The 57,671-nt window shown below is 59.1% G+C and carries 45 protein-coding genes, 1 other RNA gene and 1 pseudogene (1 of these 47 running past the window's edge); 27 read left to right on the top strand and 20 right to left on the bottom strand.

Going from position 1 to position 57,671, the window contains the following annotated elements; translation table 11 throughout:
* Together ygfT and KOSB73_RS18995 are read left to right on the top strand one after the other, a co-directional pair.
* Window positions 1-113: the final stretch of a formate-dependent uric acid utilization protein YgfT gene (gene ygfT / locus KOSB73_RS19000; protein ID WP_098140839.1), read on the top strand. It extends 1,828 nt beyond the left edge of the window; the window shows 113 of its 1,941 coding nt (coding positions 1,829-1,941); its start codon lies beyond the left edge, outside the window; its stop codon occupies window positions 111-113.
* A complete protein-coding gene (locus KOSB73_RS18995) occupies window positions 110-586 on the top strand; it encodes a 4Fe-4S dicluster domain-containing protein (protein ID WP_064410994.1) in 477 nt (158 codons plus the stop codon). The genes ygfT and KOSB73_RS18995 overlap by 4 nt, the downstream gene beginning before the upstream one ends.
* 104 nt (window positions 587-690) lie before the next feature.
* Here the strand turns inward: KOSB73_RS18995 and ssnA are convergent, their stop codons facing one another.
* A complete protein-coding gene (gene ssnA / locus KOSB73_RS18990; protein WP_165775023.1) occupies window positions 691-2,022 on the bottom strand; it encodes a putative aminohydrolase SsnA in 1,332 nt (443 codons plus the stop codon).
* A gap of 2 nt (window positions 2,023-2,024) precedes the next feature.
* Window positions 2,025-5,129, bottom strand: a complete 3,105-nt coding sequence (ygfK, locus tag KOSB73_RS18985) for a putative selenate reductase subunit YgfK (RefSeq protein WP_049088163.1) — start codon at window positions 5,127-5,129, stop codon at window positions 2,025-2,027.
* 533 nt (window positions 5,130-5,662) lie between these two features.
* On the opposite strand from ygfK, the pseudogene KOSB73_RS18975 reads away from it, so the two are divergent.
* Window positions 5,663-6,439 (top strand): annotated as a pseudogene (locus KOSB73_RS18975) (XdhC family protein); the annotation flags it as partial.
* 105 nt (window positions 6,440-6,544) lie between these two features.
* Here the strand turns inward: KOSB73_RS18975 and arcC are convergent.
* The 5 genes from arcC to ygeW form a co-directional block, all read right to left on the bottom strand.
* On the bottom strand, window positions 6,545-7,477 hold the full coding sequence (gene arcC, locus KOSB73_RS18970) for a carbamate kinase (RefSeq protein ID WP_049086755.1): 933 nt from the start codon (window positions 7,475-7,477) through the stop codon (window positions 6,545-6,547).
* A gap of 12 nt (window positions 7,478-7,489) precedes the next feature.
* Window positions 7,490-8,896, bottom strand: a complete 1,407-nt coding sequence (hydA, locus tag KOSB73_RS18965) for a dihydropyrimidinase (RefSeq protein ID WP_098140835.1) — start codon at window positions 8,894-8,896, stop codon at window positions 7,490-7,492.
* Window positions 8,897-8,946: 50 nt separating this feature from the next.
* Window positions 8,947-10,158: a YgeY family selenium metabolism-linked hydrolase gene (locus tag KOSB73_RS18960; RefSeq protein WP_024357855.1), complete on the bottom strand. Its 1,212-nt coding sequence runs from the start codon at window positions 10,156-10,158 to the stop codon at window positions 8,947-8,949.
* A gap of 63 nt (window positions 10,159-10,221) precedes the next feature.
* Entirely contained in the window at window positions 10,222-11,421 is a 1,200-nt protein-coding gene (dpaL, locus tag KOSB73_RS18955; RefSeq protein WP_098140833.1) for a diaminopropionate ammonia-lyase, read from the bottom strand.
* A gap of 62 nt (window positions 11,422-11,483) precedes the next feature.
* On the bottom strand, window positions 11,484-12,671 hold the full coding sequence (gene ygeW / locus KOSB73_RS18950; protein WP_004133351.1) for a knotted carbamoyltransferase YgeW: 1,188 nt from the start codon (window positions 12,669-12,671) through the stop codon (window positions 11,484-11,486).
* A gap of 491 nt (window positions 12,672-13,162) precedes the next feature.
* Between ygeW and KOSB73_RS18945 the strand changes: the two genes are divergently transcribed.
* Entirely contained in the window at window positions 13,163-14,947 is a 1,785-nt protein-coding gene (locus KOSB73_RS18945; RefSeq protein ID WP_024357857.1) for a sigma 54-interacting transcriptional regulator, read from the top strand.
* Between the two features lie 73 nt (window positions 14,948-15,020).
* Here KOSB73_RS18945 and ychF read toward each other — a convergent pair whose 3' ends face one another.
* Both ychF and pth read right to left on the bottom strand, forming a co-directional pair.
* Entirely contained in the window at window positions 15,021-16,115 is a 1,095-nt protein-coding gene (gene ychF / locus KOSB73_RS18940; protein ID WP_004133353.1) for a redox-regulated ATPase YchF, read from the bottom strand.
* A 117-nt stretch (window positions 16,116-16,232) separates the two neighbouring features.
* On the bottom strand, window positions 16,233-16,817 hold the full coding sequence (pth, locus tag KOSB73_RS18935; protein WP_004121831.1) for an aminoacyl-tRNA hydrolase: 585 nt from the start codon (window positions 16,815-16,817) through the stop codon (window positions 16,233-16,235).
* Between the two features lie 272 nt (window positions 16,818-17,089).
* Between pth and ychH the strand changes: the two genes are divergently transcribed.
* Both ychH and KOSB73_RS18925 read left to right on the top strand, forming a co-directional pair.
* Window positions 17,090-17,365 carry a stress-induced protein YchH gene (ychH, locus tag KOSB73_RS18930; protein WP_004121828.1) on the top strand — a complete coding sequence of 92 codons (276 nt, stop codon included), beginning with the start codon at window positions 17,090-17,092 and terminating at the stop codon, window positions 17,363-17,365.
* 210 nt (window positions 17,366-17,575) lie between these two features.
* On the top strand, window positions 17,576-18,622 hold the full coding sequence (locus KOSB73_RS18925; protein ID WP_049133206.1) for a MerR family transcriptional regulator: 1,047 nt from the start codon (window positions 17,576-17,578) through the stop codon (window positions 18,620-18,622).
* Here KOSB73_RS18925 and dauA read toward each other — a convergent pair whose 3' ends face one another.
* From dauA to lolB, 4 genes are all read right to left on the bottom strand, one after another.
* Window positions 18,623-20,302 (bottom strand): C4-dicarboxylic acid transporter DauA, encoded by a 1,680-nt coding sequence (dauA, locus tag KOSB73_RS18920; RefSeq protein WP_074181134.1) that lies wholly within the window; start codon window positions 20,300-20,302, stop codon window positions 18,623-18,625.
* 250 nt (window positions 20,303-20,552) lie between these two features.
* Window positions 20,553-21,500 (bottom strand): ribose-phosphate diphosphokinase, encoded by a 948-nt coding sequence (prs, locus tag KOSB73_RS18915; protein WP_004103157.1) that lies wholly within the window; start codon window positions 21,498-21,500, stop codon window positions 20,553-20,555.
* Between the two features lie 183 nt (window positions 21,501-21,683).
* On the bottom strand, window positions 21,684-22,532 hold the full coding sequence (gene ispE, locus KOSB73_RS18905) for a 4-(cytidine 5'-diphospho)-2-C-methyl-D-erythritol kinase (protein ID WP_162685334.1): 849 nt from the start codon (window positions 22,530-22,532) through the stop codon (window positions 21,684-21,686).
* Window positions 22,532-23,143 carry a lipoprotein insertase outer membrane protein LolB gene (lolB, locus tag KOSB73_RS18900; protein WP_004133358.1) on the bottom strand — a complete coding sequence of 204 codons (612 nt, stop codon included), beginning with the start codon at window positions 23,141-23,143 and terminating at the stop codon, window positions 22,532-22,534. Before lolB ends, ispE begins: the two co-directional genes overlap by 1 nt.
* A gap of 273 nt (window positions 23,144-23,416) precedes the next feature.
* Here lolB and hemA point away from each other — a divergent pair, with 273 nt between their 5' ends.
* The 6 genes from hemA to kdsA are packed head-to-tail and all read left to right on the top strand — an operon-like array spanning window position 23,417 to window position 28,737.
* Entirely contained in the window at window positions 23,417-24,673 is a 1,257-nt protein-coding gene (gene hemA, locus KOSB73_RS18895) for a glutamyl-tRNA reductase (RefSeq protein WP_098140831.1), read from the top strand.
* 43 nt (window positions 24,674-24,716) lie between these two features.
* The gene (gene prfA / locus KOSB73_RS18890; RefSeq protein WP_098140829.1) at window positions 24,717-25,799 is read left to right on the top strand and encodes a peptide chain release factor 1; all 1,083 of its coding nucleotides are present in this window, start codon (window positions 24,717-24,719) and stop codon (window positions 25,797-25,799) included.
* The gene (gene prmC, locus KOSB73_RS18885; protein WP_049130988.1) at window positions 25,799-26,638 is read left to right on the top strand and encodes a peptide chain release factor N(5)-glutamine methyltransferase; all 840 of its coding nucleotides are present in this window, start codon (window positions 25,799-25,801) and stop codon (window positions 26,636-26,638) included. The genes prfA and prmC overlap by 1 nt, the downstream gene beginning before the upstream one ends.
* Window positions 26,635-27,027, top strand: coding sequence for an invasion regulator SirB2 (gene sirB2 / locus KOSB73_RS18880; RefSeq protein WP_004133364.1), 393 nt, complete (start codon window positions 26,635-26,637; stop codon window positions 27,025-27,027). Before prmC ends, sirB2 begins: the two co-directional genes overlap by 4 nt.
* A 3-nt stretch (window positions 27,028-27,030) precedes the next feature.
* A complete protein-coding gene (gene sirB1 / locus KOSB73_RS18875; RefSeq protein WP_024357862.1) occupies window positions 27,031-27,843 on the top strand; it encodes an invasion regulator SirB1 in 813 nt (270 codons plus the stop codon).
* Window positions 27,844-27,882: 39 nt separating this feature from the next.
* Entirely contained in the window at window positions 27,883-28,737 is an 855-nt protein-coding gene (gene kdsA / locus KOSB73_RS18870; protein ID WP_004851877.1) for a 3-deoxy-8-phosphooctulonate synthase, read from the top strand.
* An 89-nt stretch (window positions 28,738-28,826) separates the two neighbouring features.
* Here kdsA and chaA read toward each other — a convergent pair whose 3' ends face one another.
* Window positions 28,827-29,927, bottom strand: coding sequence for a sodium-potassium/proton antiporter ChaA (gene chaA, locus KOSB73_RS18865; protein ID WP_024357863.1), 1,101 nt, complete (start codon window positions 29,925-29,927; stop codon window positions 28,827-28,829).
* Window positions 29,928-30,192: 265 nt separating this feature from the next.
* On the opposite strand from chaA, the gene chaB reads away from it, so the two are divergent.
* Both chaB and KOSB73_RS18855 read left to right on the top strand, forming a co-directional pair.
* Window positions 30,193-30,423, top strand: coding sequence for a putative cation transport regulator ChaB (gene chaB / locus KOSB73_RS18860; protein ID WP_004133373.1), 231 nt, complete (start codon window positions 30,193-30,195; stop codon window positions 30,421-30,423).
* Window positions 30,424-30,573: 150 nt separating this feature from the next.
* Window positions 30,574-31,254, top strand: a complete 681-nt coding sequence (locus tag KOSB73_RS18855; protein ID WP_004121796.1) for a gamma-glutamylcyclotransferase — start codon at window positions 30,574-30,576, stop codon at window positions 31,252-31,254.
* Between the two features lie 35 nt (window positions 31,255-31,289).
* On the opposite strand, the gene KOSB73_RS18850 is transcribed toward KOSB73_RS18855, so the two are convergent.
* The gene (locus KOSB73_RS18850; protein ID WP_002910387.1) at window positions 31,290-31,532 is read right to left on the bottom strand and encodes a DUF1883 domain-containing protein; all 243 of its coding nucleotides are present in this window, start codon (window positions 31,530-31,532) and stop codon (window positions 31,290-31,292) included.
* Window positions 31,533-31,770: 238 nt separating this feature from the next.
* On the bottom strand, window positions 31,771-32,124 hold the full coding sequence (locus KOSB73_RS18845) for a DsrE/DsrF/TusD sulfur relay family protein (protein WP_014229754.1): 354 nt from the start codon (window positions 32,122-32,124) through the stop codon (window positions 31,771-31,773).
* 68 nt (window positions 32,125-32,192) lie between these two features.
* Here KOSB73_RS18845 and nasR point away from each other — a divergent pair, with 68 nt between their 5' ends.
* The 7 genes from nasR (at window position 32,193) to KOSB73_RS18810 (ending at window position 44,735) form a co-directional block, all read left to right on the top strand.
* Window positions 32,193-33,383, top strand: a complete 1,191-nt coding sequence (nasR, locus tag KOSB73_RS18840; protein ID WP_004133379.1) for a nitrate regulatory protein NasR — start codon at window positions 32,193-32,195, stop codon at window positions 33,381-33,383.
* 248 nt (window positions 33,384-33,631) lie between these two features.
* Complete coding sequence (locus KOSB73_RS18835) at window positions 33,632-34,888, top strand: CmpA/NrtA family ABC transporter substrate-binding protein (protein ID WP_004133381.1); 1,257 nt, start codon at window positions 33,632-33,634, stop codon at window positions 34,886-34,888.
* A 1-nt stretch (window position 34,889) separates the two neighbouring features.
* Window positions 34,890-35,774, top strand: a complete 885-nt coding sequence (ntrB, locus tag KOSB73_RS18830; RefSeq protein ID WP_049088167.1) for a nitrate ABC transporter permease — start codon at window positions 34,890-34,892, stop codon at window positions 35,772-35,774.
* A 10-nt stretch (window positions 35,775-35,784) separates the two neighbouring features.
* A complete protein-coding gene (locus KOSB73_RS18825; RefSeq protein WP_049130989.1) occupies window positions 35,785-36,573 on the top strand; it encodes an ABC transporter ATP-binding protein in 789 nt (262 codons plus the stop codon).
* A gap of 9 nt (window positions 36,574-36,582) precedes the next feature.
* A complete protein-coding gene (nirB, locus tag KOSB73_RS18820; RefSeq protein WP_098140827.1) occupies window positions 36,583-40,653 on the top strand; it encodes a nitrite reductase large subunit NirB in 4,071 nt (1,356 codons plus the stop codon).
* Window positions 40,653-43,253 (top strand): nitrate reductase, encoded by a 2,601-nt coding sequence (locus KOSB73_RS18815; protein ID WP_098140825.1) that lies wholly within the window; start codon window positions 40,653-40,655, stop codon window positions 43,251-43,253. The genes nirB and KOSB73_RS18815 overlap by 1 nt, the downstream gene beginning before the upstream one ends.
* Before the next feature lie 162 nt (window positions 43,254-43,415).
* Window positions 43,416-44,735: a YchO/YchP family invasin gene (locus KOSB73_RS18810; protein ID WP_131930173.1), complete on the top strand. Its 1,320-nt coding sequence runs from the start codon at window positions 43,416-43,418 to the stop codon at window positions 44,733-44,735.
* On the opposite strand, the gene narL is transcribed toward KOSB73_RS18810, so the two are convergent.
* Both narL and narX read right to left on the bottom strand, forming a co-directional pair.
* A complete protein-coding gene (gene narL, locus KOSB73_RS18805; RefSeq protein ID WP_004132998.1) occupies window positions 44,732-45,382 on the bottom strand; it encodes a two-component system response regulator NarL in 651 nt (216 codons plus the stop codon). The two genes, KOSB73_RS18810 and narL, sit on opposite strands and share 4 nt — an antisense overlap.
* Window positions 45,383-45,392: 10 nt before the next feature.
* On the bottom strand, window positions 45,393-47,171 hold the full coding sequence (gene narX / locus KOSB73_RS18800; protein WP_004133000.1) for a nitrate/nitrite two-component system sensor histidine kinase NarX: 1,779 nt from the start codon (window positions 47,169-47,171) through the stop codon (window positions 45,393-45,395).
* 311 nt (window positions 47,172-47,482) lie between these two features.
* Between narX and KOSB73_RS18795 the strand changes: the two genes are divergently transcribed.
* The 5 genes from KOSB73_RS18795 to narI all read left to right on the top strand — a co-directional run bounded on the left by KOSB73_RS18795 (window position 47,483) and on the right by narI (window position 55,927).
* Window positions 47,483-48,871: a NarK family nitrate/nitrite MFS transporter gene (locus KOSB73_RS18795; protein WP_004133002.1), complete on the top strand. Its 1,389-nt coding sequence runs from the start codon at window positions 47,483-47,485 to the stop codon at window positions 48,869-48,871.
* Between the two features lie 396 nt (window positions 48,872-49,267).
* Window positions 49,268-53,011, top strand: coding sequence for a nitrate reductase subunit alpha (locus KOSB73_RS18790; protein ID WP_049103251.1), 3,744 nt, complete (start codon window positions 49,268-49,270; stop codon window positions 53,009-53,011).
* Entirely contained in the window at window positions 53,008-54,543 is a 1,536-nt protein-coding gene (gene narH, locus KOSB73_RS18785) for a nitrate reductase subunit beta (protein WP_064371821.1), read from the top strand. Before KOSB73_RS18790 ends, narH begins: the two co-directional genes overlap by 4 nt.
* Window positions 54,540-55,250: a nitrate reductase molybdenum cofactor assembly chaperone gene (narJ, locus tag KOSB73_RS18780; protein WP_004133005.1), complete on the top strand. Its 711-nt coding sequence runs from the start codon at window positions 54,540-54,542 to the stop codon at window positions 55,248-55,250. The genes narH and narJ overlap by 4 nt, the downstream gene beginning before the upstream one ends.
* Window positions 55,250-55,927 carry a respiratory nitrate reductase subunit gamma gene (narI, locus tag KOSB73_RS18775; RefSeq protein ID WP_004121739.1) on the top strand — a complete coding sequence of 226 codons (678 nt, stop codon included), beginning with the start codon at window positions 55,250-55,252 and terminating at the stop codon, window positions 55,925-55,927. Before narJ ends, narI begins: the two co-directional genes overlap by 1 nt.
* Here narI and KOSB73_RS18770 read toward each other — a convergent pair.
* Entirely contained in the window at window positions 55,924-56,820 is an 897-nt protein-coding gene (locus tag KOSB73_RS18770; protein WP_024357872.1) for a DMT family transporter, read from the bottom strand. The genes narI and KOSB73_RS18770 overlap by 4 nt on opposite strands.
* A 107-nt stretch (window positions 56,821-56,927) precedes the next feature.
* Here KOSB73_RS18770 and KOSB73_RS18765 point away from each other — a divergent pair, with 107 nt between their 5' ends.
* Window positions 56,928-57,371, top strand: a complete 444-nt coding sequence (locus KOSB73_RS18765) for an Lrp/AsnC family transcriptional regulator (RefSeq protein ID WP_004133011.1) — start codon at window positions 56,928-56,930, stop codon at window positions 57,369-57,371.
* 107 nt (window positions 57,372-57,478) lie between these two features.
* Here the strand turns inward: KOSB73_RS18765 and KOSB73_RS18760 are convergent.
* A non-coding RNA gene (locus KOSB73_RS18760) (RtT sRNA) lies at window positions 57,479-57,609 on the bottom strand.
* Window positions 57,610-57,671: the final 62 nt, after the last annotated feature.

Below are 57,671 nucleotides of genomic sequence, written 5' to 3'. Positions count from 1 at the left end.
TTGCCGGCGGCGACGCCGTGACCGGCGCGGACCTGGTGGTCACCGCCATGGTCGCCGGGCGGCAGGCGGCCAGCGAGATGTTGGCGCAATTCACGGCCCGGGAGGAGATATGACCCGTTTTATCGTTGCCAGTTCGCAGGCCTGCATCGGCTGCCGGACCTGTGAGGTAGCCTGTGCGCTGGAACACGTGGCGCCGGGGGCGGAGTTTCACCCCCGCCTGAAGGTGATGCGCCTCGACGATCTTAGCGTACCGGTGATGTGTCATCAGTGCGAGAACGCGCCCTGCGTGGGCGCCTGCCCGACCGGGGCGCTGAGCATGGGGGCGGAGAAGGTGGAAGCCGACGGCGGGCGCTGCATTGGCTGCCAGAGCTGCGCGATCGCCTGCCCGTTTGGGGCGATTGCCATCGAGGTGGCGGCCGGCCTGACGCCGGTTATCGTTAAGTGCGATCTTTGCGGCGCCCGGGAGCGCGGCCCCGCCTGCGTTGACGTCTGCCCGACGGCGGCGCTGATTATCATGACCGAAGAGCAGCTCAGCGCGCTGCAAAAGCAGCGCAATATCGCCACCGCCGCGCTGCTGTCGCTGTAAACGTTGCGCCCGGCGGCGCGGAAGCCCCCGGGCAATTTCACACGCCCGCGTTCTGTCAGCAAAAAAAACCGGCTTGCCAGGCCGGTTTAGCGTTTTTACGCGGGCTACGCGGGGAGCGCGTCCATTCGCGCCCACATTTTTTTCGCCACTTTCTGCGCTTCGCGGAATATCGGCTCGCAGTCGAATCTGAACTGGCGATCCTCGTAGATCATCACGCCGTTCACCATGACGCTGCGCACGCTGTTTGACCCCAGGCCGAAAGCGATATGCCCGGCGATGTTTTCCGCGATAAGCGGCGTCGGCGCCATATAGTCGCAAAGGGTGAGGTCCGCTTTATAGCCCGCCTCAAGGCGGCCAAAGCGGGCGTTGAAGTTGCGATTCAACAGTTCATTGCCGTTGCTCAGCGCCTTCGCGAAGCTGTCCGGCCACAGCGGCCCGCCGGCGTCGCGGTGTTTAAAGAAGGCAAACTTCATCTCCTCGAACATATCGGAACCGATGCCGTCGGTACCGAGCGCCAGATTGCGGATCTGCGGCAGGCGGTGGTTGTAGCCGACGTGGTTGTTCATATTGGAGCGCGCGTTGTGCACCAGGAAACCGTCCTGCGCATTGAGCAGCTCCACGTCAGCATCGGAGATGTACAGACCGTGAGCAATCAGCGTTTTACTGTTGATAAGGCCGAACTCCGCCAGCCGCGCCAGCAGATCCTTGCCGTAAAGGTGATGGCTGTGAGAGACATCGTAGCGGTCTTCCGCCGCGTGGATATGCAGGCCGCGGCCGGTGGCTTTTAGCGCTTCGCCCAGCATCGCCAGACCTTCATCCGGCACGGTGAACGGCGCATGGGCGCCGATATGGGCCTCGACCAGATAAGGCTGGTCTCCCTTCTCGCGGGCGGCGTCGATCTCTCTGGCGAAACGAATGTTCTCCTCAACGCTGTCGCGCAGCTCGCGGCTGCCAAAGTTGCGGTCGGTGGTTTCGAAGCAGGTCATCCCGCGCAGCCCGATTTTGAGGAAGGCGTTGCGCAGCTGGCTCAGGGAGCCCGTGATATAGTGGGGCGACGCATGGTGATCGATAACCGCCGTGCAGCCGCTACGTACGGCCTCCATAGCGCAGATCAGCCCGCTGTAGTAGAGCGACTCTTCGTCCAGCGCCCGGTCAAGGCGCCACCACAGGTTTTTCAGCGTGGAGATAAAGTCCGGACTGGGGGCGATATTGGCCTGAATCCCCCGGGAAAGGCCGGAATAAAAGTGATTGTGCGAGCAGACCATGCCGGGCATCACCAGCTGCCCGCGCATCTCTTTCACCTGCGCCTGCGGATAGCGCTGGCACAGGCCGGGGCCGACAGCGAGAATTTTATCATTCTCAATGGCGATATCGACGTTCTCCCACACTTTCGCCGGATAGATCTGCGCGGCGGTGGCATTTTTCAGGATCAGGATACTCATACTTCAACGCCTCCCAGAAGATAGCTTTGGTGCTGATGAATATGGCTTATGATGCGGCACATGGCATCCAACTGAGCCGGTACCTCGTTAAACTGGCCGCGGTCGTTTATTTCCAGCTGCCACGTCTGGTCGTCCTGACGCACTTTGACGCTGGCGCCCGCGACGAAGAAGCCCGGATTGGTGCTGTTGACAAAATCCTGCTCCAGGCTGAACACGGTGATTTTGTCTTTATACGGTTTTCCCTGCCACGGGCAGAACTGAGCGCAGTTGCCGCATTCGTTGCAATAAGCGTCCAGATGCAGGGTCTGGAAGCGATTCTGGAAGCCCGGGACGGCCACGGAAATATTGGCGCGGTTCGGACAGACGTCGACGCACTTGCTGCACACGTAGTTACACTCCAGGCAGCGGCTGGCTTCCTGCTCGACAAAAGCCTCGCGCTGGTTTTTATCCACCAGGGTGACGGCGATGGCGCCTTTGCGCTGGTACACCTTCGCCGGATCGACATTGTTCCAGACTTTGTTTCCGTAGCGGCTGGCGATATTTTCCCGGGCCAGAATCACGTCCGTGGCCCGTCGCGCGTTGCCGATAGCGGAGACGATAGATGAGGGGCCGCGCTGAACGTCGCCGATCAGGAAGACGTTCGGCTTGCTGGTCTCGCCATCGGCGTTGACCACCGGCCAGCCCTGCGGGTCGAGCGGGATCCCCATTGCCGACAGCGCTTCGCCGTCCTGCTGCTCGCCGATGGCGGTAATCAGGGAGTCGACTTTCAGCGTGCGAAGTTCATCGGTTTCTACCGGACGGCGGCGGCCTTTCTCATCCGGCTCGCCCAGCTTCATGACGCGTACGACGAGCGTTCCGTCGGCGTTAAACTGTTCCGGGTTACATAGCCACTCGAAGCCGACGCCGTCGAGCAGCGCCTCATCGTACTCTTCGCGCCAGGCGGGCATCTCCTGCTGAGAACGGCGATAGACGATGGTCGCGCTCTGCACGCCCGGTACGCGCAGCGCCGCGCGGGCGCAGTCCATCGCGGTATTGCCGGCGCCGACCACGGCCACATGTTTGCCCAGATTCAGCTCGGCGCCGCGGTTAAACTGGCGCAGGAACTGCAGCGACTTATGCACGTTCTGGTTGTCGCCGCCCAGCTTCACGCCGCTGTTTTTATCGGTACCGGTGCCGACCAGCACGTAACGAAAACCTTTCGCCTGCAGCTTTTCCACGCTCAGATGCGGATCGCAACCGTATTCAATTTTGACGCCGTGGGCGACGACAAAATCAATATCGTGCTGGATAAGTTCCCCGGGAATGCGGAACTGCGGAATGATATTCTGCACCACGCCCCCGGCGTTGGCTTCACGTTCAAAAACCGTGACCGGATGCCCGGCGCGGGCGAGGAAGTAGCCGGCGGCGAGACCGGCAGGGCCTGCGCCGATCACCGCTACCGGGTGCCGGGAGCCGGATCCCGCGGGCTTATGCCAGCGGCTACGGTACGCGTCCCAGCCTTTCTCCAGCGCCACTTTTTTCAGTTCGCGGATGTTGAGCGCGCTGTCGTAATCCAGCCGCGTACAGTTGTACTGGCACTGGTGATCGCAGATATGGCCGGTGATGGCCGGTAAAGCGTTGCGCTGATAGATCAGCTCCAGCGCGTCGGCGTAGCGATGCTCGCCCAGCAGGCGGATATACTCCGGAATATCCTGCTTGATGGCGCAGGCCGTCACGCAGGGGGCGACGTAGCAGTCCAGCAGCGGCAGCGGCTCGCCGGTATCAATGCGCTCTTCCGGCTTCCACTGTTTCTGGGTGTAGTCCATGCTCACCGCTTTTTCCGCCAGCGCGTTGAGGCGCTCGACATCGATCTGCGTCATGTTCCAGCCGTCGGCTTTCTCCAGCTCGCGCATGCACTCGCTCAGGCGCAGATATCCTCCCGGCTTCAGCAGGTCGGTGGCCATGGTGATAGGGCGAATACCGGTGTCGAAAATCTCGCGAATGTTGAGCTGGCTGGCGCCGCCGGAGTAGGAGATCGGCAGCTTGCCGTCAAACGCCCGCGAGAGCAGGGCGGCCACGTTGATAGAGAGCGGGAACAGCGCGCGCCCGGACATATACATTTCATCCCCGGGCAGCGCCCCCTTGTTGTTGACGGTGCCGAGGGTGTTGGTCAGCTTGACGCCAAAGCCGAGGCTGCGCTCCTTCGCCAGCGCCATCAGGCGCGTCAGCATCTCCAGCGCCCGGTCGATCTTAAGGTCGTGGTCAAACGACGCTTCGCTAAGGCCGATATAGCCGAAGCCGCAGGCGTCGAGGATCTGGCGCACGCGCGGATAGCCGAGCAGGGTCGGATTGAGCTTCACAAAGGTATTGAGATTTTTCTCGGTCAGCATATAGCGGCAGATGGCTTCGATCTCATCCGGCGGGCAGCCGTGCATCGTCGAGAGGGTGACGCCCTGGACCAGCCTGGCCGGTACGCGCTGCGCCAGGTTGTCCAGCCCGTCTTTGCGCGCGCATGTTGGCAGGCTGTCAATAAAGGGTTTATTTTGCAGCCAGCGGTTCAGCGTGTCGCGGTACTGGGCGAATTTAGGATGCGCGGAGGCGTCCATCATGTTGTCGATAAATTCCTGCATCGGCGGCTGCTTAATACCGTCAAGGTTGTAGCCGACGCTCATATTGAAAATAAACGACTTGCTCTCTTTGTTCGTCGCCAGCGGAAAGACCTGCTCCAGCAGATGCAGGGCGAACCAGGCTTTCAGGTACTCATCCCAGGCTTTTTTCAGGGTAAATTCAGTGGACCATTCGGTATTGAAGCACTCATCTTCCGCATCGATACAGGGCTTTTCCAGCTCCAGGCGGTCAAGGATCTGAACGGTTTTCAGCTCTATAAACCGCCCGCCGGTTAGCCAGGCGGTAATAATGTTCTGCGCCAGCTGGGTGTGCGGCCCGGCAGCCGGGCCGAGAGGCGTGGCGCAGCTTTCGCCGAATACGCCGATCGAACGCTGCGCCTGCGGCGAATAAAACTGCTGTTCAGGAATGCCAAAAATAGATCGCTGACTCTGATACTCATCGAAAATGCGCGTTAATAGCTCCTCAAACGGCACGGGACGCATTATATCTCCCATAACCCACTCCTTAGATATCATTGTAAGATCGACATTGCCGGTGGTCATCATCCCGACGGATAACGGAAGAGGAGCAACAATCACACCAGTTATTCAAACCGCGGCGGCGGAATAATTAATTTGTGAACCAGGTCGAAACTCAACGCCGCGGCGTGAATAATTTCATCGTTGGGGAATGAGAACTCAAATCAATACGTTTTTTGAGCGGGTGAGATTTCTCAAAATCAGATCGCAAATATCAGAATGATAATTTACCCGGGCCGCCCGGCGGCGTTTTCAGCGGGCGGCGGAAATTTGGCTCGGCGGTTGACGGAATAATCGGCGCGATAGCCTAATTTCAACGTCGCCAGGGCTAAAAAAATGACCTGATTCACAATTCGCGATAAAAAACGGCGGGGCAGTATAAATATTGCATAGCCATAATCGGTCGCTGCGACGGTATTTTCAACGGAGGGTGAGCTCTCAAACTGAGAAGCCGGGCAATATCGCAGACAATCCCCAAAACCGTAAAAGAAATTGCCTTTGAGGTTGGTATGAATATTTTCGCAGAAGCAGCACGGCTTGAAGAACAGAACCGCCCCTTTGCCCTCGCGCAGATTGTTGAAAGCCGGGGCTCCACCCCCCGACACGCCGCTCAGATGCTGATCCGAGAGGACGGTTCGATTGTGGGGACCATTGGCGGCGGGATGGTAGAGCGTAAAGTTATCGATGCGGCGCAGGCGGCGCTGCGCGAGCGGGAATCGCGAATGTTTCACGGCCGTATGGCGCGCACCGGCAGCGACGCCGTGGGCTCCGACTGCGGCGGCGCGATGTCGGTATACATCAGCGTTCACGGCCTGCGCCCGCGCCTGCTGCTGGTCGGCGCCGGGCACGTTAACCGCGCGGTTGCCCACGCCGCGGCGCTGCTGGATTTTGATATCTGCGTCGGCGATACCTATGCCGCAAGCCTCTGTCCCGACGCTTTCCCCGCTTCGGCGCGGCTGGCGCACGCCGCCAGCTTCACGGACGTGGTGGAGGCGATGGCGGTACGGCCGCAGGATTTCGTGCTGATTGCCACCAACAACCAGGATTGGGAGGCGCTGGACAGGCTGATAACCCAGCCGGTCGCCTGGCTGGGGCTGCTGGCCAGTCGGCGGAAAGTGCAGGCCTTTGTACGCCAGCTGCGGGAGAACGGCGTGCCGGAGGCGGATATCAGCCGCCTGCGGGCGCCGATTGGCTACGACATCGGCGCCGAGACGCCAAACGAGATCGCTATCAGCGTACTGGCGGAAATCCTGCAGGTGAAAAACGGCGCGCCGGGGGGGCTGATGAACCAGGTGAAACAGGCGGGCCAGCAGGAATATGCCGTGGAGGCGGTGGAAATCTGAGGTCCTGCCAGGGGAAATGTTGCCGGGAGGCGCCCGGCAACGCGTGGCTTACTGGCTAATGATGGTGCCGGTTTTCCCTTCGATACCCTCTTTGGCTTTGCTTAACATGGTGATCAGCGCCTGGCGTCCCGGCCGGGAGCGGGCGAAGGCGGCGGCGGCTTCCACTTTCGGCAGCATCGAGCCTTTGGCAAAGTGTCCCTCTGCGATAAAACGTTCGGCATCGCGCAGGGAGAGGTTATCCAGCCACTGTTCGCCAGGTTTACCGAAGTTGATCGCCACCTTTTCCACGGCGGTGAGAATGATCAGCAGGTCGGCGTCGATCGTCTCCGCCAGCTTCGCGCTGGCCCAGTCCTTGTCGATGACCGCGCTGGCGCCGCGCAGATGGTTACCCTCGCGAATCACTGGAATGCCGCCGCCGCCGACGGTGATCACCACGTGGCAGTCATCCATCAGCGCTTTTACCGTTTGTTTCTCGATAATATCGACCGGCTTAGGCGATGCCACGACGCGACGGTAGCCGCGCCCGGCATCCTCTTTCATGATGTGGCCGTTTTGGCTCAGCTTTTCGGCCTCTTCTTTGCTGAAGAACGAGCCGATGGGCTTGGTCGGATTAAGAAAAGCTTCATCGTTAGCGTCCACTTCCACCTGGGTTATCAGGGTCGCCACTGGAATATCCAGCTGGCGCGACAGCAGCTCTTCGCGAATCGCGTTCTGCAGGTCGTAGCCGATGTAGCCCTGGCTCAACGCCACGCAGACCGACATCGGCAGCATGGGCGTGTGGGCCTCGGTCTTGGCCGCGGCTTCAAAGGCCTGGTTGATCATGCCCACCTGCGGGCCGTTACCGTGAGTCACTACCACCTGATGGCCAAGGGCGATAAGATCGACGATCGTCCGCGCGGTGTGCCGTACGGCCTGCATCTGTCCGGCGAGATCGTCGCCCAGCGCATTCCCGCCGAGAGCGAGAACAATTTTTTTACTCATAGCATCCTCTCATTACGTTTCTGTTCCGCTGACGGCCAGGTGAGCGGTGGAAAAGGGTTGTCGGCGTAAAAAACGGCCCTGCCCGGCGGTGCCGCTAAAGGTGCCGTTATCAAAAATCACCCTGCCGTGGGAGAGCGTCTGGCGAATCGCGCCCTGGCAGATCAAGCCCTCATAGGGTGAATAGTCAGCGTTGTCGTGCAGCATGTCGTGGCGAATGGTGGTGGTGCGTTTGGGGTCGATGATCACCACGTCGCCATCGGCGCCGGGCGCCAGCAAGCCCTTCTGCGGCCACAGGCCAAACAGCTTCGCCGGATTGGCGCTGGTGAGCGCCACAAAGCGCTCGGGGGTGATGCGCCCGCTCATGACCCCATGCGAGAACAGCAGCAGCAGGCGGTTTTCCACTCCCGGCAGACCGTTCGGGCAGCGGCTAAAGTCGCCGCCGGAGATCTGCCTGCGCTGCTGTGCTGAGAACGCGCAGTGGTCGGTGGCGACCGTGTCAATGTCGCCATTGCTGATACCACTCCATAGCGCATCGTTGTTGCTGGCGTTGCGCAGAGGAGGGCTGAGCAGATAGTTAAGCGCGTCTTCGCGCTCGTAGCAGCGCTCGTCCAGCAGCAGATACTGCGGACAGGTCTCCACCCACACCGGCTGGCGGCGTCTTCTGGCCAGGCGTAGATATTCCAGACCTAGGGCGTTGGAAAGATGCACGATATACAGCGGCGCGTTACCCGCCAGCTGCGCAAGGTTGATGGTTCGGGCGATGGCTTCCGCCTCGCACTCCAGCGGGCGGCTCAGGGCGTGATAGCGCGGCGCGGTTTTACCGGCGTTGATAAATTCAGCCCGGCGCTGGGCGATGGCGGCATCGTTTTCGGGATGCACGGTAGTCAGCGCGCCGGCGCGCTGGAGGTGGCGCATCGCCTGCAATATCTCATCATCGTTGAGTTTGTACTGGTAGGTCAGATAGAGCTTAAAGCTGCTGATGCCGCTATCCACCATCATCGGAATCTCGTCGAGAATGCCGTGGTTAACGTGCTGGATAACGCCGTGAAAACTGTAGTCGATAACGGCTTTATAGGCGGCGTAGCCGCGATAGACTTCGAACTGGTGGCGTAGATGGCAGCCGACGGGCCCGAAGCCCATATGATCAACAATGGTAGTGGTACCGCCGCAGGCCGCGGCCCGGGTGCCGGTAAAGAAATCATCGCAGCTGCGGGCGAGACCCACGTCAATATTGAAATGGGTATGAACGTCGACGCCGCCGGGCATCACGTAGCAGCCCTCGGCGTCAATCACTTCGCAGGGTTGTTCGGCCTCAATTGAATCGGCAAGGCGCTTGACGAGGCCATCTTCGATAAGCAGGTCCTGCTTCACCTGGCCGTCGGCGTTGACGACGAGGCCATTTTTAATCAGTACGCGCATAGAAACCTCAATATGCCGCCGCAGGACGCGGCGGCAGACAGGACGAACGATTACTCCGTGGCCAGCCAGCTCAGCGGGATGGCGGCATACATCGCGGCGCAGGTCACCAGATGCGATTTCCAGGTTTTCTCATTTGGCGCATGCGCTTCCGGCTCTTTCCCTGGCCCAAAGCCGATAACCGGAATGCCGTGGCGGCCCATAATGGAGACGCCGTTGGTGGAGAAGGTCCACTTATCCACCACCGGCGCTTTGCCGAACAGCCCTTCATAGGCGTTGCTCAGGGCGCGGACGGTGAAGTGGTTCTCTTCCACTTTCCAGGTCGGGAAGTAGCATTCGGTCGGGTAGACCAGGCCGGTCCAGGAGGGACGCTCGTAGTTGTACATCGAGACCACCGCGGCGGCTTTTTTCACCGCCGGCAGCGCGCGGATTTCATCCAGCGCGCCTTCCCAGGTTTCGCCCCAGGTCAGACGGCGGTCGATGGAGACGGCGCAGCTATCCGCCACCGCGCAGCGGCTCGGCGAGGTGAAGAAAATCTCGGAAACGGTCAGGGTGCCTTTGCCGAGGAATTCGTCATAGCCCAGCTTCTGCGAAAGCTGCTCCAGCTCGGTCAGGATCGGCGCCATTTTGAAGATGGCGTTATCGCCGCGCTCCGGAGCGGAGCCGTGGCAGCTGACGCCCTGAACCTCCACGCGGATCTCCATACGCCCGCGCTGCCCGCGGTAAATCTGGCAGTCGGTGGGCTCGGTGCTGACCACAAATTCAGGACGTATGCCGGATTGTTCGATGATGTACTGCCAGCACAGGCCGTCGCAATCCTCTTCCTGAACGGTACCGGTGACCAGCAGGGTATACTCATCTTCCAGGCCCAGATCTTTAATAATTTTACCGGCGTATACCATGGAGGCCATTCCGCCCTCCTGGTCAGACGCGCCGCGTCCGCCGATCAGCTCATCGGTTTCCATACCTTCGTACGGGTCGAAGTTCCAGTTTTTGATATTGCCAATACCGACGGTATCAATGTGCGCGTCCATCGCCAGCAGACGCGGGCCGTGGCCGATGTAGCCCAGCACGTTGCCCATCGGATCGATTTCAACTTTATCGAAGCCGACTTTTTCCATCTCTTCTTTAATGCGGTGCACCACGCGCTTCTCATCGCTGCTTTCGCTGGGGATAGCGATCATATCGCGCAGGAAACGGGTCATCTCTTTTTCGTACTGTTTTGATTTTTCCAGGATTGCGTTGAACGGAATTTGCTTAGCCATAACGATGTTCTCCAGTTCTGAATACGAGCTTCCCGCACGGCGGGAGGAATTTTGCCAAGTCGGCTACTGCGCCGCCGGATGCCTGCCTTCCCAGACGACTTCGCGATAGTGCTTAACGTCGGTGTCGCCTTCGGTGCTAATCACTAGCACCACGGAGCGGCTGTCCAGCTTGAGCTTGTGCATCAGCGCGTCGCGCTGCGGATGGAAATGAATCGCCGCCAGCAGGCCGAGACCGACAGCGCCGGATTCGCCGGAAATAATGCGCGGATCCTGGCCCGTCGGGTTTCCCAGCACTCGCATGCCGAGGGCGGCGACGGCGTCCTGGCAGGAGACAAACTGCGTGGCGCAGTTGCGCAGCACTTCCCAGCCCAGCGGGTTGGGCTCACCGCAGGCAAGGCCGGCCATAATGGTCGCCATATCGCCGCTGACGTTGACCATCTGGCCCTTCAGCGCAGAGCGGTAGAGACAGTCGGCCAGCTCCGGCTCGACGATAATGGAATGGAGATGCTTTGCGCCGTAGACGTCGGCAAGATAGCCCAGCACGCCGCCGGCCATCGCGCCCACGCCGCCCTGCAGGAGCACGTGCGTAGGGCGGGCGATACCCATTGAGGAGAGCTGTTCTACCGCTTCATCGGCGAGGGTGGCGTAGCCCTGCATAATCCAGGTCGGAATTTTTGTGTAACCTTCCCAGGCAGTGTCCTGCACCACCTCCCAGCCGTTTTTCTGCGCGGTCTGCATGGTAAAGCGGACGGTGTCGTCGTAGTTCATGTCGGTGACGATGCATTCCGCGCCGAGTCGCAGAATGGCGTCAACCCGCTCCTGCGCGGAGCCTTTCGGCATATAGATGACCGCGTTCTGGCCTAACTGGCGGGCCGCCCACGCCACGCCGCGGCCGTGGTTGCCGTCGGTGGTGGTGGCGAAAGTCATCTTCTCTTTGATGCTGGATTTAAGCGTTTCGAAGGAGAGGTCGTTGATATCTAAATCGTATTTTTCACATAGCAGCCGGGCAATGGCGTAAGAGCCGCCGAGCATTTTGAAGGCGTTGAGGCCAAAGCGCCGGGATTCGTCTTTGACGAGGATTTTTTGCACGCCAAACAGGGCGGAAAGTTCGTTCAGCGCCACCAGCGGCGTGGGCTTATAGCCGGCAATCTTTTGATGAAAGCGGCGAGCCTGCTGCGCCTGCTGGCGTGAAAACAGCGGTGAAGTCTCCGCGTTAAAAAAACGGTTTTCGGCAATATCCATTTTCAATGAGAAAGCAGACATACTCGATCCTTATCCTTTGAAGTTCGACAGTCGTGGGGCTGGCCCGTGGGCCAGCCGGGGGATTATTTGATGCGTTTCTGCGCGTCCTTGAGCAGCTGCTCCAGCACCTTGCCCGGGTTCGCGTATTTGCGGCAGACGATCATCGCGGCGATGATGTACGGCTTCCAGCTTGCCTCTTTGTAGGTCGGGATCCGGTACTTCTCGAAGACCCCTTCGGTGACTTCGCCCGCCTCGCAGGAGACGCCGGTGATATCCGCCGGCAGGCAGTGCATGTACAGCGCTTCGCCGTCGCGGGTATGCTTCATCATCTCTTCCGTACAGTGCCAGTCTTTATGCCCGGCGTTCTGTTCCAGGCAGGCTTTCTCCAGCGCCTTCAGCCCTTCGTGGTCGTTAGCGCGCAGCAGTTCGGTGCGTTTTTCCATCACTTTGTACGGCGCCCAGGATTTCGGATAGACGATATCGGCGTCTTTAAAGGCTTCCTCCATGCTGTTGACCTGGCGGAAGCTGCCGCCGGAGGCCTGTGCGTTGTTTTTCGCCACTTCGATAACGTCCGGGATCAGGTCATAGCCTTCCGGGTGGGCGAGGGTGACCTCCATACCGAAGCGGGTCATCAGGCCGATAATGCCCTGCGGTACCGAAAGCGGTTTCCCGTAACTCGGCGAATAGGCCCAGGTCATGGCGATCTTCTTGCCTTTCAGGTTCTCCAGCGAGCCGAAGTGCTCGCGCAGCCAGGCGAGGTCCGCCATGGACTGCGTTGGGTGGTCGATATCGCACTGTAAATTGATCAGCGCCGGACGCTGCGGCAGCACGCCCTGCTTGTGGCCGTCATCCAGCGCCTCGCCGACTTCGCGCATATAGGCGTTGCCCGCGCCAAGGAACATGTCATCACGGATGCCGATGGCGTCGGCGCAGAAGGAGATCATGTTGGCGGTTTCACGCACCGTTTCGCCGTGGGCAATCTGCGATTTTCCCTCATCCAGATCCTGCTGGGCCAGACCTAACAGGTTGAGCGCGGAAGCATAGGAGAAGCGGGTGCGGGTTGAGTTATCGCGAAACACGGAAATGCCCAGGCCGCTGTTAAACACTTTGGTGGCGATATTTTCAGCGCGCAGCGTTTTCAGCGCGGCGGCGACATCCAGCACCTGTTTCAGCTCATCCGGCGTTTGTTCCCAGGTCAGCAGAAAGTCTTTCTCACTGAGATGCGAGTTAAGTTGATTGATATCCTTAATCAGTTCGTTAACAGTTTTCATGTTTCAATCCTGGTCGTAAATGACGGCTTAATGATTGCTGTGCGGTCGGATATGCAGAGTTGCCGAATTAGCGACTGCCAGCGCTGTATTATCACTAACAATAAGCGTGCCAAATTCTCGAGGAGAGGCGGCGGACAGGATTGAACGGTTAGGATTATGCTAAGTCTGTCACGAATTCAGGATAGTATTTGGCGACGGGGAGAGGGGACGTTTTTACTCCCGCCATAAATTTCAGCGTAATGGGCAATTGCTGGCGTCAGGAATAATGGGATTATCATCTGCGCATCGCACCAATATGATAAAAGTCGCCATAAATTTATCATAATGATAAGAAATTGTGATTCCTATTGCATATTTAAGATAAGGTGCCGAGATTAGCCCTATCTATATCAATGCTCCCTGGCAAAGGGAGTGATATCATCTGCAGAACATAAATAAAGCCACCGCGCTCGACGCTCTTCAGGTGCGCAATAATGAGAAGGCCGATATACATGATACCGTCCAAAACACCCTCCATTTTAATGCAAATTCAGCCTACAATTCAGAAGTTTGCACGGATGCTTTCCAGCGTCCTCCAGCTGGAAGTCGAAATTGTCGATAACGAATTATACCGGGTGGCCGGAACCGGGGCTTATAGTAAGCAGATTGGCTATAAATTAAATTCAAACTCGCGGCTTCTTCGCTACATTATTGAAACACAGACCGAAAAGGTCGTCACTCATTCCCGCTTCGACCCCCTTTGCAAAGGCTGTAACAATAAAGATAAATGTGAAGAGAAAGCCTTTCTTGGCACCCCGGTGATGTATCACGACCGCTGCGTCGGCGTTATTAGCCTTGTCGCGCTGACGCGCGAGCAGCAGGAGCGTATTAATGCGAATATCCAGGAGTTTTCTGATTATGTTCGCCATGTATCAACCATATTCGTTTCCCGATTTTTACAGGAACGAGCGGTCGGCGACAATATCCATAAAATATTTTTAACCATGATTGAAAATATGGATCAGGGCGTGCTGGTGGTGGGTAACGATCAAATAGTCAAATTTGCCAATCAGGCCGCGCTGAAAATAATGAGCGTGACGCAGGGACAGGTTATTGGTAAGGCAATCCAGTTTCAGCCGTTGACCTTCGAAGATAATTTCAAGCACGGACATATGCAGCACATTATCTCCTTTGACGATCGCAAGGAGCTCATTATCGGCCAACTGCACGCGGTGCAGGATCAATGGCTATTTTTAATGGCGTTCCATCAGTCGCACTCGTCCGCCGATTTTAGCAGCGGGCAGGAAGGGCCACAGATTGAGGCGATGGTCGGAGAGTGTCGGCCCATGCGGCAGCTTAAAAAGCTGATCAGCCGCGTGGCGCCGAGCCCTTCCAGCGTGATGATTGCCGGCGAGAGCGGCACCGGCAAGGAGGTTGTGGCCCGCGCAATCCACAAGCTCAGCGACCGCCACGCAAAGCCCTTTATCGCGATTAACTGCGCCGCGATACCCGAGCAGCTGTTAGAAAGCGAACTGTTTGGCTACGTGAAGGGGGCGTTTACTGGCGCATCGGCAAACGGTAAGACTGGCCTGATTCAGGCGGCGAATAGCGGGACGCTGTTTCTTGACGAGATTGGTGATATGCCGCTTACGCTACAGGCCAAACTGCTGCGGGCCATCGAATCGCGGGAGATTCAGCCGGTGGGTGCCAGCCACCCGGTTCAGGTCGATATTCGTATTATTTCCGCGACCAATCAAAATCTTGAACTGTACATCGCGGAAGGAAAGTTTCGCGAGGACCTCTATTACCGTCTGAACGTGATCCCGCTGCGCCTGCCGCCGCTGCGCGAACGGCAGGAGGATATCGAGCTGCTGATTCACTATTTCCTGCATCTGCATACCGGCCGGCTCAACCTCGTTTACCCCGGCGTGGCGCAGGATGTGATCGATTTCCTTAAACGCTACCGCTGGCCGGGCAATATTCGCGAACTCAGCAACCTGATGGAGTACCTGGTCAACGTGGTGCCGTCGGGAGAAATCATCGATATGTCGCTGCTGCCGCCCAATCTGCTGAGCAGCAGCGAGCTGGCGAGTCAGCCGCCGTCTTCTGCTTCCGCGGCAGCGACCCTCGCTCAGGAGGAGAACGTGACGGCGCTGGAAGAGATGGAGCGGCAGATGATCCGCGATGCGCTCTCGCGCTACAGTAATAAAAAACAGGCGGCGGACGAGCTGGGGATTGGTATCGCCACGCTGTATCGCAAAATAAAGAAATATTCGCTGGCGGCGGGCCAGAACTGACGGCAATGGCGGGCAATAAAAAAATCCACGCGAGCGCGTGGATTTTATGGATGATGTTACTGCGAAGAAAAGCTTAGACGTTGAACAGGAAGTTCATCACATCGCCATCTTTCACGATGTAGTCTTTACCTTCGGCGCGCATTTTCCCGGCTTCTTTGGCGCCCTGTTCGCCTTTATAGGTAATAAAGTCTTCATAGGCGATGGTCTGCGCGCGGATAAAGCCTTTTTCAAAGTCGGTGTGGATTTTACCCGCGGCCTGCGGGGCAGTGGCGCCGACCGGGATGGTCCATGCGCGGACTTCCTTCACCCCTGCGGTGAAGTAGGTCTGCAGGTTCAGCAGCTCGTAACCGGCGCGGATAACGCGGTTCAGGCCCGGCTCTTCCAGACCCAGCTCGGCCATAAACTCATCGCGGTCGGCATCGTCCAGCTCGGCGATATCGGACTCAACGGCGGCGCAAACGGCGACGACCACCGAACCCTCGGCGGCGGCGATTTCGCGGACTTTATCGAGATAGGGGTTGTTCTCAAAGCCGTCTTCGTTGACGTTGGCGATATACATGGTCGGCTTCAGGGTCAGGAAGCTCAGGTATTTAATCGCCGCTTTGTCTTCTTCTGTCAGGTTTTTCAGCGCACGCAGCATACCGGCGTTTTCCAGCTGCGGCAGGCATTTTTCCAGCGCCGCCAGCTCGGCTTTCGCGTCTTTATCGCCGCCTTTGGCTTTCTTCTGCACGCGGTGGATAGCGCGCTCGCAGGTATCCAGGTCGGAGAGCGCCAGCTCGGTGTTGATAACCTCGATATCGTCAGCCGGATCCACTTTATTGTTAACGTGGATGATGTTGTCGTTTTCGAAACAGCGCACGACGTGGCCGATAGCTTCGGTTTCGCGGATGTTGGTCAGAAACTGGTTGCCCAGACCTTCACCTTTCGACGCGCCTTTTACCAGGCCCGCGATATCGACGAATTCCATCGTGGTCGGCAGAATACGCTGCGGTTTGACGATTTCAGCCAGTTTGTCCAGACGCGGATCGGGCATCGGCACGACACCGGTGTTCGGCTCAATGGTACAGAAGGGGAAGTTGGCCGCTTCAATACCCGCTTTGGTGAGCGCATTGAACAGGGTGGATTTGCCGACGTTGGGCAAACCGACGATACCGCATTTGAATCCCATGATTTAAATCACCTTAATCTTTGGATAATCAACCTGTTACAGCGAACAGATTGCAGAAAAGTAAATAGCTTCGCCTATTATACACGGTGCGTGACAAAAATTCCGCACGCCGACCGGTTATTGCGCTTTAAAAGCGTGTAAACGGTTGGTCGCTTTGGTCAGGCCATCCTTCAGCCACACCTCGGTGCAGCGTGCCGCTTCGTCAACGGCCTCATCAATCAACTTCTGTTCGCTGGCGGGCGGTTTGCCCAACACAAAACCGACAACTTTATTTTTATCGCCCGGATGGCCGATTCCCACGCGTAAGCGGTGAAAGTTCGGGTTATTGCCCAGCTTGCTGATGATGTCTTTCAGGCCATTATGGCCGCCATGACCGCCGCCCAGCTTGAACTTAGCCACGCCTGGCGGTAAATCGAGCTCATCGTGGGCGACGAGGATTTCGTCCGGGTTAATGCGAAAGAAGGTCGCCATCGCGCCGACGGCTTTGCCGCTCAGGTTCATAAAGGTGGTCGGCACCAGCAGGCGGACATCTTCGCCGGCAAGGTTAATCCGCGAGGTGTAGCCGAAGAATTTACTCTCTTCGCGCAGCGGCGCGCGGTGGCGTTCCGCCAGTAAATCCACGTACCAGGCGCCGGCGTTATGTCGGGTCGCTGCGTATTCAGCGCCGGGGTTCGCCAGGCCGACAATCAATTTTATGCTCACTTTTTTATCCTGCTTGGGTCGTTCTCTGGCGCGTAGTGTACTGTCTGCGCGCGCGGTTGACAAAGTTCTGCCAGCGAAGCGCGGCTGACAGAGGTAATAACGGGTTTGAATAATTAGAATTTGATGTTGTTCAGTGGGTTATTTGTAAACTTTTGTGGGCAAGATGTTCGCTTCTGTGATCCTTCACGCAATCGGTATATTGCTCATTGTCTATACTACACCTATAAGATTTGGGGATATTCCCATGCAACCCAAGGTTCCGGAGGTGACATATGAAACGCAGAAACGCTTCGTTACTCGGTAATGTGCTGATGGGGTTGGGGTTGGTCGTCATGGTTGTCGGCGTTGGTTACTCTATTTTAAACCAGCTTCCGCAGCTTGACCTGCCGCAGTTTTTCGCACACGGCGCGATCCTGAGTATCTTTGTCGGCGCGGTACTGTGGCTGGCTGGCGCTCGCGTCGGCGGTCATGAACAGGTTAGCGACAGATACTGGTGGGTTCGCCACTACGACAAACGCTGCCGCCGCGATCAGCATCGCCACAGTTGAGTGAATTCCATACCACCAGCCGTTGTGAACGGCTGGTGCGTTTTAACGCCGTCCGTTCAGGCTGCCCGCTTGTTGTTGTCTCAAATCCTCCTTATCTCTCTTCATCTTTCATCGGCACAGTCTGCCTAATACAATTCCGGTACTGAGCGCTTGACCCTGACGTAACGTCAGGCTGCAGAGTGGCGCCACTGGCCGATGAAAGGAGCAATCATGTTAATTCAGGTGGGAGAACTGGCGAAACGCGCCGGAATAACCGTCCGTACGCTACATCACTATGAACAAACGGGATTGCTAACGCCTTCGGCCAGAAGCGCGGCGGGTTACCGGTTATATAATCTGGCGGCCGTTAAGCGGCTGCATATGATCAAAGCGCTGGCGCAGGCCGGGCTGGAACTCGCCACTATCAAGGACTATCTCGACCGGGACACTTTCTCGCTGTCCGATCTGCTGGTTAAGCAGATAACCACCCTCGACCGGCAGCTACAAACCCTCTCAACGCTGCGCCAGCGCCTGGCGCTGCTGCGCGAAGAGCTGGACAGCGGAGGCGAACCCGACCTGGAGTCCTGGCTACAAACGCTGGAGTTAATGAAAATGTACGATCGCTGGTTTAGTCAACAGGAGTTACAGGTGCTGCCGTTCGCGGAGCAGGATGAGCAGCGCAATCAGATCTGGCTGGAGCTGGTTAACAAAGCGCAGCAGCTCATGCGCCAATGCTGTCCGGCAGACGCGCCGCAGTCAATGGCGCTGGCAACCCGCTGGATGGAGCAGCTGGAGCAGGATACCGCCGGAAGGCCTGAGTTTCTGACCCGGCTGAATGACATGCACGCCGCCGAGCCGCAGATGCGCGAGCAAACCGGGGTGACCCCGGAGACGATTGATTTTATTACCCGCGCCTTTGCGGAAAGCAAGCTGGCCATCTGGGCGCGCTATCTGAATGCCGAAGAGCTGGCGTTTACGCGGCAGCACTATTTCGATCGCCTGATGGAGTGGCCGGCGCTGGTGGCCGACCTGCATCGGGCCTGTCGTGAAAAGCGGGACCCGGCATCGGCGGAGGGGCAGCAGCTGGCGCAGCGCTGGCTGGCGCTGTTCCAGTCTTATGCGGGAACGGATCCCCACACGCAGCAGAAGTTTCGTTATGCCATGGCGCGGGAGCCGCATTTGATGAAGGGAACCTGGATGACGGCGGAGGTGCTTGGCTGGCTTCAGCAGGCGATTGGCGTGATGATGCGGCAGGCGTCAGGGCCTGCCGCCGGGTAATTAAATATCCGCCAGCGCGGCGTTGCGGTCCGGGTAGAAGCTCAGGCGGCCCGGAATCGGTTTAACGCCTGCCCGCGCCAGGGTGCGCAGCGGCTGAAATTCCAGGTTCGACACGCGCAGCTCACAGCCTTCCGGCAGCTTCTTCACGAAACGCTGGAAGGCATCCAGTCCGCCGGCGTCCAGCACCGGCACCGCATCCCATTTCAGTACCACGATACGCTTGCCTGCGACCCGCGTTTCCAGATCGGTAAATAATCCTTCCGCGGCGGCGAAAAACAGCGGACCTATGACGCGCAGCACCAGCACATCATCCGGAACCTCAACGTTGACCGGCGCCAGGCGGGTCATCCGCGCGATCCGGCGCATAAACAACAGGGAAGCCAGCACGATGCCGACGCTAATCGCGATGACCATATCAAACAGTACGGTCAGCGACATGCACATCAGCATAACGATAATGTCGTCTTTTGGCGCATAGCGCAGCAGGTTAACGACCTTGTGCGCTTCGCTCATATTCCATGCCACCATCAGCAGCAGCGCCGCCATCGCGGAAAGCGGCAACCAGGAGAGCAGAGGGGCAAGCACCAGCAGCGCCATGATCACCAGCAGCGCGTGGATCACGGCGGAAACCGGCGAGGTCGCCCCGGCGCGGACGTTGGCCGCCGAGCGGGCGATGGCGGCGGTGGCGGTAATGCCGCCGAAGAACGGCGCCACGATATTGCCGAGCCCCTGGCCAATCAACTCGCTGTTGGCCTTGTGTTTGGTGCCGGTCATGCCGTCCAGCACCACGGCGCACAGCAGGGACTCAATCGCCCCGAGCATGGCCATGGAAAACGCCGCCGGCAGCAGCGCCTGCAGCGAGGACCAGCTGAGGGTGAAGTCTGAACCCGGCATATCCCACGGCAGCACCAGCTGCGGCAGCAGCTGCGGAATACCGTTGCCCTGGCTGCCGTCGGCGAGAATATAGTGGAACTGAGAGCCAATGGTGGCGACGTGCCCGCCAAGCAGGTTGACCACGCCCATCACCGCGCAGCCCGCCAGCAGGGCCGGCAGGTGGCCCGGCAGACGAATCCCCAGACGCGGCCAGATAATCAGCGTGCCCAGCGTGACAACGCCGATGGCGGCATCGCCGGGATTAATGGTCGGCAGCGCCATCGCCAGCGCGCCGACTTTCTGTAGATAATGTTCAGGCACGTGCGCCATCTGCAGACCGAGAAAATCTTTAATTTGCATGGTACCGATGGTGATACCGATCCCGGAGGTGAAGCCGAGGGTGACCGATAGCGGAATATACTCAATCAGGCGGCCAAAGCGCGCCAGGCCGAAAAGAATCAGGAAGATCCCCGACATCAAGGTTGCGACCAGCAGTCCGGCAAGCCCGAACTGCTGCGAGACCGGGTAGAGGATCACCACGAAAGCGGCGGTAGGCCCGGAAACGCTAAAGCGCGAGCCGCCGGCTAACGCAATGACGATCCCCGCCACCGCGGAGGTATAGAGACCGTACTGCGGCGCCACCCCGCTGCCAATAGCCAGCGCCATCGCCAGCGGGATAGCGATAATCCCGACGGTAATCCCGGCAATCACATCACGAGTAAACCGCGAAGCGGTATATTTTTCTTTCCAACAAGCGTCGATGAGGGCGCGGAAAGGCATCACATGTGAGGAAAATAATCTATTCACAATAATGTTTCATCCATGAGCGCATCATCTGTCAACTAAATGGCAGGTGAAGGAGGCATCGGTCATTTCCACGTCATCCTTCGGGATGCCTCTGTGTTGGCTGCGTTCATTTACCCCGATCCCGTACTGCCTGTACGCTGCCGGAGATTCATTCACTTGCCGCCTTGACGCATGCCGAATGATTTTGTGGAAGAATAAAAGGTTCAGAGACAAAAAAACCCGCCGCAGCGGGTTTTTGTGCCGGGCTCGATTAATGTTCGAACATAGCAGAGATAGATTCTTCGTTGCTGATACGACGAATCGCTTCGGCCAGCATACCAGACAGCGTCAGGGTACGGACTTTTTCCAGCGCTTTGATTTCCGGCGTCAGCGGAATGGTATCGCAGACGACGAATTCGTCAATCACTGAGTTTTTGATGTTCTGGATAGCATTGCCGGAGAAGATCGGGTGCGTTGCGTAAGCGAAGACGCGTTTAGCGCCGCGCTCTTTCAGCGCTTCAGCCGCTTTACACAGGGTGCCGCCGGTATCGATCATATCGTCAACCATCACGCAGTCGCGGCCGGCGACGTCGCCGATGATGTGCATCACCTGAGAAACGTTAGCGCGCGGACGGCGTTTGTCGATGATAGCCATATCGGTATCGTTCAGCAGCTTGGCGATAGCGCGAGCGCGAACCACGCCGCCGATGTCCGGAGAAACCACGATAGGGTTGTCCAGGTTCAGCTGCAGCATGTCTTCCAGCAGGATCGGGCTGCCGAATACGTTATCAACCGGAACGTCAAAGAAGCCCTGAATTTGTTCTGCGTGCAGGTCAACGGTCAGAACGCGGTCGACGCCGACGCTGGACAGGAAGTCAGCAACCACTTTCGCGGTGATAGGCACACGAGCAGAACGAACACGACGGTCCTGGCGAGCATAACCGAAGTAAGGGATAACAGCGGTGATACGACCTGCCGAAGCACGACGCAGAGCATCAACCATAACAACCAGTTCCATCAGGTTGTCGTTGGTGGGAGCACAAGTGGACTGGATGATGAAAATATCACCACCGCGTACGTTTTCATTGATTTGTACGCTGACTTCACCGTCGCTAAAACGACCTACGGCGGCGTCGCCAAGAGAAGTGTACAGGCGGTTGGCAATACGTTGTGCTAGTTCCGGGGTGGCGTTACCAGCAAAAAGCTTCATATCAGGCACGAGAAGAACCTCAGGCATGCGTCCAGTGGTGGATGAAATGGGCCAAAAAACTGTGCGGGTGGGCACGATTTCATCCAGGCGGTGTATTAAAGAGCCCGATGCAACGTCTGGAACAGGGTGACGTTGTCACCGTAACTCAGTTTCCCCGGCGTTTTCGCCAAATTTGCAATAATTTAGCAGAACTTAGCGCAGCGCCTGCTTGAGCGGAGAGATGTTAACACCTCGCGCCACGAAGCCATGCAGCCATGCCGGGGCTTTTTCAAGCACCTGACGAGCGGCGGATTCAGTGTCAAATTCAGCAAATACACATGCACCGGTGCCAGTCAGGCGCGACGGCGCATATTCTAACAGCCAGGAAAGCGCCGCATCAACCTCACGAAAACGTTTTCTTGCGATAACCTCGCAATCATTGCCGAATTTACATTTTAATAACGTATTAATTGACCTGGCCGGGGTATCGCGCGGCAGTTGCGGATCGCGAAAAATGATCGGCGTTGGAATGCTGACCCCCGGATGCGCCACCAGATACCATTTTTCCTCCGGTTCGACCGGGGTCAGAATTTCCCCGATGCCTTCGGCAAAGGCCGCATGGCCGCGAACGAACACCGGCACGTCGGCGCCCAGCTGCAGACCCAAAGCCGCCAGCTCATCTTCCGAGAGATTACAGCCCCATAAATGGTTCAGCGCCACCAGAACGGTCGCGGCGTTGGACGAGCCGCCGCCGAGGCCGCCGCCCATCGGCAGCACTTTGTTGATGCTGATATCGGCGCCGCTGCCCGCAGGAAGCGTCCCGGCCTGCGCTGCGGCCTGCATTAATAGCCTGGCCGCGCGGATGATCAGGTTCTCTTCATCCGGCACGCCGTCAACCGGCGTCAGCAGACGCAGCTGGCCGTCGTCGCGCGGCTCAATCGTCAGCGTGTCGCCATAATCCAGAAACTGAAACAGCGTTTGCAGCGTGTGGTAACCGTCGGCGCGCCGCCCGGTAATGTACAAAAACAGGTTCAGCTTTGCGGGAGAGGGCCAGCGGGTCATCATTTCACAATCCAGTTATCCATTTTCAGCTTGATGCGCTGGCTTCCGTCGTTAAGCTCCATATTGGCCGGCAGCGACGGTTTGGTGTCGGAGGTGTAGCCGCCCCAGGTGACATGCCAGGTCTTGCCGTTTTGCGTGTAGTTCAGTTCGCGCAGGCGGTACTGGTCATCAAGCGAGTAGTCGGTGGCGTCGCCAGGCAGGCCAATAATCCACTGGCGCAGGCTATTGAGCGGAATCGGCATACCGGTCAGACGGCCAATCATCTCTTCGGCATCGGTCGCCGTGTAGGTCTGTCCTTTATTGTCAATCAGCTGCACGTTGCCCGGCTGGGCGGTTAACGACAGCTCGGTGCTGCCGAGCGGGTTAGTCAGCAGCAGGCGATAGCGGTCCTGGCCGGTTTGCTGCCAGAAGAAGCGGGCATACACCTTTTGCTCATCCGAGAGATAAGCGAAAGCGCCGCGCGTCTGGAACTGATTAAGATTGCGGACATCTTGCTGGTGCTGACGCCACTGCGGTGAATCCGGGCTTTTACCCGGCCCTTTCGGAGCATTAATCGCACAGGCGGTCAGAACGAGGCTTGCCAGCGGCAACAGGCGGAACAGTCGATTCATAATGATGACAAATCCTTGATGTCTACAGTGAAATGCGGCAAATGAGAGTAACAGCTGGCCGATTTGTGTAGCGGGTTACAATAATAACCATTAATGCTAGCGTTGCCGGGCGGTAGCGTCTACGTTCAAGTTGTCTGAAATCAAAAAATTACCGTTAATGGCTATTACAGATTAGCTATTACTCCAAAAGGGGAGCCTCTCTTTTATTGATTACGCGCATCCTGTATGATGCCTGCAGACTAACCTTAGCAACGCTGGTACTACTCCCTCACAATGACGCTTTTAGCTCTTGGCATTAACCACAAAACAGCTCCTGTAGCGCTGCGAGAACGCGTAACGTTTTCGCCGGATACGCTCGACCAGGCGCTGGAGAGCTTGCTGGCCCAGCCAATGGTGCAGGGCGGGGTGGTGCTGTCGACCTGTAACCGCACGGAACTCTACCTCAGCGTCGAAGAGCAGGATAACCTTCAGGAAATTCTTATCCGCTGGCTGTGCGATTACCACGGCTTAAATGAAGACGACCTGCGCAAAAGCCTCTACTGGCATCAGGACAACGATGCGGTCAGCCATCTGATGCGCGTCGCCAGCGGTCTTGATTCGCTGGTGCTGGGCGAGCCGCAGATCCTCGGGCAGGTGAAAAAAGCCTTTGCTGATTCCAGTCGCGGACATCTGAACGTCAGCGAGCTGGAGCGCATGTTCCAGAAGTCGTTCTCGGTGGCCAAACGCGTGCGTACCGAAACCGATATCGGCGCCAGCGCGGTCTCCGTGGCGTTTGCCGCCTGTACTCTGGCGCGACAAATCTTTGAATCGCTCTCCAGCGTTACCGTGCTGCTGGTCGGCGCCGGTGAAACCATTGAGCTGGTGGCCCGCCATCTGCGCGAGCATAAGGTGCGCAAAATGGTGATTGCCAACCGCACCCGCGAGCGCGCTCAGGCGTTGGCCGATGAAGTCGGCGCGGAGGTGATCGCCCTGAGCGACATCGATGAGCGGCTTAATGAAGCGGATATCATTATTAGTTCTACCGCCAGCCCGCTGCCGATTATTGGTAAAGGGATGGTGGAGCGCGCGCTGAAGGCGCGCCGCAACCAGCCGATGCTGCTGGTCGATATCGCCGTTCCGCGCGATGTCGAACCGGAGGTTGGCAAACTGGCGAACGCCTATCTCTACAGCGTGGACGATCTGCAAAACATCATTCAGCACAACCTGGCGCAGCGTAAAGCCGCGGCGGTGCAGGCGGAAACCATTGTTGAGCAGGAAGCCAGCGAATTTATGGCCTGGCTGCGCGCCCAGAGCGCCAGCGAGACTATCCGCGAATATCGCTCCCAGGCCGATCAGGTCCGCGAGGAGCTGACGGCGAAAGCGCTGGCGGCGCTCAATCAGGGCGGCGATGCGCAGGAAATCATGCAGGATCTGGCGCGCAAGCTGACTAACCGCCTGATCCACTCGCCAACCAAATCTCTTCAGCAGGCCGCCCGTGACGGGGATGATGAACGCCTGCATATTCTGCGCAACAGCCTCGGGCTGGAATAGCGCACCTTTCTCTCTTTTTTTAGGACAGGGTGAATTCACGCCTATGAAGCCTTCTATTGTTGCCAAACTGGAAGCCCTTTACGAACGCCATGAGGAAGTTCAGGCGCTACTCGGCGATGTCGCGACCATCGCCGATCAGGATAAGTTTCGCGCGTTATCCCGCGAATACGCGCAGCTGAGCGACGTCGCCCGCTGCTACACCGACTGGCGCCAGCTGCAGGATGATATCGAAGCCGCGCAGTTGATGCTCGATGACCCGGAAATGCGCGAAATGGCGCAGGAAGAGCTGCGCGAAGCGAAAGAGAAGGGCGAACAGATGGAGCAGCAGCTGCAGGTTCTGCTGTTGCCCAAAGACCCGGATGACGAGCGTAACGCGTTTGTTGAAGTTCGCGCCGGCACCGGCGGCGATGAAGCGGCGCTGTTCGCGGGCGATCTGTTCCGTATGTACAGCCGTTACGCGGAATCACGCCGCTGGCGCGTGGAAATCATGAGCGCCAACGAAGGCGAACACGGCGGCTTTAAAGAAGTGATCGCCAAAATCAGCGGCGACGGCGTCTATGGGCGACTGAAGTTCGAATCCGGCGGCCATCGCGTGCAGCGCGTACCGGCCACCGAATCCCAGGGGCGTATCCATACCTCCGCCTGCACCGTGGCGGTGATGCCGGAGCTGCCGGAAGCCGAAATGCCGGATATCAGTCCGAGCGATCTGCGCATCGATACCTTCCGCTCCTCCGGTGCGGGCGGTCAGCACGTCAACACCACCGATTCGGCGATCCGTATTACCCACTTGCCGACCGGTATCGTCGTCGAGTGTCAGGACGAACGCTCCCAGCACAAAAACAAAGCGAAAGCGTTGTCGGTGCTTGGCGCGCGCATCCGCGCCGCGGAAGTGTCCCGGCGCCAGCAGGCGGAAGCCTCCGAGCGCCGTAATCTGCTGGGTAGCGGCGATCGCAGCGATCGCAACCGCACCTATAACTATCCGCAGGGCCGCGTGACCGATCATCGCATCAACCTGACGCTTTATCGTCTGGACGAAGCGATGGAAGGCAAACTGGATATGCTGATTGAGCCGATCGTTCAGGAATATCAGGCCGATCAGCTGGCCGCCCTTTCCGAGCAGGAATGATGACTTTTCAGCAGTGGCTGACCCAGGCTATCGCCCGCCTGAGCCAAAGTGAAAGCCCGCGCCGGGATGCCGAAATCCTGCTGGGCCACGTGACCGGCAGAGCGCGGACCTATATCCTCGCCTTTGGCGAAACGGCGCTGACCGCGGCGCAGGCCGCCGAGCTGGAAACGCTGCTGAGCCGTCGCGCCCGGGGCGAACCGGTGGCTCACCTGGTGGGCCAGCGCGAATTCTGGTCGCTGCCGCTGTTCGTCTCTCCCGCGACGCTGATCCCGCGTCCGGATACCGAGTGCCTGGTTGAACAGGCGCTGGCGCGCTTATCCGATGAGCCGTGTCGCATTCTCGATCTCGGCACCGGCACCGGCGCGATCGCCCTGGCGCTGGCCAGCGAACGCCCGGACTGCCGCGTCACCGCCGTCGATGTGATGCCCGATGCGGTCGCGCTGGCCGCGCGTAACGTTGAGCATCTCGCGATCCCTAACGTCAGCGTACTGCAAAGCGACTGGTTTAGCGCGCTCGCCGGACAGCAGTTCGACATCATCGTCAGCAATCCGCCCTATATCGACGAAACCGACCCGCATCTGGCGCAGGGCGATGTCCGCTTTGAGCCGAAAACGGCGCTGGTCGCCGCCGATGGCGGTCTGGCCGATCTGGCGCATATCATCCGCGAAGGCCGCCGCTATCTGGCTGCCGGCGGCGTGATGTTGCTGGAACACGGCTGGACGCAGGGCCAGGCGGTGCGGGAACTCTTTCGCGAGGCGGGTTATGGCAATATTGCCACCTGCCGCGATTATGGAGACAACGAGCGCCTGACGCTCGGGCATTATCAGGGAGAGGTATGAATCTGTTTAACGCGGTACTGTATTTGCATATCGCCTGCGTGGTGGTCTCGGTCAGCCTGTTCGTGCTGCGCTACTGGTGGCGCTGGAGCGGGAACCGCCTGCTCGACCAGCGCTGGGTCCGCATTGCGCCGCACTGTAGCGATACGCTGCTGTTTCTCAGCGGCGCTGGATTAATGGCAATAACGCACTATCTGCCGTTTACCGAAGAGGGTACATGGCTGACTGAGAAGCTGTTTGGCGTTATCATTTATATCGCATTGGGATTTATCGCGCTGGGCCGTCGTCGCTCGCGCAGTCAGCAGAGCCGGTTTGTCGCCTTTCTGCTGGCCCTGGTGGTGTTGTTTATCATTATTCAACTCGCCATCACAAGAATACCGTTATTGGGGTAAGGCATGAGGTCGTTAGCTGATTTCGAATTTAATAAAGCGCCGTTATGTGACGGCATGGTCCTCATTTCTGAATTAATCCGCGACGATTTTCCGACGCACTATGTGCAGGATGAGCTGGAGCGGCTGCTGGCCCTGGCGCAGGAGGAGATTGCCTCTTCCTGGGACCAGGAGCGCCAGATAGAGCGTCTGCTGGAGCTGTTCTATCACGACTGGGGCTTCAGCGATTCGCGCGGCGTTTACCGTCTGTCCGATGTGCTCTGGCTTGATAAGGTTCTCAACAACCGCCAGGGCAGCGCGGTGTCGTTAGGCGCAATCCTGCTGTGGATCGCACAGCGTCTGGCGCTGCCGGTGGTACCGGTTATTTTCCCGACCCAGATGCTGCTGCGCGCCGATCCGCAAGAGAGCGAAGAGATGTGGCTCATTAATCCGTTTAACGGCGAAACGCTGAACGAGCATACGCTGGAAGTGTGGCTGAAGGGCAATATTAGCCCGGTCGCCGAGCTGTTTAACGAAGATCTCGACGAAGCCGATAACGCGGAAGTGATCCGCAAGCTGCTCGACACGCTCAAATCGGCGCTGATGGAAGAGCGGCAGATGGAGCTGGCGTTACGCACCAGCGAGGCGCTGCTGCAGTTCAACCCGGAAGATCCGTACGAAATTCGCGATCGCGGGCTGATATACGCCCAGCTCGATTGCGATCACGTGGCGCTGCAGGACCTCAGTTACTTCGTTGAACAGTGCCCGGAGGATCCCATTAGCGAGATGATCCGCGCGCAGATCAACACCATTTCGCATAAACAAATTACATTGCATTAGTCTGAAACCATTCCGGTTACACCCTGATAAGGCGAACTTATGAAACAAAAAGTGGTTAGCATTGGTGATATCAACGTAGCAAACGACCTGCCATTCGTGCTGTTTGGTGGCATGAACGTGCTGGAATCCCGCGATCTGGCGATGCGTATTTGCGAGCACTACGTGACCGTCACGCAGAAGCTGGGCATTCCTTATGTGTTTAAAGCCTCTTTTGATAAAGCTAACCGTTCTTCCATCCACTCCTATCGCGGGCCGGGTCTGGAAGAAGGGATGAAGATTTTCCAGGAGCTGAAGCAGACGTTCGGCGTGAAAATCATCACCGACGTTCACGAAGCCAGCCAGGCTCAGCCGGTGGCTGACGTGGTTGACGTTATTCAACTGCCAGCGTTCCTCGCCCGCCAGACCGACCTGGTTGAAGCGATGGCGAAAACCGGCGCGGTGATCAACGTGAAAAAACCGCAGTTCGTGAGCCCGGGCCAGATGGGCAATATCGTCGATAAATTCATCGAAGGCGGCAATGACAAAGTCATTCTTTGCGATCGCGGCGCGAACTTCGGCTACGACAACCTGGTGGTCGACATGCTGGGCTTCGGGGTGATGAAAAAAGCCTCCAATAACTCACCGGTTATCTTCGACGTTACCCACGCACTGCAGTGCCGCGACCCGTTTGGCGCCGCGTCCGGCGGACGCCGCGCGCAGGTTGCCGAACTGGCGCGCGCCGGGATGGCGGTAGGCATCGCGGGCCTGTTTATTGAAGCGCACCCGGATCCGGAACATGCGAAATGCGACGGTCCGTCCGCGCTGCCGCTGGATAAACTGGAGCCGTTCCTCAAGCAGATGAAAGCCATCGACGATCTGGTCAAAGGCTTCGATGAGCTGGATACCAGCAAGTAATCGCGCCTGAAATGACAAAAGCCTGCCCGTTGCAAAACCGGCAGGCTTTTTTTATCTCCCCGGCAGAGGTAGAGGCCGCCGGGGGAGGCTCAGGCAAAAATGGTCATCAGGTAGGCGGCGAACAGCGCCAGGTGCGCCGCGCCGTTCAGCACGTTGGTGCGTCCGGTAGAGAACGAAATCTGGCACAGCAGCAGGGAGGCAACCATCACCACCATTTCCGGTGCCCCAAGGCCAAAGCGTAGTTCGTTACCGGTGAGGAAGGCGATAAGCGTTACCACCGGCACCGTCAGAGAAATGGTGGCCAGCACGGAGCCGAAGAACAGGTTCATCGCCCGCTGGACCTGATTGTTCAGCACCGCTTTCAGCGCGCCAAGGCCTTCCGGAGAGAGGATCAGCAGCGCGACCAGGAAGCCGGTAAAGGCCACGGGGGCGTTCATGCTGGTCAGCAACGTCTCAAGCGGATTGGCGTTCATTTTGGTTACGGCGATCACCGCAACCAGGTGTACCAGCAGCCAGGCGGTGTGCCACTTGCTGCTATGCGCCGACGGTTTGCCGTGGTGCGGGTCATCGTCGTCGCCGTCATCCTCGTGCTCGTAAACAAACAGGCTCTGGTGCGTTTTCGTTTGAATCAGCAGGAATACGCCGTACATGGCGGCGGAAATCAGCGCAACCAGCAGCGCCTGGCCGGTGGTGAAGTTAGCCCCGGGCAGCGCCATCGGGAAGACCAGGACGATAATCGCCAGCGGAAAAAGGGCGATCAGGTACTGTTTAAGGCCGAACAGATTCATATACTGGGTGGCGAATTTGCGCCCGCCCAGCAGTAAAGAAAAACCCACCAGCCCGCCGGTGACAATCATGATGATTGAATAAAGCGTATCGCGCATTAGGGTCGGCGCGGCATCGCCGGTGGCCATTAATGCGGAAATCAGGCTGACTTCGAGAATAACCACTGAAAGGCTTAAAATTAATGAACCATAGGGTTCGCCAAGGCGGTGCGCCAGAACGTCGGCGTGGCGAACAACGCTGAACGCGCTGCTCAGAATCCCGACCAGCGCCAGGATATTAATGGCAACGACCACTGGCAGTGACTGGCTGCTTCCCCAGAAAAACAGCACCGCCAGCGCCAGAACCGGAAAGGCGAGGGAGGTCTCCTTGTGGCGGGTCTTCACCGCCTCATGTGCATCGGTCATGAATCATCTCCAGGTATGCAGGTGTTATAATTATAGATATTGTAAGTTAATAAAATAACAGACATTGCGGGGACTATTTTGTTTTTTTACTTAAATTTACCACTCTGACTCTGTAAAAGTGGTAGATTGCCATAAACTGCGGTTACTATTTTTTTGTATTTATTATTCAGATAATTACTAAAACATCTTTCTCATTTATCTCTCGCCTTGCCAGCCGGTTGATCCTCTACCAGACTCACTATTCACCCTTAAACCGGAGGTTGCCATGCCCTATAGCAACAAAAGTGAATTGCCCGACAGCGTTCAGCACGTTCTGCCCGCGCATGCTCAGGAGATTTACAAAGAAGCCTTTAACAGCGCCTGGGAACAGTATAAGCATAAAGAAGACCGACGCGACGACGCCAGCCGTGAAGAGACCGCGCACAAAGTCGCCTGGGCGGCGGTGAAAAATGAGTACCAAAAAGGCGATGATGATAAGTGGCATAAGAAGAAGTAATCGCTTTTGCTACGACATGTGCTGCCTGAGCCCTTGCCCGCGGCTCGTTCATTGCTTATTGTCAAATAAAGCTGGATAATAATTCGGCAATACTTCACGGATGGCACCAGATCATCGCCGGGAAGCGGGCAGTGGCGGAGGTAGTAGAAAGTGTTAACGCGTGATTTCTTACTGAATGCGGATTGTAAAACAGCGTTTGGCGCTATTGAGGAATCGCTTCTTTGGTCGGCAGAGCAGCGGGCAGCCTCTTTAGCGGCGACCCTGGCCTGTCGTCCGGACGATGGCTCGGTGTGGATCTTTGGCTACGGTTCGCTGATGTGGAACCCGGCGCTGGAGTATCGTGAATCCTGTACCGGTACCCTACCGGGCTGGCACCGCGCGTTTTGCCTGCGGCTCACCGCCGGGCGCGGTAGCGCAACTCAGCCTGGCCGTATGCTGGCGCTAAAAGAGGGCGGGCGTACCACCGGCGTCGCCTATCGTCTGCCTGATGAAACCCTGGAAGAAGAGCTGACCCTGCTGTGGAAGCGGGAGATGATCACCGGCTGCTACCTGCCGACCTGGTGCAAGCTGGATCTGGATGATGGCCGCACCGTCAACGCATTAGTTTTTATTATGGACCCGCGTCATCCGCTGTTCGAGGCGGACACCAGCGCGCAGGTCATTGCGCCGCTGATAGCGCGCGCCAGCGGGCCGCTTGGCACCAACGCTCAGTATCTGTTCTCGCTCGATCAGGAGCTGCGGAAGCTCGGTATGCACGATGCCTGCCTCGACGATTTAGTCGGCAAGGTGCGTCATCTGCTGGGGGAAAGTAGCCAGCCCGGGCTGGCTTAAGAGTACATCGCCCGGGTTTCCCCGGGCGTTTGCTATCAGGCGGGAACGTAGCTTATTGAATGCTCCAGCGACTGGCTATGGCTGTCGATAAGAACGTTCCAGGTGCCGCTGTAAGGCACGGTCAGATACGCGCTATCTCTGTCCTGTACGCTCAGAATATCCGCATGACTATCGCCAGGCACTTTGGCGCTCATCAGGTGAATATGGCAGCGTTCGGAACAACGCACCACCAATGTATCACCGCCAAACAACGTTAAACTTGCTTTTACCATTGCCATTTAATCTTAACCCCGTTTCTGTCTACAGCATCCTGCCAGCCCATTAACCCGCGTGATATTGTTCACACTTTGCTCTGTGCATAACACCAAAGGGGAGGGAGGCAGATGCTGATTTTGATCAAAAAAAAGAATAAAGATTAAACAAAAATGACGTTGTTCCTGAAAGCTTTCAGCTGGCATTGTTTTCGGTCACCAAACGCCGCCAGCTTGATATTTAATCCCGTTGAACGGGAGATATTTAGAAGGTCAGAACTTTATCCGCCGCCAGCGTCCACTGCGCCAGCTCGACGAGGGTACCAATCTCCACGCCGTCAATCAGCGGCAGCGCGCCGATCCCCCGGCCATCGGCGCAGGTTTTACACAGCTTCACCGGCACGTTTTGCGCGGTGAGGATCTCCAGCATCTGCTGAATGTTGTAGCCTTCCGCAGGCTTCTGGCCGCGCAGGCCGGCGGTCACCGCATCGGACATTAAAAACAGCTTCAGTTCGAGGTCCGACTGCTGCTCGCGCAGGGCGATCGCCAGACGCAGGCTATTAAACAGGGATTCGCTGCCGTAGGCGGCACCGTTCGCGATAATCACAATACGTTGCATAAGGACTCCTTCTATAAGGCACGGTTATTGCTTGGCTGAAGTATAAAGCGTTAAGCCGGGAGAGGGGTATGAATAATATGGCGGGCAATACGCCTGAGGTGGTCGACTGGTTTGCGCGCGCGCGTCGCTTACAGAAGCAGCAGCTGCACCAACTGGCGCAGCAGGGGACGCTGGCAGGCCAGATAAGCGCGTTGGTGCATATGCTGCAGTGCGAGCGTGGCGCGTCAAATATCTGGCTGTGCTCGGGCGGCAGACTGTATGCGGCGGAGTGCCGGGCGGGCGCGGCGCTGGTCGATGAGCAGCTCACGCGGTTTTATGCGGCGCTGGAGCCCGCGCGCGACGCCGCCAGTAGCGCGCTATGCTGGCGCATTGCCTGCGCGGTGTGGTATCTGCCCCAGCTTGCGGCGCTGCGTAAACGCGTGCGCGACCGGGAGATTGCCGCCGAAGAGGCCACCGGGCAGTTTAGCCGCATTATCCGCCACTTGTTGAATATCGTACCGCAGCTCAACGACAGCATCGACGATCCGCAAATCGCCGGCCGCATGGTTGCGCTTTACAGCTTTATGCAGGGAAAAGAGCTGGCCGGACAGGAGCGCGCGCTGGGCGCGCTGGGCTTTGCCCGCGGGCAGTTCAGCGATGAGCTGCGTCAGCAGCTGGTGGACCGCATTGACGGCCAGCAGCCCTGTTTCGACAGTTTTCAGGCCTTGGCCCAACCGCCGCAAACCGCCCTGTTCGCTGAACAGTGCCAGGCCAGCCTGGAGATTGAACAGCTACGACGGGTTGCCTGCACCCGTCAGCCGCCGGCGGACGAGGGAGAAACGGCGCTGCGCTGGTTTTGCGCTCAGACTCAGCGCCTCGAGCAGCTGCGCGGCGTGGAAGAACTGCTGATCGTTGATCTGCTTAACGCTGCGGACGCGCTGCTCGAGGGCGAAGAGCCGGAGGCTCAGCTACCGCCCGCTGACTGGCAGGAGGACAGTATAGCCCTGCGGCTGGATAAGCAGCTGTTGCCGCTGGTGCGCCAGCAGGCCCATGAGCTACAGCAGCTCTCCGGCCAGCTTGCGTCATTAAAAGATGCGCTTGAAGAGCGCAAGCTGATTGAAAAGGCCAAAAGCGTGCTGATGACCTACCAGGGAATGCAGGAGGAGCAGGCCTGGCAGGCGCTGCGTAAAATGGCGATGGACAAGAATCAGCGCATGGTTGAGATAGCCCGCGCGCTGCTGACGGTAAAGGCTCTATGGCGCGTAACCCCAAAGGAGTAGATGCACAATCAGCGGGCATTTATTGCCAGCCGACGGTGCATTTTTCGCTTTAAACGCGCCCGGGTAGTGAGCCAAAGCGCGTGAAATGGCCTTCGGAAAAACTGGCATTAGCTTTGCATTAGATAAAATGAGTGAATAAAAGGTTTTGGGCAGCGCGCCAATGGCGGCGCGTATGTCCAGGGATAAAGGCGTCCAGCGGTGCGTAAGCACCGCCGGGCGCTTTTTTTTTGCGCGTTTCTGGAGCGGTTATGGGCGATAAGTTTTCGATTTCACGGCGACGTTTATTACAGACGGGGGCGGCGCTGGGCGGCGCGATGCTGCTCCCCGGCATAATGCAGGCGGCGTGGGCGGCTGGGTCGGATAAACCGGAACAGACCACCGTGCGGGTGGGGTTTATTCCGCTAACCGACTGCGCTCCCTTAGCCATTGCCTCCCTGAAGGGGTTCGATAAAAAGTACGGTATCACCCTCGTGCCGAGCAAAGAGGCCAGCTGGGCCGCGGTGCGCGACAAGCTGGTTGCCGGAGAGCTCGACGCCGCGCACATTTTGTACGGCATGCTCTACGGCCTGGAGCTGGGGATCGCCAGTAAACCGCAGGCGATGGCCAACCTGATGACCCTTAACCGCAACGGCCAGGCGATTACGCTCTCCAGCGAGCTGCAGGAACAGGGCGTCACCGACCTGAGCGGGCTGAAAAAACGGATCGGCCAGCACGCGCCGGGCAGCTACACCTTCGCCCACACCTTTCCCACCGGTACCCACGCGATGTGGCTTTACTACTGGCTGGCGAGCGGCGGAATTAACCCATTCGCCGATATTCGCACCGTCGTCGTGCCGCCGCCGCAGATGGTGATGAACATGCGCATCGGCAACATGAGCGGCTTTTGCGTCGGCGAGCCGTGGAACGCGCGCGCCATTAACGATCGTATCGGCTTCACCGCCGCCACTTCTCAGGATATCTGGCCGGAACACCCGGAAAAAATTCTCGGCACCCGCAGCGAATGGGTTACGCGTCATCCCAACACCGCGCGCGCGCTGGTAGCGGCGCTGATGGAGGCCCAGCGCTGGATTGAAGCCTCCGCCGACAACACCCGCGAAACGGCGCGCCTCCTTGCCAGACGCGCGTGGCTGAACACCAAAGAGCAGTACCTCACCGGGCGCATGCTCGGCGAATACGACAACGGTATCGGCCGCCGCTGGCAGGACGCGCATCCGATGCGCTTCTACGAACAGGGGGAAGTGAGTTTTCCGTGGCTCTCGGACGGCATGTGGTTTTTGACCCAGTTCCGCCGTTGGGGATTGCTGAAGTCGGCGCCGGATTATCTGGCGGTGGCCCAGCGCATTAACCGGATTGACGTCTGGAAAGAGGCCGCCCAGGCGGTCGGCGGCATCAGCGCGCCGACGCAGGCGATGCGCAGCAGTACGCTGATCGATGGCAAGGTCTGGAATGGGGTCGATCCGGAAGGCTACGCCCGCAGTTTCGCGATTCAACGTAAGGGGGCATGAGATGAAACACGCATATAAACCGCAACCGCCGGCCAGCGCCGATAAAGCGCCCGGCGAAATTATTACCCTGCCGCCGCTGCAGGTGCGCAAAACCACGCCTCCGCTCAGCCGCTGGCTGCGCGATGTTACCCAACGTCTTCTGCCGCCGCTGCTCGGGCTGGGATTGCTGCTGCTGGGCTGGCAGCTGGCGGCGATGAACAGCAAAGGTTTCCCGACGCCGCTCTCCACGCTGGATTCGGCGCTGACCCTTTTCGCCGACCCGTTTTATCAGGACGGACCGAACGACATGGGCATCGGCTGGAACGTGCTGGCGTCATTGCAGCGGGTGGCGGTGGGGTTTGGCCTCGCCGCGCTGGCGGGAATTCCGCTCGGCTTCCTGATTGGCCGCTCGCTGTTTTTCGCGCGGATGTTTAACCCGCTGATTGCGCTGCTGCGCCCGGTGAGCCCGCTGGCCTGGCTGCCTATTGGCCTGCTGCTGTTCCAGAAAGCGGAACCGGCCTCCAGCTGGACCATTTTTATCTGCTCGATCTGGCCGATGGTGATTAACACCGCCGAGGGCGTGCGGCGCATTCCTGAGGATTACCTCAACGTCGCCCGGGTGCTGCAGCTTTCCGAATGGACGGTGATGCGCAAGATCCTCTTTCCGGCGGTATTGCCGGCGGTGCTGACCGGGGTTCGTCTCTCCATCGGTATCGCCTGGCTGGTGATTGTCGCCGCCGAAATGCTCACCGGCGGCTTAGGGATCGGCTTCTGGATCTGGAACGAGTGGAACAACCTCAACGTCGAAAACATCATCATCGCCATCGTCATTATCGGCGTGGTCGGTCTGCTGCTGGAACAGGGGCTGATGCTGCTCGCCCGCCGTTTTAGCTGGCAGGAAAAATAAGGAGTCGCAGATGAAACCATTAATTCAGGTCCAGGGCGTCAGCCAGCGTTTTAACACCGCCAGCGGCGAATTCCTCGCATTGCAGAACGTCTCCTTCGACATCTACGAAGGGGAAACCATCAGCCTGATCGGCCACTCCGGCTGCGGTAAATCAACCCTGCTGAATCTGATAGCCGGGATAGCCCTGCCGACGGAGGGCGGCCTGCTGTGCGACAACCGCGAAATCGCCGGGCCGGGACCGGAACGCGCGGTGGTGTTTCAGAACCACTCCCTGCTGCCGTGGCTGACCTGCTTTGACAACGTGGCGCTGGCGGTGGACCAGGTCTTTCGTCGCAGCATGAGCAAAGGCGAGCGCAAAGAGTGGATTGAGCACAACCTCGAGCGGGTACAGATGGGCCACGCCCTGCACAAGCGTCCGGGGGAGATCTCCGGTGGGATGAAGCAGCGCGTTGGCATTGCCAGGGCGCTGGCGATGAAACCGAAAGTGCTGCTGCTGGATGAACCCTTTGGCGCCCTTGATGCCCTGACGCGGGCGCATTTACAGGACGCGGTGATGCAGATCCAGCAGTCGCTGAATACCACCATCGTCATGATTACCCATGATGTGGATGAGGCGGTGCTGCTTTCCGACCGGGTGCTGATGATGACCAACGGACCGGCGGCGACGGTCGGGGAGATCCTCGACGTCAATCTGCCGCGACCGCGCAATCGCGTGCAGCTGGCGGACGACAGCCGCTATCACCATCTGCGCCAGCAGATCCTGCACTTCCTCTATGAAAAACAGCCGAAAGCGGCATAGGGGGCGGCGATGACGCGGCAACTGGTGATTATCGGCAACGGTATGGCGGCCACGCGCCTGGCGCAGGCGCTGGTGGAGCGGGATGCGCGGCGGTTTAGCATCACCATTATCGGCGATGAACCGCGCCAGGCCTATAACCGCATTCAGCTTTCGCCGGTGCTTGGCGCGGAGAAAACCGCAGGCGCGACGCGACTGCTGCCCGCAGAGTGGTATTCGCAACATAACGTCACGGTACGCGCCGGTGAAACGGTTACCGCGGTGGATATGGCGGCCCGTACGCTGCAGACCACCGCAGGCGAACTTGGCTGGGATGAACTGGTGTTCGCCACGGGGTCGCTGCCGTTTCTACCGCCGCTGCCGGGCATCACGCTGCCGCACGTTTTTGCTTTCCGCACCCTGGCGGACGTCGAAGGCATTCTGGCCATCGACGGCCCGGCGGTGGTCATCGGCGGCGGCGTACTCGGCGTGGAGGCCGCCGCGGCGCTACGTCGTCATGGTGACAGTGTCACTTTACTGCACCGCGGAAGCTGGCTGATGGAGCAGCAGACTGATGCCTTTGTCGGCGAACAGCTGCAAATGCTGCTCGCCGAGCGCGGGATCGGCTGCGTGATGGAGAGCCGTATCGCCGCCATTGATGAACATCAGGTGCTGCTGGAGGACGGCCGCGCGTTTGCCGCCTCGCGGGTAGTACTGGCGACCGGCGTACAGCCGAACAAACGGCTGGCCGAGCGCAGCGGGCTGGCGTGCGGTCGCGGAATTCTCGTCGACCGCCGGCTGGCAACCGCGCAGCCGGGAGTCAGCGCCCTCGGCGAATGCTGTGAAATCGACGGTCAGACCTGGGGGCTGGTGGCGCCGTGCCTGCGCCAGGCGGAGGTGCTGGCGGACCGCCTGTGCGCTATCCCTGGCGAGGATTTCCGCTGGCAGGATAGCGGCACCCGCCTGAAGGTCACCGACATTGAACTGTTCAGCGCCGGCGAGCTGCGGGCCGATGAGCAGGATGACGTTTATACCAGTTGGGATCCGCTGGACCGCCACTACCGTCGCCTGCTGCTGCGCGACGGTAAGCTGCGCGGCGTACTGCTGCTCGGGGATTGCAGCAGCGCCGCGCCCCTCACCGCTCTGCTGGGGGCGTCAGCGCCCGCGCCGGCAGAGTGGCTTTTCGACCCCTCTTCAACGATGCAGCCGCGCGCTGTGGGACAAACTACGATGACAAAACCTGTATTAGTGCTGGTCGGACACGGTATGGTCGGCCACCATTTTCTTGAGCAATGCGTCAGCCGTGACCTTCATCAACAGTATCGGATTGTGGTGTTCTGCGAGGAGCGCTATGCCGCCTATGACCGGGTGCATCTGACGGAATATTTCGCCGGACGCAGCGCGGAATCGCTGTCGCTGGTGGAAGGGGATTTTTTCACTCAGCACGGTATTGAGCTGCGCCTGAGCGAATCGGTCGCCAGCATCGACCGCGAAGCGCGGGTGGTGCGCGATGCCTTCGGTCACGAAACCCACTGGGATAAGCTGGTGCTGGCGACGGGCTCTTACCCGTTTGTTCCGCCGGTGCCGGGCCATAATCTTGAGGGCTGTTTTGTTTACCGTACGCTGGACGACCTCGACCAGATTGCCGCCCGCGCCGCAACCGCCCGACGGGGCGTGGTGATCGGCGGCGGCCTGCTCGGGCTGGAAGCGGCCAATGCGTTGAAGCAACTGGGGCTGGAAACTCACGTTGTCGAGTTTGCGCCGAACCTGATGGCGGTGCAGCTGGACAACGGCGGCGCGGCGATGCTGCGGGAAAAAATCAGCGAGCTGGGCGTCGGAGTGCACACCAGCAAGGCGACGACGGAAATTGTTCGCAATGAGCAGGGGCTGCAGCTGAACTTCGCCGACGGCAGCTCGCTGGCGACGGATATGCTGGTGTTCTCCGCCGGTATTCGCCCGCAGGACGCGCTGGCGCGCAGCGGCGGACTGAGCGTAGGTGAACGCGGCGGGATCTGCATCGACAACCAGTGCCGTACCTCCGACCCGGACGTGCTGGCGATCGGCGAATGCGCCCTGTGGGAGAACAAAATTTATGGCCTGGTGGCGCCAGGCTATCAGATGGCGCGCGCCGCGGCGGCCACTCTGGCGGGCGAGGCGGGCAGCTTTAGCGGCGCGGATATGAGCACTAAGCTGAAGCTGCTGGGCGTTGATGTCGCCTCGTTCGGCGACGCCCAGGGGCGTACCCCGGGCTGTCAGAGCTATCAGTGGACGCACGGGCCGCAGCAGGTCTACAAAAAAATCGTGGTCAGCGCGGATGGCAAAAACCTGCTCGGCGGGGTGCTGGTCGGGGATGCCGGCGACTACGCCACGCTGCTCCAGATGATGCTTAACGGGATGGCTTTACCCAAACACCCGGAAAGCCTGATCCTTCCGGCGCTGGAGGGCAGCGCGCCGAAGGCGCTCGGGATCGCGGCGCTGCCGGACGGCGCGCAGATTTGCTCCTGTCACAACGTCAGCAAAGGCGATATCTGCCAGGCGGTGAGCGGCGGCGCGGGCGACATGGCGGCGATAAAAAGCCGCACCAAAGCGGCGACCGGCTGCGGCGGCTGTAGCGCGCTGGTGAAACAGGTGATGGAGTACCAGCTTGCCGAGCAGGGCGTCGAAGTTAAAAAGGATATCTGCGAGCACTTTCCGTGGTCGCGCCAGGAGATCTATCACCTGGTTCGCGTCAACCATATCCGCACCTTCGAACAGCTGATTGCCCGTTATGGACAGGGCCACGGCTGCGAGGTCTGTAAACCTCTGGTCGCCTCGGTACTGGCCTCCTGCTGGAATGAATATCTGCTGAAGCCGGCGCATCTGCCGCTTCAGGACACCAACGATCGCTACTTCGCCAATATTCAGAAAGACGGCACCTATTCGGTGGTGCCACGCATGGCGGCGGGAGAGGTGACGCCGGACGGTCTGATTGCGATCGGCCAGATCGCCAAACGCTATCAACTGTACAGTAAGGTGACCGGCGGCCAGCGTATCGACCTGTTCGGCGCGCGCCTGGAACAGCTCCCGGCAATCTGGCGCGAGCTGGCCGAGGCGGGATTCGAAACCGGCCACGCCTACGGCAAATCCCTGCGGACGGTGAAATCCTGCGTCGGTTCGACCTGGTGCCGCTACGGCGTCCAGGACTCCACCGGCCTGGCGGTCACCCTCGAACATCGCTACAAGGGGCTGCGCGCGCCGCACAAAATTAAAATGGCCGTCTCCGGCTGTACCCGCGAATGCGCGGAAGCCCAGGGGAAAGATATTGGGGTTATCGCCACGGAGAAGGGGTGGAACCTGTACGTTTGCGGCAACGGCGGCATGAAGCCGCGCCATGCCGACCTGTTCGCCAGCGATCTTGATGAAGCCACGCTTATCCGCAGTATTGACCGGCTGCTGATGTTCTATATTCGTACCGCCGATCGCCTGCAGCGCACCAGTACCTGGATGGATAACCTTGAGGGCGGGGTCGACTATCTGCGCGAGGTGATCCTCGAAGACAGCCTCGGCATCGGCGAAGAGCTGGAGCAGGAGATGGCGCGGGTGGTCGAGAGCTACCAGTGCGAATGGCAAACCACCCTTAACGATCCGCAGCGGCTGGCGCTGTTCCGCTCCTACGTGAACAGCGATGAGCCGGACGAAACCGTACAGCGGCAAACCCTGCGCGGCCAGCCGCAGCTGGCCCCCTTCGCGGCGCAGGGCGAACCGGCGCTGCCGTCGCGCCCGTGGCAGGCCATTTGCGATCTCGACGCCATTCCGCAGCAGGCGGGGATTGGCGCGCGGCTCGGCGAGCGGCAGATTGCACTGTTCCGCTTTGGCGACCAGGTGTATGCCCTCGATAACCTCGAACCGGGCAGCGAGGCCAACGTTCTGTCGCGCGGTCTGCTTGGCGATGCGGGCGGCGAACCGATCGTGATTTCGCCTCTGTATAAGCAGCGAATCCGCCTGCGCGATGGCCGCCAGTGCGACGGCGGCGAACAGGCGGTGCGCGCCTGGCCGGTCAAAGTGGAGAACGGCAAGGTGTGGGTTGGCAACCAGCAGCTGCTGGCGCGCGCGGAGGCCTCCTGATGACGGAAACCAGAACCACGTGCCCCTATTGCGGGGTTGGCTGCGGGGTTATCGCCAGTAGGGCGCCTCACGGTCAGGTGAGCGTGCGCGGCGATGAGCAGCACCCGGCAAACTTTGGCCGCCTGTGCGTTAAAGGAGCGGCGCTGGGCGAAACCGTCGGCCTGGAGGGACGAATGTTATTCCCGGAAGTCGACGGCGAACGCGCGACCTGGCCGCAGGCGCTGGCGGCGGCAGGTTCGCGCCTGCGGGAGATTATCGATCGGCACGGGCCGCAGGCGGTGGCGTTTTACGCCTCCGGCCAGCTGCTCACCGAGGACTATTATGCGGCGAATAAGCTGATGAAGGGGTTTATCGGCGCGGCGAATATCGATACCAATTCGCGGCTGTGCATGTCTTCAGCGGTCACCGGCTACAAACGGGCGCTGGGCGCGGACGTGGTACCGTGCAGCTATGAGGACGTGGAAAACAGCGATCTGGTGGTGCTGGTCGGGTCGAACGCCGCCTGGGCGCATCCGGTGCTTTATCAGCGGCTGGCGCAGGCGAAGCGCGACAATCCTCAGATGCGGGTAGTGGTCATTGATCCGCGTCGGACCGCCACCTGCGATATCGCCGACCGGCATCTGGCGCTGGCCCCCGGCAGCGACGGCGGGCTGTTTGTCGGCCTGCTGAACGCCATTGCCGCCAGCGGCGCCATCAGCGACGATTTTAACGATGCGCAGCGGGCGCTGACCATCGCCCAGGACTGGGACCTCGACAAAGTGGCGCAGTTCTGCGGCCTGCCGCGCCAGCAGATTGCCGATTTCTACCGCGAATTTATCGCCGCCCCGCGCGCCATCACGCTCTATACCATGGGAATCAACCAATCCGCCAGCGGCAGCGATAAATGCAACGCTATCATCAACGTACACCTGGCCTGCGGTAAATACGGGCGTCCGGGCTGCGGGCCGTTTTCGCTGACCGGTCAACCTAACGCCATGGGCGGGCGCGAGGTGGGCGGCCTGGCGACCATGCTGGCGGCGCATATGAACTTTGAACCCGACGATTTACGGCGCCTGGCGCGATTCTGGGGCAGCGAACGTCTGGCGCAAACGCCGGGGCTGACGGCGGTGGAGCTGTTCGCCGCCATTGGCCGCGGCGAGGTAAAAGCGGTGTGGATTATGGGCACCAATCCGGTGGTGTCGCTGCCGGACAGCCACGCGGTAAGCGAAGCGCTGGCGCGGTGTCCGCTGGTCATTGTCTCCGACGTCGTCGCTGATACCGATACCGGACGCTTCGCCCATATCCGTTTTCCCGCGCTGGCGTGGGGAGAGAAGAGCGGCACGGTGACCAACTCCGAACGGCGGATCTCCCGCCAGCGCGCTTTCATGCCGCCGCCGGGAGAGGCCAGGGCCGACTGGTGGATCGTCGCCCGCGTGGCCGAGGCGCTGGGCTTCGGCTCCGCCTTTGCCTGGCAGCATCCGCACGAGGTGTTCAGCGAACACGCCGCGCTTTCAGGATATGAAAACGATGGCCAGCGGGCGTTTGATATCGGCGGACTGGCGGATCTCAGCCGCGAAGCGTGGGATGCGCTGGAACCGGTGCGCTGGCCGGTGAGCCGCAGCGAAGCAGCCTGGAGTGTGCATAAGGGCTGGCATCGCGACGGTAAACTGCGGATGGTGCCGGTCGCGCCGCAACCTACCCGGGCGACCACCGATGCGTTCTATCCGCTGATCCTCAACAGCGGGCGGATCCGCGATCAATGGCACACCATGACCCGCACCGGCGCGGTGCCGCGTCTGATGCAGCATATTAACGAGCCGGTGGTGGAGGTCGCGCCGGCGGACGCGCAGCGTTATCACCTGCTGGAAGGTGAACTGGCGCGGGTCCGCTCACCGAAGGGGGTGATGGTCGCAAAAGTGACGATCGGCGACGGGCAACGGCCCGGGTCGCTGTTTGTGCCGATGCACTGGAATAATCAGTTTGCTCGTCAGGGACGGGTGAACAACCTGCTGGCTGCGGTCACCGACCCGCACTCCGGGCAGCCGGAAAGTAAACAGACGGCGGTGGCGATAGCCACCTGGCTTCCTGCGTGGAAAGGCGAGCTTTTTTCGCGCCAGCCGGTTCCGCTGCCCGCTTCGCTGCACTGGCGGCGGCGGGCGGCGCAGGGCATTATCCATCTTTCGCTGGCGGGGGATACCCGCTCCCGCGACTGGCTGGTGGAGTGGTGCCAGCGGCAGGGATGGCAGATGCAGGTAGCCGAGGGCGGCAAGGTCTGGAACCTGCTGGCGTGGCGGGCGGGAGAGCTGATGCTCGGCTGGTGGAGCGACGCCAGCGAGCCGGCTATCGATGCCGACTGGATTCACGCCGCGTTTCGCGTTCCGCCGCAGAACGCCGCCCGGCGCCACGCGTTATTGAGCGGCAGAAAAGGCGGCGTTGAGATGCCGCGCGGGCGTATTATCTGCAGCTGCTTTAGCGTGGGCGAACGGGCGATAGGCGAAGCCATTGTCGGCGGCTGCCGTACGCCCGGCGCGCTGGGGGGAAAACTGAAATGCGGCACCAACTGCGGCTCCTGCATCCCGGAGCTGAAAGCGCTGCTGGCGGCGAAGCTGGCGCAGGCCTGAGATTCAGCATATTCCTGGAATCGTCCGCAGGGCTGCGGGGGAGCGCAAAAAACGATAAACTCATGTTTTGCCGCCACCACTTCGTGAGTAGACGTAACCGATTTGAGCTCTCTGCCGTTCCGCGTAACCCCGCTTTTACCGCTTCTCCTGCTGCTGACAGGCATGCCCGCCCGCGCGCTGCAGGATAACCATGCGTTCTCTAAGGGTCCTGAGACCTTACCCGACCTCGGCCTCGCGCCGCAGGTGGATGACGACGCAAAGCACTTTGCCGAGATGGCGAAAAAATTTGGCGAAGCCAGTATGAGCGATAACGGGCTGACAACCAGCGAACAGGCGCGAGTATTTGCCATCGGTAAGCTGGGGAACGAGGTCAGCCACCAGTTGGAGAACTGGCTTTCGCCGTGGGGCAACGCCAACGTCGATCTGCTGGTCGACAAAGAGGGCAATTTTACCGGCAGTAAGGGGAGCTGGTTTGTCCCGTTGCAGGATAACGGCGACTACCTTACCTGGAATCAGTACTCGGTCACCCAGCGTGATACGGGTCTGGTCGGCAATATTGGTCTCGGCCAGCGCTGGCGGATGGGCTCCTGGCTGCTGGGCTACAACTCTTTCTACGATAAAGCCCTGGACGATCGCATGGCGCGCGGCAGCGTCGGGGCCGAAGCCTGGGGCGAGTCGCTGCGCCTGTCGGCGAACTACTACCAGCCGCTCGGCGGCTGGCAGCAGGGGAGTAGCCTGACCCAGCAGCAGCGTATGGCGAGCGGCTACGATGTGACCGCCCAGGCGCGGCTGCCGTTTTATCAGCACATTAATACCAGCGTCAGCGTGGAGCAGTATTTTGGCGATAGCGTCGATCTGTTCCATTCGGGTACCGGCTACCACAACCCGGTCGCGGTGTCGGTGGGGCTGAATTACACTCCCGTTCCGCTGGTGACGGTGACGGCTAAGCATAAGCAGGGCGAGAGCGGCGTCAGCCAAAATGATGTCGGGCTGAAGCTGAACTATCGCTTCGGCGTCCCGCTGAAGCAGCAGCTGGCGGCCGATGAAGTCGCCGTTAGCCGATCGCTTCGCGGCAGCCGCTACGACAGCCCGGAACGCGATAACCTGCCGGTCGTTGAATATCGCCAGCGCAAAACGCTGTCGGTTTATCTGGCGACGCCGCCCTGGGATCTTCAGCCGGGGGAGACGGTGCAGCTGAAACTACAGATTCGTAGCCTGCACGGCATTAAGTCGCTGAGCTGGCAGGGGGATACCCAGGCGCTAAGCCTGACCTCGCCGATTGAGGCCAACAGTACGGACGGCTGGACCGTGATTATGCCGCGCTGGAGCAGCGAAGCCGGGGCGAGCAACCGCTGGCATCTTTCGCTGGTGGTGGAGGATAAAACGGGTCAGCGCGTCTCATCCAATGAGATCGCACTGGCGCTGACGGAGCCGTTGGTACACGTACCGGCCGAGGGCGTTTCGTGGCCGCAACAGCCCTAGAATACGCGTTCCTGATGGACCCAAACCGCCGCTTCCACGCGCGATTTTAGCTTCATTTTCTTGAGCATATGCTTAACGTGCACTTTAACGGTGCTTTCGGTGATATCCAGACGGCGGGCAATCATTTTATTCGGCAGGCCCTGGGCAATCAGCTTGAGAATATCGCGCTCGCGCGGGGTCAACTGGCTGATGTCGCGGTCCGAGGTGGCGCGATTGGCGCGCAGGCTGGCCGCCAGCACCGGGGTTAACGCTTCGCTGAGCACCATTTCGCCCGCCGCCGCCTGCTGCAGCGCTTTCAGGAGATCTTCCGGTTCCATATCCTTCAGCAGATAGCCGTCGGCGCCGCGTTTCAGGGCGGTCACCACATCTTCTTCATGATTAGAGACGCTAAATACCACCACGCGGCCGGAAAGCGACTTCTCGCGCAGCCTGTCGAGGGTTTCCAGACCGTTCATGCCCGGCATATTGAGATCCAGCAGAATTAAATCCGGATCTAAGGCTTCCGCCATCGCAATACCCTGCTCGCCGTTGCTGGCTTCGCCGATCACCTGGATGTCCGGCGCCATGCTGATCAGCTGTTTGACGCCGGTGCGCAGCATGGGATGGTCGTCGATGAGAAGGATGGTTGCCCGTTCCTGTTGACTCATGGAGTTCTCCTTATTGAATTGAAAACGATTTTTCAGGGATAAAAGTAACCACCACTTCGGTTCCGCCGGTTTCCCGCCGCCGGACCTGGCAGTCCCCGCGCAGGCTCTGCGCGCGATCGCGCATGATAATCAAGCCGTAATGGTTGCTGCGTTCCGCGTGGTCCGGCACGCCGCGGCCGTTATCGGCGACCACCAGGCGGACCTGATTCTCCCGCAGCGTCACGCTGACGCTGACCTCAGTGGCGCTTGCGTGCTTCAGCGCGTTGCTGAGCGCCTCGCGGGCGATTTGCAGCAGATGAATGGCCTGGTGTGACGGCACAAAACGCGGCGGCAGCTGGTAATCCAGGCGCACCGCAAAACCGAAGTGGGCGCTGTATTCCTGGCAGCTGGCCTCCAGCGCCGGGCGTAGCCCCGGTTCGGTGAGCTGTAGCCGGAAGGTCGTCAGCAGTTCGCGCAGCTGGGCCCAGGAGGTATTGAGTTCATTACGAATTTGCCCCAGCAGCTGGCGGCTCGCTGCCGGCAGATCGTCGCCCTGCATCTGCAGGCAGCTGACCTGCATTTTCATACAGGAGAGCGACTGGGCGATGGAGTCGTGGAGTTCGCGGGCGATGGTGGCGCGCTCCTCCATGACGATAAGCTGCTGCTGGCGCTCCTGATGCCGATCGAGGGCGAGGGTGCCGGTGAGTTGTTCAACCAGCGTATCCACCAGCTGCTGCTGATCGTGGCTCAGATGGCGACCGGTGGGCAGGGTGGCCAGCAAAATACCGTACTGATTATGGGCGTCCGACAGCCGCCATTTTAAGGTGGTGCCGGTATCTGGCAGCGGCGGCAGGTCGCGCGGGCAGAGGTAGCAGCCTCTGTCGTCGCACTGAATATCGGAGTGGCAGGAAAACTCCTGATGATTGTCTTCATCTTCGAGGTCGTAAACGCGAACTTCAATATCGCGCAGCAGGGTTAACCCCTGCAACCCGTTCAGAACCGGAGAAATGCGCTCGCAGAGCGGCGCGTTCGAGTGCAGACGGCGGTTGGCCTGCCACAGGAAGGCGAGGATCTCGTTTTTCTGCTCCAGGCCCGCGGTTTTTTCCTGCACCCGGCGTTCCAGCACCGAATAGCTCTCCGCCAGCTCTTCAGACATATTGTTCAGCGCCATGCCGAGCGTCGCCATCTCGTTGCGTCCGCTAATCTGCGCGCGCTGGGTAAAATCGCGTCGGCTCACCGCGCGGGCCATACCCAGCAGCTGTTTCCACGGGCGCAACAGGCGCGCGCGCAGCCAGACGATGGTGAACACCAGCAGCAGCGCCATTCCCACAGCCATGATGCGCTGGATCCAGACAACGTGTTTAATCCGCTCTTCGGTGGTGTGATCGAAGGCGGTAACCAGCTGGTCTATACGGTCGACAAACCCGGCGACATCGGTCGCCACCGAGGCCTGATTTTGCGCTTTGCGCATGCCCGGCGCCAGCTCCAGCTGCCAGTAGTGCTGCAGCGCCTGGAGCTGCCGCTGCTGATCGTCATGGCGCGCGGCGTACTGCAGTTCCGGGCTAAAGACGGTTGCCGTCATTTCATCCAGTAGCTTTTCATCGTTTTCGCCCAGCGGTACTGCCGCCAGCAGGCGATAGCTCTGCATGCGCAGCGAACCGGCTTTATTAATGGCGTGCGCGCTGCCCTGGACGCCGTGCACCAGGCGAGAAGAGATCGCCATTCCGGCGACGCCGATGAGGGTAGCCAGCAGAACGATCAGCGCGAGTTGATTCACCAGCGTCAGCGGCGTAAAAAGACGTTTCAACATGGGGTACGAGGCTCCTGACCGGTAAATTATCCGGGAGTGGCGCTTATTCTCGGCCATCCCCCGGAGTATACCCATACCCCTAAAGGATTACCCCTTAATTGTCAGGGCGGGGTGGGCTGGTGGCAGGTGTTCGGGGAATTCCAGCACTGGCGTGAAAAACCACACTTTTTTCCGCAGAAATAGCTACTCACTTCGGGTGATGCGTTTTTTTTCGCCAAATCGGCGCCCACTTTTCCTTTGATTTATATCAACTTACCGCCGCCTGTAACCCATAAGGTAGCCAGGGTTAATACGAATTATCAGAGGTGTCTATGAGTCACTCTTCAATCCCGGAGAAGACTACCCGCTCAGTCATTAGCGACTGGCGTCCCGAAGATCCTGAATTCTGGCAGCAGCGCGGTCATCGCGTCGCCAGCCGCAATCTGTGGATCTCCGTTCCATGTCTTTTGCTGGCATTCTGCGTCTGGATGTTGTTCAGCGCCGTTGCCGTCAACCTGAATAAAGTCGGCTTTCAGTTTACCACCGACCAGTTGTTTATGCTGACCGCGCTTCCGGCGCTGTCCGGCGCGCTGCTGCGCGTGCCGTACGCGTTTATGGTGCCGCTGTTCGGCGGCCGTCGCTGGACCGCGTTCAGCACCGGGATCATGATCGTCCCCTGCGTCTGGTTAGGCTTCGCGGTGCAGGATACCGCTACGCCCTTCAGCGTTTTCGTGATTATTTCTCTGCTGTGCGGCTTTGCGGGGGCGAACTTTGCTTCCAGTATGGCTAACATCAGCTTCTTCTTTCCGAAACAGAAGCAGGGCGGCGCGCTGGGCATCAACGGCGGCCTCGGGAATATGGGCGTCAGCGTAATGCAGCTGGTTGCCCCTCTGGTGGTATCGCTGTCTATTTTCGCCGTCTTTGGCGGAACTGGCAGCGAGCAGCCGGATGGCTCCATGCTGTATCTGGAAAACGCGGCGTGGATCTGGGTGCCGTTCCTGATTATCTTCACCCTGGCGGCGTGGTTCTTTATGAACGACCTGTCGGCGTCGAAGGCCTCGCTGAGCGAGCAGCTACCGGTATTGAAGCGCGCGCATCTGTGGATTATGGCGCTGCTCTATCTTGCCACCTTCGGATCGTTTATAGGCTTCTCTGCGGGCTTCGCCATGCTGTCGAAGACCCAGTTTCCGGATGTGCAGATTCTGCACTATGCCTTCTTCGGGCCGTTTATCGGCGCCCTGGCGCGCTCAACCGGCGGGGCGATCTCCGACCGCCTCGGCGGGACGCGCGTGACGCTGGTGAACTTCGTGGTGATGGCTATCTTCTGCGGCCTGCTGTTCCTGACGCTGCCGACCCACGGCGAGGGCGGTAACTTTATCGCCTTCTTCGCGGTATTTATGGTGCTGTTCCTGACCGCCGGTCTGGGCAGCGCGTCGACCTTCCAGATGATCTCGGTTATTTTCCGCAAAATGACCATGGATCGCGTTAAGGCCCAGGGCGGCAGCGAAGCGCAGGCCATGCGTGAAGCGGCGACCGATACGGCGGCGGCGCTGGGCTTTATTTCGGCGATTGGCGCGATTGGCGGGTTCTTTATTCCCAAGGCGTTTGGTATTTCGCTGGATCTGACCGGTTCGCCGGCCGGCGCCATGAAGGTATTCCTGGTGTTCTATATCGCCTGCGTGGTGATTACCTGGGCGGTCTACGGACGTAAGCAGAAATAATATTTCTTTTTGAATTTCTGCAAAGGGCGCAACGATATTTGCGCCCTTTTTATTGGTTATTACTTAGTTACAACATACTAGTGGTTTTGGGGGATATTAAAAGCCGCCTGAAGTCACAAAAAAAATGACTTCAGGCGCGCCTACCCCTTAATACCGTGGGGAATAACAAACCCCGGGTTTCTGCAGGCTTTTTCATTAAATATCTTTAATTATCAATAAAATAATAAATAGAAATAAATACTACTTTGGTGGTAATTCGCGTTTTACCTCGCTTTTATAAGCCCTATGCTCTTGATCGTTATCAATTCTCGCCCTCTTTCATAGCGTTACCTTCGCTGCAAATCCAGCAATGTCGATTTATCAGAGAGCCGTCAGGCTCCACACAGGAGAAACCCGATGAGTAAATTCCTGGACCGGTTTCGCTACTTCAAACAGAAGGGTGAAACCTTTGCCGATGGGCACGGCCAGCTTCTAAAAACCAACCGGGACTGGGAGGATGGATACCGTCAACGTTGGCAGCACGATAAAGTTGTGCGCTCCACCCACGGCGTCAACTGCACCGGCTCGTGCAGCTGGAAGATTTATGTCAAAAATGGTCTCGTCACCTGGGAAACCCAGCAGACTGACTATCCGCGCACCCGTCCGGATATGCCAAACCACGAGCCGCGCGGCTGCCCGCGCGGCGCCAGCTACTCTTGGTACCTCTACAGCGCCAACCGCCTGAAGTATCCGCTGATGCGCAAACGCCTGATGAAGATGTGGCGTGAAGCGAAGGCGCAGCACAGCGATCCGGTTGACGCATGGGCCTCGATTATTGAAGACGCTGATAAAGCGAAAAGCTTCAAGCAAGCGCGTGGTCGCGGCGGTTTCGTGCGTTCATCCTGGCAAGAGGTGAACGAGTTGATTGCCGCCTCTAACGTCTATACCGTCAAAACCTACGGCCCGGACCGCGTGGCGGGCTTCTCGCCCATCCCGGCGATGTCGATGGTCTCCTATGCCTCCGGCGCGCGCTATCTGTCGCTGATCGGCGGCACCTGCCTGAGCTTCTACGACTGGTACTGCGACCTGCCGCCTGCCTCTCCGCAGACCTGGGGCGAGCAAACCGACGTGCCGGAATCGGCCGACTGGTATAACTCCAGCTACATCATCGCCTGGGGTTCCAACGTTCCGCAGACCCGTACCCCGGATGCCCACTTCTTTACCGAAGTGCGCTATAAGGGCACCAAAACCGTTGCTATCACCCCTGACTACGCCGAAATCGCCAAGCTTTGCGATCTGTGGCTGGCGCCGAAGCAGGGTACGGATGCGGCGATGGCGCTGGCGATGGGCCACGTGATGCTGCGCGAGTTCCATCTCGATAAACCGAGCCAGTATTTCACCGATTACGTGCGTCGCTACACCGACATGCCGATGCTGGTGATGCTCGAAGAGCGCGATGGCTATTACGCGGCGGGCCGTATGCTGCGCGCGGCGGATCTGGTCGATGCGCTAGGTCAGGAAAAGAATCCGGAATGGAAAACCGTCGCTTTTGATGAGAAGGGCGAAATCACCGTACCGAACGGTTCTATCGGCTTCCGCTGGGGCGATAAAGGCAAATGGAACCTTGAACAGCGCGACGGTAAAACCGGCGAAGATGTCGAACTGCGCCTGAGCCTGCTGGGTAGCCATGACGATATCGCCAACGTCGGCTTCCCCTATTTTGGCGGCGAAGGTACCGAGCACTTTAATAAAGTCGAACTGGAAAACGTGCTGCTGCACAAACTGCCGGTCAAACGCCTGCAGAAAGCCGACGGCTCTAGCGTGCTGGTCGCCACCGTGTACGATCTGACCATGGCCAACTACGGTCTGGATCGCGGTCTGGGCGATGAAAACTGCGCCAGCGGCTATGATGACGTGAAAGCGTATACCCCGGCATGGGCGGAGAAAATCACCGGCGTTTCCCGGGCGCATATTATCCGTACCGCGCGCGAGTTCGCCGATAACGCCGATAAGACCCACGGCCGTTCGATGATCATCGTCGGCGCCGGTCTGAACCACTGGTTCCACCTCGATATGAACTATCGCGGCCTTATCAATATGCTGATCTTCTGCGGCTGCGTCGGGCAGAGCGGCGGCGGCTGGGCGCACTACGTGGGCCAGGAAAAACTGCGTCCGCAGACCGGCTGGCAGCCGCTGGCGTTTGCCCTCGACTGGCAGCGTCCGGCGCGTCATATGAACAGCACGTCGTACTTTTATAACCACTCCAGCCAGTGGCGCTATGAAACCGTCACCGCGCAGGAGCTGCTGTCGCCGTTAGCGGATAAATCCCGCTACAGCGGCCACCTGATTGACTTCAACGTGCGCGCTGAACGTATGGGCTGGCTGCCGTCGGCGCCGCAGCTGGGCACCAACCCGCTGCGCATTGCGCAAGAGGCGAAAAAAGCGGGCATGACGCCGGTCGACTACACCGTCAAATCCCTGAAAGAGGGCTCCATTCGCTTTGCCGCTGAGCAGCCGGAAAACGGTAAGAACCATCCGCGCAACCTGTTCATCTGGCGTTCCAACCTGCTGGGCTCTTCCGGTAAGGGCCACGAGTACATGCTGAAGTATCTGCTGGGTACGGAAAACGGTATTCAGGGCAAAGATCTTGGCAAGCAGGGCGGCGTGAAGCCGGAAGAGGTGGAGTGGAAAGACAACGGTCTCGACGGCAAGCTGGATCTGGTGGTGACGCTGGACTTCCGTTTGTCGAGCACCTGCCTCTACTCTGACATCGTGCTGCCGACCGCCACCTGGTATGAAAAAGACGACATGAATACCTCGGATATGCATCCGTTTATTCATCCGCTGTCTGCCGCCGTCGATCCGGCCTGGGAATCGAAAAGCGATTGGGATATCTACAAGGACATCGCGAAGAAATTCTCTGAAGTCTGCGTAGGACACCTGGGCAAAGAGACCGACGTAGTGACGCTGCCCATCCAGCACGACTCCGCCGCCGAACTGGCGCAGCCGCTGGACGTTAAGGACTGGAAAAAGGGCGAATGCGAGCTGATTCCGGGGAAAACCGCGCCGCATATTCTGACCGTCGAACGCGATTATCCGGCGACATACGAACGCTTCACCTCTATCGGCCCGCTGATGGAGAAAATCGGCAACGGCGGTAAAGGTATCGCCTGGAATACCCAGAGCGAGATGGATCTGCTGCGTAAGCTCAACTACACCAAAGCGGACGGTCCGGCCAAAGGTCAGCCGATGCTTAATACCGCAATTGACGCGGCGGAGATGGTGCTGACCCTGGCGCCGGAAACCAACGGTCACGTGGCGGTGAAAGCCTGGGCGGCGCTCAGCGAGTTTACCGGTCGCGACCATACGCATCTGGCGAAGAATAAAGAGGAAGAGAAAATTCGCTTCCGCGATATTCAGGCCCAGCCGCGCAAAATTATCTCCAGCCCGACCTGGTCAGGGCTTGAAGATGAGCACGTTTCCTATAACGCCGGCTACACCAACGTTCATGAGCTGATCCCGTGGCGCACGCTTTCCGGCCGCCAGCAGCTGTATCAGGATCACCAGTGGATGCGCGACTTCGGCGAAAGCCTGCTGGTCTATCGTCCGCCAATCGACACCCGTTCGGTGAAAGCGGTGATGGGTAAGAAATCCAACGGCAACCCGGAAAAAGCGCTGAACTTCCTGACGCCGCACCAGAAGTGGGGGATCCACTCCACCTACAGCGACAACCTGCTGATGCTGACGCTGTCCCGCGGCGGCCCGATTGTGTGGATGAGCGAGGCGGATGCCAAAGATCTGGGGATTGAGGATAACGACTGGATTGAAGTGTTCAACAGCAACGGCGCGCTGACCGCCCGCGCGGTGGTCAGCCAGCGCGTGCCGGCCGGGATGACCATGATGTATCACGCCCAGGAACGTATCGTAAACCTGCCGGGTTCAGAGGTAACCGAGCAGCGCGGCGGGATTCATAACTCCGTGACCCGTATTACGCCGAAGCCGACCCATATGATCGGCGGCTATGCCCAGTTGGCCTACGGCTTTAACTACTACGGCACGGTAGGGTCTAACCGCGATGAGTTCGTGGTGGTACGTAAGATGAAGAATATTAACTGGTTAGATGGCGAAGGTAACGACCAGGTACAGGAGAGCGTAAAATGAAAATTCGTTCACAAGTCGGCATGGTGCTGAATCTCGATAAGTGCATCGGCTGTCATACCTGCTCGGTCACCTGTAAAAACGTCTGGACCAGCCGCGAGGGGATGGAGTACGCGTGGTTTAACAACGTTGAAAGTAAACCGGGCGTCGGTTTCCCGAACGACTGGGAGAATCAGGAAAAGTGGAAGGGCGGCTGGATCCGTAAGATCAACGGCAAGCTGCAGCCGCGCATGGGCAACCGCGCGATGCTGCTAGGTAAAATCTTTGCTAACCCGCATCTGCCGGGCATCGACGATTACTACGAGCCGTTTGACTACGACTACCAGAACCTGCACAACGCGCCGGAGGGCAAACATCAGCCGATCGCCCGTCCGCGCTCGCTGATCACCGGCCAGCGGATGGATAAAATCACCAGCGGCCCGAACTGGGAAGAGATTCTGGGCGGCGAGTTCGAGAAACGCGCCAAAGACCAGAACTTCGAGAACATGCAGAAGGCGATGTACGGTCAGTTCGAAAACACCTTTATGATGTATCTGCCGCGCCTGTGCGAGCACTGCCTGAACCCGGCGTGCGTCGCGACCTGCCCGAGCGGCGCCATCTATAAACGTGAAGAAGACGGCATCGTGCTGATCGACCAGGACAAGTGCCGCGGCTGGCGTATGTGCATCACCGGCTGTCCGTACAAGAAAATCTACTTCAACTGGAAGAGCGGCAAATCCGAGAAGTGCATCTTCTGCTACCCGCGTATCGAATCCGGGATGCCGACCGTCTGCTCGGAAACCTGCGTGGGGCGTATTCGCTACCTCGGCGTGCTGCTGTATGACGCGGACGCCATTGAAAATGCCGCCAGCGCGGAGAATGAGAAAGACCTGTATCAGCGTCAGCTGGACGTGTTCCTCAACCCGAACGACCCGAAAGTGATTGAGCAGGCGCTGAAAGACGGCGTGCCGCAGGGCGTTATCGAGGCCGCCCAGCAGTCGCCGGTTTACAAAATGGCGATGGACTGGAGGCTGGCGCTGCCGCTGCATCCGGAATATCGCACGCTGCCGATGGTCTGGTACGTGCCGCCTCTGTCGCCGATTCAGTCAGCCGCCGATGCGGGTGAACTGGGCAGCAACGGCATTCTGCCGGACGTAGAAAGTCTGCGTATTCCGGTTCAGTATCTGGCCAACCTGCTGACCGCGGGCGATACCCAGCCGGTGCTGCTGGCGCTGAAGCGCATGCTGGCGATGCGTCACTTCAAGCGCGCGGAAACGGTGGACGGCGTCGTGGATACCCGGGCGCTGGAAGAGGTTGGACTGACTGAAGCCCAGGCGCAGGAGATGTATCGCTATCTGGCGATCGCCAACTACGAAGACCGTTTCGTGGTGCCGAGCAGCCACCGCGAGCAGGCCCGCGACGCCTTCCCGGAGAAAAGCGGTTGCGGTTTTACCTTCGGCGACGGCTGCCACGGTTCTGACAGCCAGTTCAATCTGTTCAACAGCCGCCGTATCGATGCTATCGACGTCACCAGCAAAACGGAGCCGCACCCATGATTGAACTCGTCATTGTGTCGCGTCTTCTCGAGTACCCTGACGCTGCCTTATGGCAGCATCAGCAGGAGCTGTTTGACGCTATCGCCGCTTCGGAAAAACTGGCGCCGGAGGATGCCCATAAGCTGAGCGTTTTCCTGCGCGACCTGACCGCCCAGGACGTGCTGGACGCGCAGTCTCGCTACAGCGAACTGTTCGATCGCGGCCGTGCGACCTCGCTGCTGCTGTTTGAGCACGTGCACGGCGAATCCCGCGATCGCGGCCAGGCGATGGTAGACCTGATGGCGCAGTACGAGCGCCACGGTCTGCAGCTGGACAGCCGCGAACTGCCGGATCATCTCCCGCTGTATCTGGAGTATCTGGCGCAGCTGCCGGAAGCGGAAGCGCGCGGCGGATTGCAGGATATCGCGCCGATACTCGGCCTGCTTAGCGCTCGCTTACAACAACGCGAAAGCGGCTACGCGGCGCTGTTTGAGCTGCTGCTCAAGCTGGCGAACGCGCAGGTCGATAGCCGGAAAGTGGCGGAAAAAATCGCCGATGAAGCCCGCGACGATACGCCGCAGGCGCTGGACGCCGTCTGGGAAGAAGAACAGGTGAAATTCTTTGCCGATCGGGGCTGCGATGATTCGGAGATCGCCGCTCACCAGCGTCGTTTTGCCGGAGCCGTTGCCCCGCAATATTTGAATATCTCTAACGGAGGACAGCAATAATGCACTTCCTGAATATGTTCTTCTTTGACATTTATCCGTACATCGCCGGGACGGTGTTCCTCGTCGGCAGCTGGCTGCGCTACGACTATGGGCAGTACACCTGGCGCGCGGCCTCCAGCCAGATGCTGGACCGTAAAGGGATGAATCTGGCTTCGAACCTGTTTCATATCGGGATTCTCGGGATCTTTGCCGGCCACTTTCTCGGTATGCTGACGCCGCACTGGATGTACGAATCCTTCCTGCCGATCGACGTGAAGCAGAAGATGGCGATGATTGCGGGCGGCGCCTGCGGCGTGATGACGCTGGTGGGCGGCCTGCTGCTGCTCAAGCGTCGTCTGCTGAGCCCGCGCGTTCGCGCCACCACCACCGGAGCGGATATTCTGATCCTCTCCCTGCTGATGGTGCAGTGCGCGCTGGGCCTGCTGACTATTCCATTCTCCGCTCAGCATATGGACGGTAGCGAAATGATGAAGCTGGTGGGCTGGGCGCAGTCGGTGGTGACCTTCCACGGCGGCGCTTCACAGCATCTGGACGGCGTGGCGTTTATTTTCCGCGTGCACCTGGTTCTGGGCATGACGCTGTTTGTGCTGTTCCCGTTCTCCCGTCTGGTGCATATCTGGAGCGCGCCGGTCGAGTACCTGACGCGCAAATACCAGATTGTTCGCGCCCGTCGCTAATTCGCTGTTTTGATACCAACCCCGCCTTGGCGGGGTTTTTTTTCGCCCCAGCCAAGATTGTTGCCTGCCGCAGCCAACAGGATCAGCGCGCCGCCGAACAACTGGATCAGGTTTAGCGAATGGCCAAATACCCGGTTATCGACAACGATCGCCACGACGGGATAGATAAATGACAGCGAGCCGATAATAGGGGTGGGAAGCTTCTGTATCGCGCTGTACAGCAGTTGATACATTACGCCGGTATGCACGATCCCCAGCGTTAATAGCATCACCCATGGGAAAGGAGGCGTGAGCGACGGCATATGCGCCAGCGGTAAAAGCATTACCACGCCGGTGAGCACCTGAATAAAGGCGATATGCTGCGGCGCGAGGGATTTGAGCTTGCGGGTAATTATTGCCGTGAGCGCGTAGAAGAAGGCCGCGCCCAGCGCGAGGCCGATACCGGCGAGCCAGTCGGCGCCACGAGCGCCGGTTAACTCCGTGGAGAGCAAAATGACCACGCCGCCAAAGGCGAGGAACAGCCACCCCCATTTCACCAGGCTGACGCGCTCACCGAAAAGCATCCCCATCAATACCAGCATAAACGGCTGGGTGTTATACACCACGGTAGAAAGACCAATAGAGATCCGTTCATAGGCGGCGAAGAGCAGGAGCCAGTTCACCACTAAGGCCACGCCGCCGAGAATAGCCAGCAGCAGCGTAATGCGGGTGAGTGGGCTAAACGGTTTTCGACTCATCCGAATAAAAATAAACAGTGCAATAGCCCCGATAAGACAGCGCCAGAATACGACTTCGGTCACCGGCAGGCCGGAAAGTAAAACAAACGCGCCAATCGATCCGGAAATTAACATCGCCAGGCTCATTTGCCAGACGCCTTTATGTAAATCACGCATCATCCACCTCCTGATTAATGACGCTATTGTTGAAAATTGCTGTCGGCTTTTACAGGGGTGATATAAGGTTGAAAACGTAAATGGCTTTTTAAAATTAGGTGAAAATGATGGATAACCTTATTGATGATATCGACCGACAAATTTTAGCCTGTCTGGTGGAGGATGCGCGCGTCTCGCTGAAGGTGCTGAGCGGTCATATTGGCCTGACCTCGCCCAGCACGGCGGAGCGTCTGAAAAGGCTTGAGGAGCGCGGGGTGATTCAGGGTTACGGCGCGCGGGTGAATCTTGCGGCGTTAGGCTATACGCTGCAGGCGCTGGTGCGGGTTCGCCCATTGCCTGGGTTGTTACATAAAGTGGATAAGTACATTCAGGCGATGCCGGAGTGCATTGAAAGCGACAAAGTGACCGGCGAGGATTGCTTTGTCATCAGGCTGGTGGTGCGGTCGATAGAGCAGTTGGATACGCTGCTCGATGGCCTGGCGGAGCATGCCCAGTGCAATACCTCTATCGTGAAGAGTTCGCCGGTCAAGCGCCGGCTGCCGCCGATGTAGCCGTGCGTCGCCGGGTGGCGGCAGAGTCTTACCCGGCCTACGACAAGGCAACGACATAACGGGTGGCAATGTATTTTTCAGGGATAATTAAGCTACAGAAGAAATGATGGTGGTGGGGGAAGGATTACTCGTCGCGCTGCGCCTCGCCCTTCGGGTCGTTGCCTGCGGCAACGCTTTCTCGCTTCGCTCGAATCGAACCTTAGTCGAAGCTTCTCATCCTTCCCACATGGGATGAATACGGGGCGCTGAGCGAAGTGTGAATTTAAAACGATATACAAGTGATGGTGGTGGGGGAAGGAT

This window comes from Klebsiella grimontii (assembly GCF_900200035.1).
GTDB lineage: Bacteria > Pseudomonadota > Gammaproteobacteria > Enterobacterales > Enterobacteriaceae > Klebsiella > Klebsiella grimontii.
The sequence above is the reverse complement of the archived record's forward strand: the minus strand, read 5'-3'. Positions and strand labels throughout refer to the sequence as shown.

Coding starts and splice junctions, on each gene's coding strand:
- KOSB73_RS18810 (WP_131930173.1), top strand. CDS start 43,416: ATGCCCGCCCGCGCGCTGCAGGATAACCATGCGTTCTCTAAGGGTCCT.
- KOSB73_RS18925 (WP_049133206.1), top strand. CDS start 17,576: ATGTTAATTCAGGTGGGAGAACTGGCGAAACGCGCCGGAATAACCGTC.
- KOSB73_RS18995 (WP_064410994.1), top strand. CDS start 110: ATGACCCGTTTTATCGTTGCCAGTTCGCAGGCCTGCATCGGCTGCCGG.
- narI (WP_004121739.1), top strand. CDS start 55,250: ATGCACTTCCTGAATATGTTCTTCTTTGACATTTATCCGTACATCGCC.
- ychH (WP_004121828.1), top strand. CDS start 17,090: ATGAAACGCAGAAACGCTTCGTTACTCGGTAATGTGCTGATGGGGTTG.
- ygfK (WP_049088163.1), bottom strand. CDS start 5,129: ATGGGAGATATAATGCGTCCCGTGCCGTTTGAGGAGCTATTAACGCGC.
- KOSB73_RS18815 (WP_098140825.1), top strand. CDS start 40,653: ATGACGGAAACCAGAACCACGTGCCCCTATTGCGGGGTTGGCTGCGGG.
- KOSB73_RS18850 (WP_002910387.1), bottom strand. CDS start 31,532: ATGGCAATGGTAAAAGCAAGTTTAACGTTGTTTGGCGGTGATACATTG.
- arcC (WP_049086755.1), bottom strand. CDS start 7,477: ATGAGTAAAAAAATTGTTCTCGCTCTCGGCGGGAATGCGCTGGGCGAC.
- hydA (WP_098140835.1), bottom strand. CDS start 8,896: ATGCGCGTACTGATTAAAAATGGCCTCGTCGTCAACGCCGACGGCCAG.
- kdsA (WP_004851877.1), top strand. CDS start 27,883: ATGAAACAAAAAGTGGTTAGCATTGGTGATATCAACGTAGCAAACGAC.
- nirB (WP_098140827.1), top strand. CDS start 36,583: ATGACGCGGCAACTGGTGATTATCGGCAACGGTATGGCGGCCACGCGC.
- prmC (WP_049130988.1), top strand. CDS start 25,799: ATGACTTTTCAGCAGTGGCTGACCCAGGCTATCGCCCGCCTGAGCCAA.
- narL (WP_004132998.1), bottom strand. CDS start 45,382: ATGAGTCAACAGGAACGGGCAACCATCCTTCTCATCGACGACCATCCC.
- sirB2 (WP_004133364.1), top strand. CDS start 26,635: ATGAATCTGTTTAACGCGGTACTGTATTTGCATATCGCCTGCGTGGTG.
- prfA (WP_098140829.1), top strand. CDS start 24,717: ATGAAGCCTTCTATTGTTGCCAAACTGGAAGCCCTTTACGAACGCCAT.
- KOSB73_RS18790 (WP_049103251.1), top strand. CDS start 49,268: ATGAGTAAATTCCTGGACCGGTTTCGCTACTTCAAACAGAAGGGTGAA.
- narJ (WP_004133005.1), top strand. CDS start 54,540: ATGATTGAACTCGTCATTGTGTCGCGTCTTCTCGAGTACCCTGACGCT.
- narX (WP_004133000.1), bottom strand. CDS start 47,171: ATGTTGAAACGTCTTTTTACGCCGCTGACGCTGGTGAATCAACTCGCG.
- ispE (WP_162685334.1), bottom strand. CDS start 22,532: ATGACCCGCTGGCCCTCTCCCGCAAAGCTGAACCTGTTTTTGTACATT.
- chaB (WP_004133373.1), top strand. CDS start 30,193: ATGCCCTATAGCAACAAAAGTGAATTGCCCGACAGCGTTCAGCACGTT.
- ntrB (WP_049088167.1), top strand. CDS start 34,890: ATGAAACACGCATATAAACCGCAACCGCCGGCCAGCGCCGATAAAGCG.
- KOSB73_RS18960 (WP_024357855.1), bottom strand. CDS start 10,158: ATGGCTAAGCAAATTCCGTTCAACGCAATCCTGGAAAAATCAAAACAG.
- KOSB73_RS18770 (WP_024357872.1), bottom strand. CDS start 56,820: ATGCGTGATTTACATAAAGGCGTCTGGCAAATGAGCCTGGCGATGTTA.
- narH (WP_064371821.1), top strand. CDS start 53,008: ATGAAAATTCGTTCACAAGTCGGCATGGTGCTGAATCTCGATAAGTGC.
- KOSB73_RS18945 (WP_024357857.1), top strand. CDS start 13,163: ATGATACCGTCCAAAACACCCTCCATTTTAATGCAAATTCAGCCTACA.
- KOSB73_RS18795 (WP_004133002.1), top strand. CDS start 47,483: ATGAGTCACTCTTCAATCCCGGAGAAGACTACCCGCTCAGTCATTAGC.
- ygeW (WP_004133351.1), bottom strand. CDS start 12,671: ATGAAAACTGTTAACGAACTGATTAAGGATATCAATCAACTTAACTCG.
- sirB1 (WP_024357862.1), top strand. CDS start 27,031: ATGAGGTCGTTAGCTGATTTCGAATTTAATAAAGCGCCGTTATGTGAC.
- KOSB73_RS18835 (WP_004133381.1), top strand. CDS start 33,632: ATGGGCGATAAGTTTTCGATTTCACGGCGACGTTTATTACAGACGGGG.
- KOSB73_RS18825 (WP_049130989.1), top strand. CDS start 35,785: ATGAAACCATTAATTCAGGTCCAGGGCGTCAGCCAGCGTTTTAACACC.
- KOSB73_RS18765 (WP_004133011.1), top strand. CDS start 56,928: ATGGATAACCTTATTGATGATATCGACCGACAAATTTTAGCCTGTCTG.
- nasR (WP_004133379.1), top strand. CDS start 32,193: ATGAATAATATGGCGGGCAATACGCCTGAGGTGGTCGACTGGTTTGCG.
- hemA (WP_098140831.1), top strand. CDS start 23,417: ATGACGCTTTTAGCTCTTGGCATTAACCACAAAACAGCTCCTGTAGCG.
- ychF (WP_004133353.1), bottom strand. CDS start 16,115: ATGGGATTCAAATGCGGTATCGTCGGTTTGCCCAACGTCGGCAAATCC.
- dpaL (WP_098140833.1), bottom strand. CDS start 11,421: ATGTCTGCTTTCTCATTGAAAATGGATATTGCCGAAAACCGTTTTTTT.
- chaA (WP_024357863.1), bottom strand. CDS start 29,927: ATGACCGATGCACATGAGGCGGTGAAGACCCGCCACAAGGAGACCTCC.
- KOSB73_RS18845 (WP_014229754.1), bottom strand. CDS start 32,124: ATGCAACGTATTGTGATTATCGCGAACGGTGCCGCCTACGGCAGCGAA.
- lolB (WP_004133358.1), bottom strand. CDS start 23,143: ATGAATCGACTGTTCCGCCTGTTGCCGCTGGCAAGCCTCGTTCTGACC.